The 55673-nt window shown below is 74.0% G+C and carries 56 protein-coding genes and 1 pseudogene (2 of these 57 cut by a window edge); 18 read left to right on the top strand and 39 right to left on the bottom strand.

Features of this window, described 5'->3' with window-relative positions; all coding sequences use genetic code 11:
* Positions 1–1124: the start of an FtsK/SpoIIIE domain-containing protein gene (locus tag ACGFI2_RS12240; RefSeq protein ID WP_393514774.1), read on the bottom strand. The gene continues 1444 nt to the left of window position 1, outside the view; the window shows 1124 of its 2568 coding nt (coding positions 1–1124); it begins with the start codon at positions 1122–1124; its stop codon lies off the left edge, out of view.
* Between the two features lie 185 nt (positions 1125–1309).
* On the opposite strand from ACGFI2_RS12240, the gene ACGFI2_RS12235 reads away from it, so the two are divergent.
* Both ACGFI2_RS12235 and ACGFI2_RS12230 read left to right on the top strand, forming a co-directional pair.
* On the top strand, positions 1310–2719 hold the full coding sequence (locus tag ACGFI2_RS12235) for an alkaline phosphatase PhoX (protein ID WP_393514771.1): 1410 nt from the start codon (positions 1310–1312) through the stop codon (positions 2717–2719).
* A 625-nt stretch (positions 2720–3344) separates the two neighbouring features.
* Entirely contained in the window at positions 3345–3845 is a 501-nt protein-coding gene (locus ACGFI2_RS12230; RefSeq protein WP_393514768.1) for an endonuclease domain-containing protein, read from the top strand.
* A 674-nt stretch (positions 3846–4519) separates the two neighbouring features.
* On the opposite strand, the gene ACGFI2_RS12225 is transcribed toward ACGFI2_RS12230, so the two are convergent.
* A complete protein-coding gene (locus ACGFI2_RS12225) occupies positions 4520–5236 on the bottom strand; it encodes an SDR family oxidoreductase (protein ID WP_393514766.1) in 717 nt (238 codons plus the stop codon).
* Between the two features lie 100 nt (positions 5237–5336).
* Between ACGFI2_RS12225 and ACGFI2_RS12220 the strand changes: the two genes are divergently transcribed.
* Positions 5337–6194, top strand: a complete 858-nt coding sequence (locus tag ACGFI2_RS12220) for a LysR family transcriptional regulator (RefSeq protein ID WP_393514999.1) — start codon at positions 5337–5339, stop codon at positions 6192–6194.
* An 8-nt stretch (positions 6195–6202) separates the two neighbouring features.
* Here the strand turns inward: ACGFI2_RS12220 and ACGFI2_RS12215 are convergent, their stop codons facing one another.
* The 3 genes from ACGFI2_RS12215 to ACGFI2_RS12205 all read right to left on the bottom strand — a co-directional run bounded on the left by ACGFI2_RS12215 (position 6203) and on the right by ACGFI2_RS12205 (position 7429).
* Positions 6203–6673 carry a hypothetical protein gene (locus ACGFI2_RS12215; protein ID WP_393514763.1) on the bottom strand — a complete coding sequence of 157 codons (471 nt, stop codon included), beginning with the start codon at positions 6671–6673 and terminating at the stop codon, positions 6203–6205.
* 15 nt (positions 6674–6688) lie between these two features.
* On the bottom strand, positions 6689–7111 hold the full coding sequence (locus ACGFI2_RS12210; RefSeq protein WP_393514760.1) for a hypothetical protein: 423 nt from the start codon (positions 7109–7111) through the stop codon (positions 6689–6691).
* Between the two features lie 87 nt (positions 7112–7198).
* On the bottom strand, positions 7199–7429 hold the full coding sequence (locus ACGFI2_RS12205; protein ID WP_393514757.1) for a winged helix-turn-helix domain-containing protein: 231 nt from the start codon (positions 7427–7429) through the stop codon (positions 7199–7201).
* Positions 7430–7664: 235 nt separating this feature from the next.
* On the opposite strand from ACGFI2_RS12205, the gene ACGFI2_RS12200 reads away from it, so the two are divergent.
* Genes ACGFI2_RS12200 through ACGFI2_RS12190 form a run of 3 tightly spaced genes read left to right on the top strand, consistent with a single transcriptional unit; the run spans position 7665 to position 8415 of the window.
* Positions 7665–7871: a hypothetical protein gene (locus ACGFI2_RS12200; RefSeq protein WP_393514754.1), complete on the top strand. Its 207-nt coding sequence runs from the start codon at positions 7665–7667 to the stop codon at positions 7869–7871.
* Entirely contained in the window at positions 7868–8146 is a 279-nt protein-coding gene (locus ACGFI2_RS12195) for a hypothetical protein (RefSeq protein ID WP_393514751.1), read from the top strand. Before ACGFI2_RS12200 ends, ACGFI2_RS12195 begins: the two co-directional genes overlap by 4 nt.
* 26 nt (positions 8147–8172) lie before the next feature.
* Positions 8173–8415: a hypothetical protein gene (locus tag ACGFI2_RS12190; protein ID WP_393514996.1), complete on the top strand. Its 243-nt coding sequence runs from the start codon at positions 8173–8175 to the stop codon at positions 8413–8415.
* An 8-nt stretch (positions 8416–8423) separates the two neighbouring features.
* Here ACGFI2_RS12190 and ACGFI2_RS12185 read toward each other — a convergent pair whose 3' ends face one another.
* Together ACGFI2_RS12185 and ACGFI2_RS12180 are read right to left on the bottom strand one after the other, a co-directional pair.
* Positions 8424–8738, bottom strand: coding sequence for a hypothetical protein (locus ACGFI2_RS12185; RefSeq protein ID WP_393514748.1), 315 nt, complete (start codon positions 8736–8738; stop codon positions 8424–8426).
* Between the two features lie 94 nt (positions 8739–8832).
* Complete coding sequence (locus ACGFI2_RS12180) at positions 8833–9441, bottom strand: Crp/Fnr family transcriptional regulator (RefSeq protein WP_393514745.1); 609 nt, start codon at positions 9439–9441, stop codon at positions 8833–8835.
* Positions 9442–9538: 97 nt separating this feature from the next.
* Between ACGFI2_RS12180 and ACGFI2_RS12175 the strand changes: the two genes are divergently transcribed.
* Positions 9539–9799, top strand: coding sequence for a YciI family protein (locus tag ACGFI2_RS12175; protein WP_393514742.1), 261 nt, complete (start codon positions 9539–9541; stop codon positions 9797–9799).
* 12 nt (positions 9800–9811) lie between these two features.
* Here ACGFI2_RS12175 and ACGFI2_RS12170 read toward each other — a convergent pair whose 3' ends face one another.
* The 3 genes from ACGFI2_RS12170 to ACGFI2_RS12160 all read right to left on the bottom strand — a co-directional run bounded on the left by ACGFI2_RS12170 (position 9812) and on the right by ACGFI2_RS12160 (position 14424).
* Complete coding sequence (locus ACGFI2_RS12170) at positions 9812–12562, bottom strand: hypothetical protein (protein ID WP_393514739.1); 2751 nt, start codon at positions 12560–12562, stop codon at positions 9812–9814.
* A 166-nt stretch (positions 12563–12728) separates the two neighbouring features.
* Positions 12729–13421 (bottom strand): Type 1 glutamine amidotransferase-like domain-containing protein, encoded by a 693-nt coding sequence (locus tag ACGFI2_RS12165; protein ID WP_393514736.1) that lies wholly within the window; start codon positions 13419–13421, stop codon positions 12729–12731.
* 217 nt (positions 13422–13638) lie between these two features.
* Positions 13639–14424 carry an SGNH/GDSL hydrolase family protein gene (locus tag ACGFI2_RS12160; RefSeq protein WP_393514733.1) on the bottom strand — a complete coding sequence of 262 codons (786 nt, stop codon included), beginning with the start codon at positions 14422–14424 and terminating at the stop codon, positions 13639–13641.
* Positions 14425–14571: 147 nt separating this feature from the next.
* Here ACGFI2_RS12160 and ACGFI2_RS12155 point away from each other — a divergent pair, with 147 nt between their 5' ends.
* Complete coding sequence (locus ACGFI2_RS12155) at positions 14572–16158, top strand: M1 family metallopeptidase (protein WP_393514730.1); 1587 nt, start codon at positions 14572–14574, stop codon at positions 16156–16158.
* Between the two features lie 44 nt (positions 16159–16202).
* Here ACGFI2_RS12155 and ACGFI2_RS12150 read toward each other — a convergent pair whose 3' ends face one another.
* The 3 genes from ACGFI2_RS12150 to gltB form a co-directional block, all read right to left on the bottom strand.
* Entirely contained in the window at positions 16203–16691 is a 489-nt protein-coding gene (locus tag ACGFI2_RS12150) for a hypothetical protein (RefSeq protein WP_393514727.1), read from the bottom strand.
* A gap of 118 nt (positions 16692–16809) precedes the next feature.
* A complete protein-coding gene (locus tag ACGFI2_RS12145; RefSeq protein WP_393514724.1) occupies positions 16810–18315 on the bottom strand; it encodes a glutamate synthase subunit beta in 1506 nt (501 codons plus the stop codon).
* On the bottom strand, positions 18308–22978 hold the full coding sequence (gene gltB, locus ACGFI2_RS12140; protein ID WP_393514721.1) for a glutamate synthase large subunit: 4671 nt from the start codon (positions 22976–22978) through the stop codon (positions 18308–18310). Before gltB ends, ACGFI2_RS12145 begins: the two co-directional genes overlap by 8 nt.
* Positions 22979–23123: 145 nt before the next feature.
* Here gltB and ACGFI2_RS12135 point away from each other — a divergent pair, with 145 nt between their 5' ends.
* On the top strand, positions 23124–23966 hold the full coding sequence (locus ACGFI2_RS12135) for a GNAT family N-acetyltransferase (protein WP_393514718.1): 843 nt from the start codon (positions 23124–23126) through the stop codon (positions 23964–23966).
* A gap of 20 nt (positions 23967–23986) precedes the next feature.
* On the opposite strand, the gene ACGFI2_RS12130 is transcribed toward ACGFI2_RS12135, so the two are convergent.
* The 5 genes from ACGFI2_RS12130 to trpC all read right to left on the bottom strand — a co-directional run bounded on the left by ACGFI2_RS12130 (position 23987) and on the right by trpC (position 29599).
* Positions 23987–25174: an FAD-dependent oxidoreductase gene (locus ACGFI2_RS12130; protein ID WP_393514715.1), complete on the bottom strand. Its 1188-nt coding sequence runs from the start codon at positions 25172–25174 to the stop codon at positions 23987–23989.
* Positions 25175–25185: 11 nt separating this feature from the next.
* Complete coding sequence (lgt, locus tag ACGFI2_RS12125; RefSeq protein WP_393514712.1) at positions 25186–26451, bottom strand: prolipoprotein diacylglyceryl transferase; 1266 nt, start codon at positions 26449–26451, stop codon at positions 25186–25188.
* 272 nt (positions 26452–26723) lie between these two features.
* On the bottom strand, positions 26724–27527 hold the full coding sequence (gene trpA, locus ACGFI2_RS12120; protein WP_393514709.1) for a tryptophan synthase subunit alpha: 804 nt from the start codon (positions 27525–27527) through the stop codon (positions 26724–26726).
* A 4-nt stretch (positions 27528–27531) separates the two neighbouring features.
* Complete coding sequence (gene trpB / locus ACGFI2_RS12115; RefSeq protein WP_393514706.1) at positions 27532–28758, bottom strand: tryptophan synthase subunit beta; 1227 nt, start codon at positions 28756–28758, stop codon at positions 27532–27534.
* 37 nt (positions 28759–28795) lie between these two features.
* Positions 28796–29599 carry an indole-3-glycerol phosphate synthase TrpC gene (gene trpC, locus ACGFI2_RS12110; protein WP_393514993.1) on the bottom strand — a complete coding sequence of 268 codons (804 nt, stop codon included), beginning with the start codon at positions 29597–29599 and terminating at the stop codon, positions 28796–28798.
* Positions 29600–30040: 441 nt separating this feature from the next.
* Here trpC and ACGFI2_RS12105 point away from each other — a divergent pair, with 441 nt between their 5' ends.
* Positions 30041–30316, top strand: a complete 276-nt coding sequence (locus ACGFI2_RS12105) for a hypothetical protein (RefSeq protein WP_091059754.1) — start codon at positions 30041–30043, stop codon at positions 30314–30316.
* Here ACGFI2_RS12105 and ACGFI2_RS12100 read toward each other — a convergent pair.
* The 5 genes and pseudogenes from ACGFI2_RS12100 to ACGFI2_RS12080 form a co-directional block, all read right to left on the bottom strand.
* Positions 30309–30878, bottom strand: coding sequence for a Trp biosynthesis-associated membrane protein (locus ACGFI2_RS12100; RefSeq protein WP_393514703.1), 570 nt, complete (start codon positions 30876–30878; stop codon positions 30309–30311). The two genes, ACGFI2_RS12105 and ACGFI2_RS12100, sit on opposite strands and share 8 nt — an antisense overlap.
* Positions 30875–32428 (bottom strand): anthranilate synthase component I, encoded by a 1554-nt coding sequence (locus tag ACGFI2_RS12095; RefSeq protein WP_393514700.1) that lies wholly within the window; start codon positions 32426–32428, stop codon positions 30875–30877. The genes ACGFI2_RS12100 and ACGFI2_RS12095 overlap by 4 nt, the downstream gene beginning before the upstream one ends.
* Complete coding sequence (gene hisI, locus ACGFI2_RS12090) at positions 32425–32868, bottom strand: phosphoribosyl-AMP cyclohydrolase (protein WP_393514990.1); 444 nt, start codon at positions 32866–32868, stop codon at positions 32425–32427. The genes ACGFI2_RS12095 and hisI overlap by 4 nt, the downstream gene beginning before the upstream one ends.
* 180 nt (positions 32869–33048) lie before the next feature.
* A pseudogene (locus ACGFI2_RS12085) lies at positions 33049–33687 on the bottom strand (phosphoribosyl-AMP cyclohydrolase); the annotation flags it as partial.
* Between the two features lie 163 nt (positions 33688–33850).
* Complete coding sequence (locus ACGFI2_RS12080) at positions 33851–34240, bottom strand: MerR family transcriptional regulator (protein WP_091059742.1); 390 nt, start codon at positions 34238–34240, stop codon at positions 33851–33853.
* A gap of 107 nt (positions 34241–34347) precedes the next feature.
* Between ACGFI2_RS12080 and ACGFI2_RS12075 the strand changes: the two genes are divergently transcribed.
* The 3 genes from ACGFI2_RS12075 to ACGFI2_RS12065 are packed head-to-tail and all read left to right on the top strand — an operon-like array spanning position 34348 to position 36478.
* Positions 34348–35073, top strand: a complete 726-nt coding sequence (locus ACGFI2_RS12075) for an ABC transporter ATP-binding protein (protein WP_393514696.1) — start codon at positions 34348–34350, stop codon at positions 35071–35073.
* Positions 35070–35825 carry an ABC transporter permease gene (locus ACGFI2_RS12070; RefSeq protein ID WP_393514693.1) on the top strand — a complete coding sequence of 252 codons (756 nt, stop codon included), beginning with the start codon at positions 35070–35072 and terminating at the stop codon, positions 35823–35825. Before ACGFI2_RS12075 ends, ACGFI2_RS12070 begins: the two co-directional genes overlap by 4 nt.
* A complete protein-coding gene (locus ACGFI2_RS12065) occupies positions 35822–36478 on the top strand; it encodes a TetR family transcriptional regulator (RefSeq protein ID WP_393514690.1) in 657 nt (218 codons plus the stop codon). Before ACGFI2_RS12070 ends, ACGFI2_RS12065 begins: the two co-directional genes overlap by 4 nt.
* Before the next feature lie 105 nt (positions 36479–36583).
* Here the strand turns inward: ACGFI2_RS12065 and ACGFI2_RS12060 are convergent, their stop codons facing one another.
* Together ACGFI2_RS12060 and ACGFI2_RS12055 are read right to left on the bottom strand one after the other, a co-directional pair.
* Positions 36584–38359 (bottom strand): ABC transporter ATP-binding protein, encoded by a 1776-nt coding sequence (locus tag ACGFI2_RS12060; protein WP_393514687.1) that lies wholly within the window; start codon positions 38357–38359, stop codon positions 36584–36586.
* A gap of 55 nt (positions 38360–38414) precedes the next feature.
* Positions 38415–40283, bottom strand: coding sequence for an ABC transporter ATP-binding protein (locus tag ACGFI2_RS12055; protein ID WP_393514684.1), 1869 nt, complete (start codon positions 40281–40283; stop codon positions 38415–38417).
* A 193-nt stretch (positions 40284–40476) separates the two neighbouring features.
* On the opposite strand from ACGFI2_RS12055, the gene ACGFI2_RS12050 reads away from it, so the two are divergent.
* The 3 genes from ACGFI2_RS12050 to ACGFI2_RS12040 all read left to right on the top strand — a co-directional run bounded on the left by ACGFI2_RS12050 (position 40477) and on the right by ACGFI2_RS12040 (position 44127).
* Positions 40477–41106, top strand: coding sequence for a TIGR03085 family metal-binding protein (locus ACGFI2_RS12050; protein ID WP_393514681.1), 630 nt, complete (start codon positions 40477–40479; stop codon positions 41104–41106).
* Between the two features lie 126 nt (positions 41107–41232).
* A complete protein-coding gene (locus ACGFI2_RS12045) occupies positions 41233–42183 on the top strand; it encodes a terpene synthase (RefSeq protein WP_393514678.1) in 951 nt (316 codons plus the stop codon).
* A gap of 117 nt (positions 42184–42300) precedes the next feature.
* Entirely contained in the window at positions 42301–44127 is a 1827-nt protein-coding gene (locus ACGFI2_RS12040) for an AMP-dependent synthetase/ligase (RefSeq protein WP_393514675.1), read from the top strand.
* An 81-nt stretch (positions 44128–44208) separates the two neighbouring features.
* Here the strand turns inward: ACGFI2_RS12040 and ACGFI2_RS12035 are convergent, their stop codons facing one another.
* Positions 44209–45516 carry a low temperature requirement protein A gene (locus ACGFI2_RS12035; RefSeq protein WP_393514672.1) on the bottom strand — a complete coding sequence of 436 codons (1308 nt, stop codon included), beginning with the start codon at positions 45514–45516 and terminating at the stop codon, positions 44209–44211.
* Between the two features lie 75 nt (positions 45517–45591).
* Entirely contained in the window at positions 45592–47043 is a 1452-nt protein-coding gene (locus ACGFI2_RS12030; RefSeq protein ID WP_393514669.1) for a PLP-dependent aminotransferase family protein, read from the bottom strand.
* Between the two features lie 59 nt (positions 47044–47102).
* Here ACGFI2_RS12030 and ACGFI2_RS12025 point away from each other — a divergent pair, with 59 nt between their 5' ends.
* Positions 47103–47735, top strand: a complete 633-nt coding sequence (locus tag ACGFI2_RS12025; protein WP_393514666.1) for a YitT family protein — start codon at positions 47103–47105, stop codon at positions 47733–47735.
* A 116-nt stretch (positions 47736–47851) separates the two neighbouring features.
* A complete protein-coding gene (locus tag ACGFI2_RS12020) occupies positions 47852–48313 on the top strand; it encodes a hypothetical protein (protein WP_393514663.1) in 462 nt (153 codons plus the stop codon).
* Between the two features lie 18 nt (positions 48314–48331).
* On the opposite strand, the gene hisF is transcribed toward ACGFI2_RS12020, so the two are convergent.
* The 12 genes from hisF to hisD form a co-directional block, all read right to left on the bottom strand.
* Complete coding sequence (hisF, locus tag ACGFI2_RS12015; protein ID WP_393514660.1) at positions 48332–49099, bottom strand: imidazole glycerol phosphate synthase subunit HisF; 768 nt, start codon at positions 49097–49099, stop codon at positions 48332–48334.
* Between the two features lie 77 nt (positions 49100–49176).
* Positions 49177–50181: an NADP-dependent oxidoreductase gene (locus tag ACGFI2_RS12010; protein ID WP_393514657.1), complete on the bottom strand. Its 1005-nt coding sequence runs from the start codon at positions 50179–50181 to the stop codon at positions 49177–49179.
* Positions 50182–50236: 55 nt separating this feature from the next.
* Positions 50237–50662 (bottom strand): organic hydroperoxide resistance protein, encoded by a 426-nt coding sequence (locus tag ACGFI2_RS12005; protein ID WP_393514987.1) that lies wholly within the window; start codon positions 50660–50662, stop codon positions 50237–50239.
* A 2-nt stretch (positions 50663–50664) separates the two neighbouring features.
* Entirely contained in the window at positions 50665–51111 is a 447-nt protein-coding gene (locus ACGFI2_RS12000; protein WP_393514654.1) for a MarR family winged helix-turn-helix transcriptional regulator, read from the bottom strand.
* A 264-nt stretch (positions 51112–51375) separates the two neighbouring features.
* Entirely contained in the window at positions 51376–51834 is a 459-nt protein-coding gene (locus ACGFI2_RS11995) for a RidA family protein (protein ID WP_393514651.1), read from the bottom strand.
* Positions 51831–52559 carry a bifunctional 1-(5-phosphoribosyl)-5-((5-phosphoribosylamino)methylideneamino)imidazole-4-carboxamide isomerase/phosphoribosylanthranilate isomerase PriA gene (priA, locus tag ACGFI2_RS11990; RefSeq protein ID WP_393514648.1) on the bottom strand — a complete coding sequence of 243 codons (729 nt, stop codon included), beginning with the start codon at positions 52557–52559 and terminating at the stop codon, positions 51831–51833. The genes ACGFI2_RS11995 and priA overlap by 4 nt, the downstream gene beginning before the upstream one ends.
* 19 nt (positions 52560–52578) lie before the next feature.
* Positions 52579–52899, bottom strand: a complete 321-nt coding sequence (locus ACGFI2_RS11985) for a hypothetical protein (protein ID WP_393514645.1) — start codon at positions 52897–52899, stop codon at positions 52579–52581.
* On the bottom strand, positions 52896–53522 hold the full coding sequence (gene hisH / locus ACGFI2_RS11980) for an imidazole glycerol phosphate synthase subunit HisH (RefSeq protein ID WP_393514642.1): 627 nt from the start codon (positions 53520–53522) through the stop codon (positions 52896–52898). Before hisH ends, ACGFI2_RS11985 begins: the two co-directional genes overlap by 4 nt.
* Positions 53522–53689 (bottom strand): hypothetical protein, encoded by a 168-nt coding sequence (locus tag ACGFI2_RS11975; RefSeq protein WP_393514639.1) that lies wholly within the window; start codon positions 53687–53689, stop codon positions 53522–53524. The genes hisH and ACGFI2_RS11975 overlap by 1 nt, the downstream gene beginning before the upstream one ends.
* Positions 53689–54300, bottom strand: coding sequence for an imidazoleglycerol-phosphate dehydratase HisB (gene hisB / locus ACGFI2_RS11970; protein WP_281587474.1), 612 nt, complete (start codon positions 54298–54300; stop codon positions 53689–53691). The genes ACGFI2_RS11975 and hisB overlap by 1 nt, the downstream gene beginning before the upstream one ends.
* The gene (locus ACGFI2_RS11965) at positions 54297–55370 is read right to left on the bottom strand and encodes a histidinol-phosphate transaminase (RefSeq protein WP_393514636.1); all 1074 of its coding nucleotides are present in this window, start codon (positions 55368–55370) and stop codon (positions 54297–54299) included. The genes hisB and ACGFI2_RS11965 overlap by 4 nt, the downstream gene beginning before the upstream one ends.
* Positions 55367–55673 carry the final stretch of a histidinol dehydrogenase gene (hisD, locus tag ACGFI2_RS11960; RefSeq protein ID WP_393514633.1) on the bottom strand. 1016 nt of this gene lie beyond the right edge of the window, so only the last 307 of its 1323 coding nucleotides appear in the window; its start codon lies beyond the right edge, outside the window; the stop codon is at positions 55367–55369. Before hisD ends, ACGFI2_RS11965 begins: the two co-directional genes overlap by 4 nt.

The raw sequence follows: 55673 nt of genomic DNA, 5'->3' as shown, positions 1-55673 counted from the left end.
GCCAGCCCGTAGAGCACGTCGAGCAGCAGGACCGTCTTGCCGGCGCCGGTGCGCCCGCCGACCAGCCAGTGCGGCGTGGCGTCGTCGAACGCGACCGTCACCGGCCTGCGGCCCGCCCGGCCGAGCACGGTCCGCAGGCCGGCGCCGGCCGACTCGGTCCAGCGGGACGCCGGCAGCAGGTCGGCGAACGTGACGCCGGAGCTGTCGTCGGCGGCCTCGGCGAGCCGGCGGGCCAGCGCCGTCACCACGGCGTGCGACGGGTCGCCGTCGAGCACCACCGGCGCGGCCAGGCCACTGCCGTCGACGCTGAACGGGCGCCCCGGCGGGTCGCCGACCAGGGTGTAGCGCTCGGTGACCCGGAGCTGGGTGGTCGCGCCCAGCGGCGGCGCCGCGCCGACTCCGGCCGGCGGGTGGCCGGACTGACCGGACTGGCCGGGCACAGCGCCTGCCCCGGCCGGCCGGTGGCCGGCCAGCAACACGCAGACCGCCGCGGCCGGGCCGGCGTGGGTCAGCGCGGCCAGCCGGGCCAGCTCCCGCGCCGGCGGCGCCGACGCGACGACCACCACAAGCAACTCGCGGTCCTCCGGGTCGGCCCGCTGGGCGGTACGCGCGTGCCGCTCCGCGGCGTTCAGCAACGCGGTCGTCTCCGCCTCGGTGGTCGCCGCCGCGCCGAGCACCCCGGCGTCGTGCAGCGGGCGCAGCGGCAGGAACGCCGCGCCGAACGCGGCCTGGTCGATGCCGACCACCCGGACCGCGCCGGCCGGGGCGGCGGTGAGCAGCCGCACCACCACCGCGCGCAGCAGCTCGCCGACACGCGGGTCGCGGGCGTCCGCGTCGATCGCCAGGTGGGCGCCGGCCCCCACCGGCACGAGCACCGGGAACGCGCCGTCGACGGTCGTCGCCTCGCCGAGGCGTACCGGAACGGGATGCGTCGCGACGCGGGCGGTGCCGGGCACCGCGGCGGCCAGCTCGCCGCCCAGGCGGGCCAGCCGGGCGACCAGCTCGGGGCTGCCGACCGGGGCCGGGCCGGCCGCCCCCAGCATCCGCCGGGCCGCCTCCCAGTGGCGCAGCGCCTGCCGGTGCCGGTCGACCGCCTGCCGGTACGCCGCCGCGAGCCTGTTCACCGTCCGCCCTCCGACGCCGTCTGCGATCGAGGGAACCCTAACGGACGCGGGCGAGCGGAGCACGGCACGCTCGGCACCCGAGGTTCGTCCACTGTTCACCCGGCGGCGGCCGGTCCCGCCGCCCGCCGTTCCCCCGACCCGACTTGCCTACCGGTGCAACCTCGTGTGCACAGGAAGGCAACGACGTGACCTCCTCTCCCCTTTCCCGGCGGTCCCTGCTGGGCGGCGCGGCCGGTGGCCTCGGCATCGTGGTGGCCGGCAACCTGGACGCCATCGCCGGACCGGCGGCGGCCCGGGCCGCGTGCCGCCCCGCGGTCGGCTACGGCGACCTGATGCCGGACCCGGCCGGCCTGCTGGCCCTGCCGCCGGGCTTCTCGTACACCGTCGTCGCCCAGGCGGGCGCGACGCTGCTGGAGTCGGGTCAGCCGACCCCCAGCGACGCCGACGGCACCGGCTGCTTCCGTGGCCCGCGCGGGTCGGTGCTGGTGAACAACCACGAGATCGGCGGCGACGAGCCCTACCCGGTGCCGGCGCTGCCCGGCCTCACCTACGACCCGGGCGCGCGCGGCGGCACCACCACCATCGAGGTGGACCGGCACGGCCGGCGGCTGCGCGAGTACGTCAGCGTGGCCGGCACGCACAACAACTGCGCCGGCGGCATCACCCCGTGGGGAACGTGGCTGACCTGCGAGGAGACCGAACAGCGCGCCGGTGGGCAATACCAGAAGGACCACGGGTACGTCTTCGAGGTCGACCCGCACGACCGGGCCGCCAACACCGACCCGGTGCCGCTGGCGTTCCTCGGCCGCTACTCCCACGAGGCGGTGGCGGTCGACCCGTACACCCACTCGATCTACCTCACCGAGGACGCGAGCGGCCCGAACGGCCTGTACTTCCGGTGGACGCCGCCGCCCGGTTTCCGGGCCGGCAAGGGCGCGCTGCGCGCGCTCGCCGAGCGGCCGGACGGCGGCACCGCCGGCACCCTGGAGGCGATGCGCTGCCGGCGTGGCGACACCCACGTGGCCGACCTGTCCGAGGCCACCACGCCCGGCACCCGCTACCGGGTGGAGTGGGTGGAGGTGCCGGACCGGGACGCCCGGAGCGTGTCGGTGCGCAAGCAGTTCGCCGACGGCGAGGTGACCCGCAGCCGCAAGCTGGAGGGCGCCTGGTGGTGCGACGGCGGCGCCTACTTCGTGGCCAGCTTCGCCCGGCACACCGACGGCAGCGTCAACGAGCACGACGGCCAGGTCTGGTTCTACGACCCGCGTCGGCAGACCGTGACGCTGAAGACCATCTTCGGGGTGAACACCGACCCGGAGGCCGACCACGGCAACTACGACGGGCCGGACAACATCACCGTCTCCCCGTACGGCGGGGTGATCCTGGCCGAGGACGGCGAGGGCGTGTCGCACCTGGTCGGCGTCACCGAGCAGGGCAAGCCGTACGCGCTGGCCCGCAACGAGCTGAACGACAGCGAGTTCACCGGGCCGACGTTCAGCCCGGACGGGAAGATCCTGTTCGCCAACATCCAGACGCCTGGGTACGTGTTCGCGATCACCGGGCCGTGGGGGCGGCCGACCAACGCGCACCGCTGACCTCGCTCCGTGGGCCGGCGGCTCCCTGGCGGGAGCCGCCGGCTTCGCCTTACCGGTTCAGTTGCAGACCTTGGAAGGAAATGGCCGCCGGAGGGGCCCTCCGCTTCCAAGATCTGAGCGCGTTGTCCACAGGGGCCACGCGGCCGGCACCGGGGCGGGCAGTGTCGGGCGGGTGGGAGAGTCATGGGCGGGGATGCGGCGGGCGCTGCCATCGGACGACGCGGACGAGTTGACCTGGTTGTTGTTCCGTCAGGACGATGTGCTCAGCCTCGGTCAGGCACGGGCACATCTCACGCGAGGAGCGATCCGACATCGGGTGGCTACCGGTCGATGGCGTCAAGCCCACCGTGCTGTTCTCGTCGCGCACAACGGCCCTGTCGGTCCCGCTCAGCTCCGTTGGATCGCGGTGCTGGCCGCCGGCCCGTCCGCGCTGCTCGGTGGCATCACCGCCGCTCAGGCGGGTGGCCTTCGTGGGTTTCCGGACCGCGTCATCCATCTGCTCCTGCCCGCCACCTGTCGTCGTGCTCCACTGCCGGCCGGGGTGCGAGCACACCGGACCACCCATCTGCCTGAGCGGGACGTGGTGCGGGTCGGCCAGCCTCCCCGGACGACGGCTGCGAGGTCGGTGATCGACGCGGCCCAGTGGGCGCCTTCCGACGCGCAGGCCCGGGCGATCGTCGCGGCGGCGTTCCAGCAACGGTTAGTGGGCGGTGACGACCTGCACGAGGTGCTGAGCCGGATGCTACGAGTGCGCCGTCGGCGGCTCCTCCTGTCCACCGCCACGGACGCGGCCGGGGGTGCACATTCGCTGGGCGAGTTGAACCTGCTCGACCTCGTACGTCGCGCCGGCCTGCCCGAACCGACCCGCCAGGTGGTCCGGCGCGACGCCGCGGGCCGGCGACGCTACCTCGACGCCTACTTCGACGAGTGGCGGGTGCACGTCGAGGTGGACGGGGCGCAGCATCTCGACCCGGCGCACGCCTGGGCGGACATGCACCGACAGAACGCGCTCTGGGTCGAGGGCGATCGCGTCCTCCGGTTCCCCTCCTGGGCCCTGCGCGACGACCCGGAAACAGTGATCGACCAGTTACGAGCCGCCCTCCGGGCCGCCGGCTGGCCCGGATAAACGACTGGCAGCGTCGGCGATCTTGGCGATCTTGGAAGAAAATGGCCCCCAGAGGGGCCTTCCGCTTCCAAGATCTAGCGTTCTTCCGGGTTACTGCGGCTGCGGGCGCTCGGCGACGCGCGCTCGCCTCACTCGTGGAGAACGTCGGTCTGCGGTTCGAGCACGGTTGGTGGGCTCAGCAGTTCTCGCAACCCCGGCACATCCCCAGCCGGACGATCGAGTGTGTCGTCGAAGACGCGCCATGCGTCCTGCGCCGCCCGGCGCGACCGCTCGCGCAGGGCCTTCCGACGGCTGGGCGGCCACTCCTGCTCCACCTGTGCGCGCTGTTCGCGCGAGCCCGCCCTTGATCGGAAACGGTCAGCCCACGCCTGGCCGGTTCGGCATCGAGATCCTCGGCTCGCATCCGCGCTCGCACGATGCCGACGACGTACTCGGTCGCGTTCGGTTCACGCTCGAGGCGCTCCCCGACGTCCAGCGGCAGCACGAACGACTCCTTGCGAACCGACCTGCTCACGCCTGCGATGCCAGCCAGGTTCTCCACTCGGGAACCTGTGCCATACGCCGACGATCGGCTCTGAGAGCCAGACCTGTCCAGGCGAGCTTGCGGTCAATGGCCAGGCACGGCGATCTCCTCGCCGGGTTGACGACCTTGCCAGGCGGCCGCCGGTCGACGCCTACCACGGAACGACGCCGTTGTCGTCGAAGAAGCCGCCGCGCGGCCCGTCGTCCGGCAGGGTGGCCAGCCGCACGGCGATCGCGGCGCCCTGCTCGGGAGTACGCGGCGCGGCGAAGTTGGTGAAGTCGGTGGCCACCCAGCCGGGGCAGGCCGCGTTGACGATGACGTTCGTGTCGGCGAGCCGGCGGGCGTACTGGGCGGTGATGCTGTTCAGCATCGTCTTCGACGGGGCGTAGGCGGCCAGCACCGGGCCGGTCCGCAACGTCAGCGAGCCCATGTTGCTCGACATGTTGACGATGCGCGGCGACGGTGCGCGGCGCAGCAGCGGCAGCATCGCGTTGGTCACCCGGATCACCCCGAACACGTTGGTGTCGAGGACGGTGCGCAGCACGTCGAGGTCGAGCGTGGTCGGGTCCTGCGCGCCGTCGTCGGCCGGCCCGGAGATGCCCGCGTTGTTGACCAGCACGTCGAGCCGCCCGGCGGTCCGCTCGACGGTCGTCGCCGCCGCGGCGACGCTGTCGTCGGAGGTGACGTCGAGCGCGACCCCGAACGCGTCGACCCCTTCGGTACGCAGGCGCGCCACCGCCTCCGCCCGCCGCGTGTCGTCGCGGGCGCCCACCGCCACCGTGAAGCCGATCGCGCCGAGGCCCTGTGCGACGGCGAAGCCGATGCCCTTGTTCGCGCCGGTGACCAGCGCGGTCCTGTTCTCGTTCACCCGACCCATGCTGGCGAGCGGCCCGCGCGCCGGCCAAGACCGATCCGGTGGGCAGTGATACCGGCCGGGTATCAGCGCTAGGCTTCGGCCGATGGACGACCTGGAGACGCGCGAGCTGCGCTACTTCGTCGCCGTCGCCGAGGAGCTGCACTTCGGCCGCGCCGCCGTGCGGCTCGGGATCGCCCAGCCGCCGCTCTCCCGGGCGATCGGTCGACTGGAGCGGCGGCTCGGCGTACGACTCCTGGACCGGGACCGGCGCGGCGTGGCGCTCACCGACGCCGGCCGGGTGCTGCTGCGCGAGGCCGGGACGGCCCTCGACGCGGTGACGGCCGCCGCGAGGCGTACCCGACGGGCCGGTGCCTCGCCGCGACCGCTGGTGCTCGCGACGAAGGCCGGCGCCTCCCACGAGCTGCTGCGACGCCTCCTCGACGCGGTCGCGGACGAGCCCGGCGCCCCACCGGTCGAGGTGCTGCTGTGCGAGGTCGGCGAGCAGGCCGGGCTGCTCCGCACCGGCCGCGCCGACGTGGCGATCATGCACCGGCCCGTCGACGACCTCGCCGGGTTCGACACCGAGGACCTGCTCACCGAGGGCCAGGTCGCGATGCTTCCGGCCGGGCATCCGCTCGCCGCCCGCGACCGGCTCACCCTGGCCGAGGTACGCGACGTGCCGGGCCTGCCGATGGCCCGCTGGCCCCGGCTCGACGGCACCTACCCGGAAGGGCCCGGGCCGGAGGTACGCACCCAGTCGCAGCTCGCCCAGCTCGTGGCGCTCGGCCGGACGCTGCTGGTCATCCCGGCCTCCAGCCGCGCCTGGCAGTGGCCACAACACATCGCCGTGCCCGTGGTCGACGCGCCACACATCACCACGGTGCTGGCCTGGCTCGCCGACAGCCGATCACGAGCGGTCGCCGCACTCGTCCGCACCGCCGCCGCCCTCCGCGACGCCCCACTGGCTTGAGCGCTCCGTCAGCCGGCGCCCTCGGCCTCCAGCAGGTCCGCTGCCGCCTCGGTGACGGCGGCGAACCGGTCCGGATCCAGGCGGGCGCAGAAGACCCGACCCCGGTCCCGCGGGTGGGGGTGCTCGATCCGCCAGAACGCGAAGACGACGACGAGGTCGCCGTCGTCCAGGTAGGCGTACTTCGACGCGTTGTCGACGGTCTCGCCCCACTGGAGGAACCAGTATCGTTCCCGGAACTCGGTCCGGTCGGCGTGCAGGAGCCGGAAGGTCTCCTCCGGCGTCCGGCCCGGCCAGGGTCGGGCTTCGACCTCACGCTGCCGCACCCGCGCCGCCGTCGAGCGCAGGGCGCGGCAGAAGTACGGCAGGAAGGCCCAGTTGTCGTGGACGGTCAGCAGGATCGCCGGCGGCCCAGAGGTCGACCACGCGCAGCGCCGGTGACACCGGGTCGCCCACCTCGACGGCGAAGGTGGCGCGGTCACCGAAGCGTCGTGGCATCAGCGCTCGTGCGACCGGACGATGCCGTGGACGAGCGTGCGGAGTTCGATCGCGTCCGCCGCCTCCGGGTCGACCAGTACGTCGACCGCGACACCGGGCTCGACGAGCCAGAACGCTTCGGTGTCACCGACCAGGCCCGGCCCGTCGGGGTGGGCGAAGTCGGTCAGCCCCCAGGTGGCGGGGTCGCGCTCGTGGTAGTCGGTGAGGAACTCGCGGACCGCGCTCAGGTCGGTGAGGCGCTCGCCCCGCAGCACGTGCACGCGCAGGTCCACGCGGTAGCCGTCGCCGACCTGGCGCTCCCAGACGCGGGTGGCGAAGCGGACGTCCTCCCACTCGCTGGCGAAGTCCGACACCGCATCACCGACGTCGGCCGGCACATATCCGATGTGGAAGCCGCTCAGCTCCCCGCCGTCCCGCGTCATCCCGCCTCCCCGCGCCTCAGATGTAGACCTTGGAAGGAAACGGCCCCCAGAAGGGCCCTCAGCTTCCAAGATCTCGCGCTCCGCGACTTATCGCGACTCCGAACGGTCCGCGACGAACACGCCGAGGCCGTGGACACCTTCGACGAGACCCTGCGTTTGGAGCACCAGCACCGCCTGACGCACCACGCCCGCCGACACGCCGTGCTCGGCGCGGAGCTGCGCGGTCGAGGGGATCTTGTCCCCCGGCGCGAGTTGACCGGACGCGATCTGCTCTCGGATATGGTCCGCGAGCTGCGCCCACTTGGGCTTGGCGGGCATGTCTTCTCCCTGGTCTGCATCGCCATTCGATCACAGCCAGGTGGTCAGGACAACTACGGACTAGTTCGTCATTGACTTGTACAGACTAGTATGACAAAGTTCGAAGCGGCCTTCTCCCTGGTCTGCAAACCCGGAGTTGGCCTGTTCCCACCGCGCAGAGCGCTCGGCCGACCAACCCCCGGACGGCCGGGCGTGCGTACCTGTCACCCGCACGTCGCACCCCGACGGAGGCCCGATGGGCGAGCGCACCGACGACCCCCGTCCCGGCGAAGTCTTCGCCTCGGCGCAGGACATCGAGGACGCCGACGACATCCTCTTCGCGCACCCGCCGCGCCGGGTCGTCCGCTGGCTGTGCGGCTGCGGCGAGGACTACCCCTGCCTGGAGGTGGTCTTCGCGCGCCTGGTCAAGGCCGCCGCGACAAGTCCCGACGAGCCCCGGTGAGCGCTCGTCCGATCAGGGCAGGTGACCTGGTACGCCTCGACCGCACGGCGAGCGTGCAGTTCTGTCGCCCGATCACCGTGCGGGTCATTCGGGAGATCGTCGGCCGCTCCACGTTCGACGGCTGGGCGTGGATCGAGGCGTACGAGTTGAACGGCAGGGGCGAAGCGGTCGCCAAACGGGAGCTGTTCGTGAAGCCGGCCGGGCTGCGCCGGATGGACGCCGAGGCCGGAGTAGGGCCAGCCCGCACCACAACCCGGATGCGGGTGCCGGCGTGAGCACCGGCACTCGCCCCCATCTGCCCATGCGCCCGCTCTGGATCTGCAAGCGCTGCGCCCACCCGTGGCCGTGTGCGGAGGCGCGGCTCGCCCTGCTGGCCGAGTACGGGGGTGACCGCCTCGCCCTGTCGGTATACCTGTGCGGGCAGCTCTACGACGCGGCCGTGGAGCTGCACCGCCTCAACCCGGACGAGGCGCCGAGCCCGCGCGCGCTGTACGCCCGGTTCGTCGGCTGGGCGCCGCTACGCTCGCCACCGCCTCCAAGCTGATGCGGTCGTCACAGACCAAGCTCCCGCTTGGCCTGTTCCCAGGGAATCCCGCTCCCGTAGCCAGCGCGGTAGGCAGCCAGCCGATCGACCGCGCCCGGCAGTTCCCACAGATCGTCGAGCATGTCCCGCAATTCCGCGCCCAAGGACCGAGCCGGCTCGTCGTCTCCGGCCGCCTCCACATCGGTGATCCAGGTCTTCAGCAGCCTCTCGCCGTTCTCCGGGTCACTTTCGACGATTGTCTCCGCCGCCACGAGGAGCCTTTCGACGACCGCCACGGTGAGAGCAGGCGAAGGCTCGGAGTCAGAGGCATCAGCAGCCGGCATGCCGTTGACGGTAGGCCCTGCCGACACGTGATCGAGCCGAGACGCCGAATGTGCCTCGCGCACCTTCCAAGATCTTGCGTCCCCGAGGTCACCGCTACTTGGGATGCTCGGCGAGGAGTGCGAGACGTTTGTGATCGACGATGAGAACTCCGCGTGCGGTCACCGTGATGGCGCCGGCCCGACTGAGGTGCGCCAGTGCCCTGTTCACGGTCACGCGACTGAGGCCAAGCACCCGAGCCAACTGTTCCTGGGATCCACGCCACGCGAAACGCGGATCCCGGTCCTGTTCGCTCAGCCATGCGGCGACCTGGGCCACGGCCGGCAGCGTGACGGCGCGGGCGAGTCTGGACCGCACCGCCACCGCCTCCCGCGCCACCTGGGCGAGCGCGTGCCGGCGCACCGTCGGTTGATCGTCGAGCAGGCGCAGGAAGCCGGTACGTGGCAGCAACCGGACGGCGACGGCGGTCAGCGCCGCCAGACCGGTGGGGGACGGTCCTCCGGCCAGCGTCGCGGGCTTGTCCGCGATCGCCGGGCCGACCCACCGGTCGGGCCACGCCTCGACCCCACCGAGGCTGGTGTGCGTGGCCACCAGCGTGCCCGAGAGCAGGAACACCGCGTCACGGGCCACGCCACCGGCCGGTCGCAACACCGTGCCGGCAGCGAGGCGTGCCGCGCGGGTCCGACCTGCCAACTCGTCGAGCACGGCGGGCGTCAGGGCTCGCAGTGCCGGGATGGAGCCCAAGGAATTCATGTGTCACCTGATACAGCCTCGACCGGTCGACCGGACCTAGCCTGCCCCAATGTGGATCATCGAATTAAGCTTCACTCCCGCCCCTGAGCGGCTGGCCGCCCGTCCGGCGCACCGCGGTCACCTCACCGCGCTGCACAGCCGAGGCGTCGTCTGGATGGCCGGCCCGCTCGCCGACGACACCGGCGCGGTGATCGTCGTAGATGCTCCGGACCGTGCGGCCGTCGAGGCGATCCTCGCGGCCGACCCGTACTTCGCCACCCCGGGAGTCAGCATCGAACAGATCCGAGACTGGCGTCCGTTCCTCGAATGACACACGCACTCCTCACCTGCCGCCCACACGCGCGCAACCGGGGTTCGGGACCGGGGTGTCGGCCACTCCGCAGTGGAAGACCTCGGTCGGGGCGGCGGCCACGTCGGGCACCTTCGCCACGGTGAGCAGCGCCAGGCGCTTGGCGACCGGCTCGCCGGCGTCCGGGGCGTACCGGATCAGGCCGCTCACCCCCGGGTAGCCGCCGGCGGCGTTCTGCCGCAGCACCTCGGCGTGCACGCCGACCGGGTTGACCGCGCGCGGCTCCCAGCGGCGACCGGTGTCGGCGTGCCGCAGCCGGGCGGCCAGGCTCTCCAACGCGCGCACCATCATCATCGCGGCGTCGTAGGCGAGGCTGACCCGCTCGCCGACCGGCGGGCCAGCCCCCTCCCGGCAGCGCGGCGGGTCGAGCAGGTCGGCCGCGCCGATCCAGGTGAGGAAGCTGCCCCGGGCATCGTCGCGGGCGGCCTGCGCGGCCCGCAGCGCGGCGCAGGTGGCCAGCGACGCCTTCGACACGTACGTGACCGGCAGGTTGCCCGGCGCGCTGGCCCGCAGCCCCGCATTCGCCATGTAGCGGTTGACCGAGTCGTCGGCGACCAGGTGCCGGGGCGGGTCGGCGCCGCACTCCTTCAGCGCCCGCAGGAACCCGTCGAACTCCGACCAGCGGCCGGCGAAGAAGAGCATCCCGGAGTATCCGCACTCCTGGGTGAGCCGCCGGCCGCTGCGCCACTCGTCGAGCCGGGTGAGCCGGTCGCCGAACCGTTCCCGCAGGCCGTCGACGAGCGTGCCGACGTAGAGGTCGTCGGTGAGCGAGCTGCCCTCGCCGGTGGTCCAGTAGACGTGCGCCTCCCCCACCCGCAGCACCTGCCGGGCGTACGTCTCGACCATCCGGGCCTGCTCCCGGTTGGGCGCCGACATGGCCAGGTAGAGGCTGGAGTTCTCGTCCATCCGGTCGGCGGACAGGGTGGGCGCGAGCACCGGCAGGCCGACCCGGTTGAGTTCGCGCAGCGCCGCCGCCGTGCTGGTGCGGCTGTCCACCAAGCCGACCACGCCGAGCACGGTCGGGTCGTCACGGGCCAGTCCTTCCAGCATCCGTACCGCGTCGCCGGCGTGCCGCATCTGCCGGCCGGCGTTGGCCACCACGATGTGCAGCAGCGCCGCGTCGTCCGCCGCCGCCGACTCCTTCAGCAGCGCGTACTGGGCGGTGGCCATGCCCTCCAGCTCCTCCCGCTCGGAGACGTAGGACTCCTCGTCCGCGCGGGTCCGGTTGCCGGTGAGGCTGCCCAGGTAGACAAGCGTCAGGTAGGGGCGGCGGTGGTCGCTGCGCCGCCACACCTCCTCGGTGGCCCGGTTCTGGGCGAAGATACGCCGCTGCACGGCACGCAGCCGGTCCTGCCCGGGCTCGTTGTTGAAGACCTGCCCGGCGGTGTCGCTGTAGCCGACGCACTCGCCGCCCACCAGCCGCACGCTCACCCGGTCGGTCGGCCAGGGCCGGCAGTCCGACGCCCACCGCCCGTGCGCCCACACCCCCACCCCGGCGAGCAGCACCAGGGCCACCGCCGCGGGCAGGAACCGCCGCGCCCACCAGGGCGGATCCGGCGCCACCAGCGCCGGCGGGGCAACCCCCGGGGGTACGCCGGCAGCGTCCTCCTCCGCCGCCAGCACCATCAGCCAGGCGCCGGGGCGGCGCAGCCGCCGACGTTCCGGCAGCGCCTCGGACCACTCCTCGTACGCCTCCTCCGCCTGGGTCAGCGGGCGGGGCGCGGCCGGTTCCGGCGGCGGGTCCGCGGCGACCGCGACCAGCAGCAGCGGGTCGTTGCGGCCGGTCTCGTTGCGAACCTCGTCGAAGATCCGGACCAGGGTGTGCCCGACGTTGTCCGGGCGTACGCCGTCGAGCAGCACCACCGGGTAGGCGGTGCGACGCCAGTCCCCCGGTCGCCAGAACCGTCGGCGGTAGGCCAGCCGCAGGTCCTCCAGGAACGCGTGCAGCAGCAGTTTCTCCACCTGGGCCGGGTGCTCGCCGTCCCGCCAGCCGGCGGTGAGCCGCTCGGCGAAGCCGAGGAACGTCACCGACTGCCGGGGAGCCAGGTACTGCTGGCGCATGAACCAGCGGTACTGCCGGCCGACCACCGGCACCCGGCCGGAGACGGCGATCCGGAACACCACGCTCGGCACCGCCCGGCGCAGCAGCCAGAGCAGCACCTGCAACGCGGTGCCGAGCCCAGAGCCGCCGCCCACCTGGGGGTCGTCGCCGACCCGCCGGCCCCGCCAGTCCCGCAGCCGGCGCACCAGCGAGGCCCGGCCGCTGTCCGCGGCGTCCACGTCGACGGCGAGCGTCTGGTGCATCAGCCAGTCGGCGAGGGGATAGTGCCGGAACCGCAGCCGGGGCGCGCCGAACGCCTCCAGGGAGAGCTGCCGGTGCAGCTCGCGCAACGCCGTCGCCACGTCGTCGGTGGGCGGCCGGTCGGTCAGGTCCAGCACGGCGTGCGGCACCCGACGCCCGGTGCCCCGGGCGGTGTAGCGGCGCAGCAGGGCGGCCACCGCACCGTCGCCGGCCGGCCGGAGCAGCCACAGCAGCGGGAGCTTGCGGTCACCGCGGCGTGGCCGCCGCAGCAGCCGGGCCAGCAGGGTGAGCAGCTCCAGCCCGCCGGCCGGAAGCTGCTCCCGGGCGGGCCGCGGCCGGGTCGCCGGTTCGCCGGTTCGCGCATGGTCACCTCCGGGTGTCGCCCCATTGTCGACACCCGGCGCAACCGGGACCAGAGGCAAGGAGGGGCTGCCCCGGAGGCCGGCTTCACCGCCGGCTTCCTCCTGCTCACCGGTATCTCGCTGGCCGCGCTCGCCGTACCCCTCCGTCCGCCACGCGCGACCTCGGCGGCGTGTCGAACCGGTGCCGGTGTCGGTGAGTCTCGGACCACGAGCGTGAAGACTCCGGTCAGGGATTGATCAGTTTCCAGTCGCCTTCGGAGATGACGTCAACGACCCCATCGACCACCTTGATGGCGGTGTTGTCGTCGATGGCGTAGGTCGGGACCGGGATTCCGGACGCCCACTTCTGGATGTTGGACAGCTCGGCGTCCTCCATGTCCGGATGATTGAGGTGGGGGTACAGCGTGAAATCCACCAGCCCCAGCCCCAGCGCCCGGTCGGCGTCCTGCGCCCGGTCGCTGCCGGCAGGGACGAATCCAAGGTCGAATTCGGCGTCGCAGTTGTACAAGGTGACCGCGATGCTCCCGGCGCTGACCCCGACATAGACCGTGTCACTCAGCGACGGCAGCAGGTCGGCCAGGCCCGACCGGCGCAGCCAGTAGGTCAGGTACAGCACATCACCGCCCCAGACGAGGAGGGCATCGGCCTCCCGGACCGCCGGGACCCAGTTCTCTTCCCGAATGGTCGGCAGCGCGGTGAGCTCCAAATTCCCCAGGGATTTCCAACCCAGCTGGGACAGCGGGATCGAAGCCTGGCCGTGGATCGCCTTCCACGCCCTCATGCTTCCGCCGGGGAAGGGGTAGACCCCGGTGGGGATGAACAGGGCGGTGGACTCGGCGATCGGCTTGCCCAGCAGGTCGACGAGCGCGTCGGAGATGCTCGGATTACAGATACCCGACGACGTGAGAAGGAACTTCATCACAATCCGCTCTCCTGAAGCCACCGCATGACGACGATCATGTTCGCCGTGAGGACCAGCATCCCGGGGCGGATCATCCACTGAGGCTCTCCGGCCGTCAACTGCCTTCGCCGTACGGCACAGGGGTCCGATCGCCCGGCCTGGACGCGCCCGGCGAGGTGTTGGAAGGGGGCCCCTTCTCCGCAGGATGCGTTAACCGGGGCCCCCTCCTCACACCTCAGCCGATGGCGGCCGTGAGGGCGGCCAGGTAGCCGTAGCGGTAGCCGTTCGCGTTCGGGTGGTACGCCTCGATCACCCCGCTGACGTCACGGATCCACGGCTCGGCCGCGCACACGCCGTGCCCGGTGAAGTACGGCCGCGCGTCGACGAACGTCGCCCCGGCGGCGCCGGCCCGGCCGGCGGTGACCCCGTTCAACACGTCGGCGGCCTGGTTGAGGATGGTCCGCTTGTAGCTGCTCATGGCGAGCAGGCCGCACGAGCCGGTCTCGAACAGGCGCGGGTAGCCGAGCACCACGAGCCGGGCGTTCGGGGCCCGCTCACGGATCGCGGCGTAGGTGGCGTCCAGCCGGCCGGGCAGCGTCGCGGTCGCGAACGCCTTGGCCCCGGCCACCGCGTTCTCGCAGCTCGACGTGCTGCCGAAGCGACAGCTGGTCATCACGTCGGCGAAACCGGCGTCGTTGCCGCCGATGGTGATGGTGACGAGCGTGGTGTTGGCGCTGAGCTGCCCCACCTGACTGTTGAGCACGTCGGCGGTGACCGCGCCGCCGCAGGCCGGGAAGCGGAAGCCGGCGACCGCGTGCGCCGCGGCCCAGAGCGGGGCGTACGACTTCTGACTGCGCAGGCAGGTGGAGAGGTCGTACGGTCCGGCGCCGACCCCAAAGGAGTAGGAGTCGCCGAGGGCGACGTAGTTGACGGTGGCCGCCCGGGCGGCACCGGGCAGGAGCACGGCGCCGAGGACGGCCGCCAACACCGCGGCGAGGGCGGTACGGACGCGACGGGACATGACAGGACCTCCACGGGACAGGGGTGGTGGAGCCCGTTGACCGCGCGCGTGGCCGAGGGGTCGTGCTTGTTACTAGTCGGTAATGCTATCGAAACATTCACCAGAACTGAACAGCGCCGACCCCTGGGGCGGGGCAGATCTGTTTACATGTGTCGATTAGGTTGGCGGTGCGTACACCCGACGGAGGGAGTCCCACCCGTGCCACGCGCACTCTCGGCGGCGATCGCCGCCCTGACCCTCACCACCGCCGTCACCACCGTGACCGGCGCACCCGGCCAGGCCGCCCCGACCGGATGGGGCCGCCCGCACGTCTCGGCGGCCACCCCCACGCCGGGCAGCCCCGGGCTGGGCGACAGCTACTTCCCCGACTACGGCAACGGTGGCTACGACGTCGACCACTACGACATCCGGTTGCGCTACGAGCCGGCCACCGACCGGCTCAGCGGCACCACCACCGTCCTCGCCACCGCCACCCAGGACCTGTCCCGGTTCAACCTCGACTTCGCGCTCGACGTCGAGTCGGTCCGGGTCAACGGCTGGGTCGCCGGCTTCGCCCGGGCCGGCGACCACGAGCTGGTGGTCACCCCGCCCCGGTCGCTGGTCAAGGGCCAGCAGCTCACCGTCGTGGTGAAGTACGCCGGCATCCCCTCGCAGACCAAGGTCTACGGCTACACCGGCTGGACCCGTACCGCCGACGGCGCGCTCGCCGTGAACGAGCCCGAGTCGACCTGGTGGTGGTACCCGAGCAACGACCACCCGAAGGACAAGGCCACCTGGGACATCTCCGTCTCCGTGCCGACCGGCGTCGAGGTGGTCAGCAACGGCGTGCAGCCGCGCGACCCGCTGCCCGAGGCCGGCAACCGCACCCGGTGGAGCTGGCGCAGCGTCAAGCCCGGCGCCACCTACCAGTCGTTCCTGGCCATCGGGCAGTACGACATCGTCACCGACACCGCGCCGAACGGGCAGCCGGTGGTGAACGCGTACAGCACCACGCTCGGCGAGCGCGGGCCGGCCGCCCGGGCCAGCATCGAACGCACCGCCGAGATCGTCGACTGGGAGAGCGGGGTGTTCGGCCCGTACCCGTTCGAGGCGCAGGGCGGCGTGGCCGGCCCGATCGACGGCATCGGCTTCGCCCTGGAGACGCAGACCCGCCCGGTCTACGGCCCCGGGTTCTGGCGCCGTGGCGCCAACCCGTACGTGGTGGTGCACGAGAACGCCCACCAGTGGTTCGGCGACTCCGTCTCGGTGGCGGACTGGCGCGACATCTGGCTCAACGAAGGCTTCGCCTCGTACGCCGAGTGGCTCTGGTCGGAGGAGCAGGACGAGGGCACCACGCAGGAGCTGTTCGACTTCACCTACGACAGCTACCCGGCCGACTCGGAGTTCTGGCAGGTGCTCCCCGGTGACCCGGGCGCCGACCGGGTCTTCGACGACGCCGTCTACGACCGGGGCGCGATGGCGCTGCACCAGATCCGGCTGGCCGTCGGCGATCCGGCGTTCTTCCGGATCCTGCGCACCTGGACGGCCCAGCACCAGTACGGCAACGGCACCATCGAGCAGTTCCAGGCACTCGCCGAGCAGGTCTCCGGTCGGGACCTCGACGCGGTGTTCACCACCTGGCTGTTCACCGCCGGCCGGCCCGAGGTGGGCGCCACCGCGCGCACGTCGGCTGCCCCGGCACGGCCGGCCTCCTGGCCGAAGATCCGGGCGGCGCACGACCTGCTCCACCGCTGACCGTCAGGTTGGGCGGGGCCCCCTGCGCGAGCGGGGGCCCCGCTTCATGCCTGAGCCGCCTCGACCGCGCGGATGTGCCGGTAGGCGAACCAGAGCGGCGGGAACGCGCCGACCGCGAACGACAGGTCGACAAGCGTCCAGAACCAGGGGATGTCCCGGATCGGGCCGCAGATCAGCGCCAGCGGCACGATGCCGGCGCAGGCGATCATGCCCACCTGGACCACCCAGACGTTGCGCACCGGATCGCGCAGCGGCCCCCAGAACGCCACCGCGAGCACCAGATGGGCGAAGGCCAGCCAGTCGGTGCCGTAGAGCAGGAACGGATAGTCGCGGTCGGCGGCCACCAGTCCGGTGTGGACCCGCTCGATCCAGCCCAGCAACGCGGGGAACCGGCCGGCGAGCGGATCGAGCGCCGCCAGCAACCAGCGCACCTCGATCTCCAGCGGGAACGCGGTCACCCCGCTGAGGAAGAGCCCCACCACCACGACCCAGAGCCAGCGGCGCACCCGCCGCAGGCGTACCTCGACGTCCATGCCCGCAGCGTAACGATGATCTTCATGCTCTCGGGGTCCCGCGGGACGAGACGTCGCCCACGTCCGGCGGCTGTCAAGCGGGGCCCCCGCCCGTTAAGAAGGGGCCCCGCCTTACCTCTCAGCGGGCGGCGAGGGGTTGCCGGGCCGGGTCGACCGGGGCGGGCAGCTCGCCCGCCCCGCCCAGGTACGCGTGGACGGCCGCCGCGGCGGCCCGCCCCTCGGCGATCGCCCAGACGATCAGCGAGGCGCCCCGGTGCATGTCCCCGGCGACGAAGACGCCGTCGGCCGCCTGCCAGTCGGGGCGGGCGTCGATCGCGCCGCGGCCGTTGCGGGCCACCCCGAGCTGCGCCAGCAACGGCTGCTCCTCGGTGCCCTCGAAGCCGATCGCGAGCAGCACCAGGTCGGCCGGGATCTCCCGCTCCGAGCCGGGCAGCGCGGTGACGATCCGCCGCCCGTCGACCTTCGTCACGGTCACCTCGACGATCCGGACGGCCCGGACCTGCCCGGTGCCGTCGTCGACGAACTCCTGCACCGCCACCGCGAAGACCCGCTCGCCGCCCTCCTCGTGCGCCGGATAGGAGCGCAGCACCCACGGCCAGGTCGGCCACGGGTCCCGGGCGCCGTCCCGGTCCGCCGGGGGCTCCGGGTAGAGGTCGAGCTGGTGTACGCCGGCAGCGCCCTGCCGGTGGGCCACGCCGAGGCAGTCCGCGGCGGTGTCCCCACCACCGATGATCACCACGTGCTTGCCGGCCGCGTCGATCGGGGTGCCGTCCGGCAGCGTGGCGAGGGCCGGCCGCCCGTCGCCCGCCGCCGCCACCACCCGGTTCGCGGCCACCAGGTGCGCCATCGCCTGGTGCACGCCGCGCAGCGCCCGACCCGGCGTCTCCGGGGTGTCCCGGCCCTGCAGCGCACCGCAGGCGAGCAGCACCGCGTCGTGCTCGGCGCGCAGCTGCTCGGCGGTCACGTCGACGCCGACGTCGACTCCGGTGCGGAACCGCACCCCCTCGGCGACGAGCTGGGCGACCCGGCGGTCGACGTGGTGCTTCTCCAACTTGAAGTCGGGGATGCCGTAGCGGAGCAGGCCACCGGGGGTGTCGTCGCGCTCGTACACGGTGACGCTGTGGCCGGCGCGGGCGAGTTGCTGCGCGGCGGCCAGGCCGGCCGGGCCGGAGCCGACCACCGCGACCGAACGGCCGGTCGGCGTCGACGCGGGCCGGGGCCGCAGGCCGTCACGGGCCACCGCCGCGTCGGCGATCTCCACCTCGACCTGCTTGATGGTGACCGGCTGCTGGCCGCCCAGGCCGAGCACGCAGGCCGCCTCGCAGGGCGCCGGGCAGAGCCGCCCGGTGAACTCGGGGAAGTTGTTGGTGGCGTGCAGCGACTCCACCGCGGCGTCCCAGTTGCCGGTGCGGACCAGGTCGTTCCAGTCCGGGATCCGGTTGCCCAGCGGGCAGCCGTCGTGGCAGAACGGGATGCCGCAGTCCATGCACCGGGTGGCCTGCTCGCGGATCAGCTCCTCGCCGGCCGGCGGGTAGACCTCCCGCCAGTCCGTGATCCGCACCGGGACCGGACGGCGGGCCGGCAGCCGCCGGTCGTAGCGCAGGAAACCGTTCGGGTCAGGCACGAGCCACCTCCTGGGCGACCACCCGCGGCGCGGGCGGCACGGACGCGGCGGAAGGCGCCGGGGCGAGCGCGCTCATCACCGCGTCGTCGACGTCGTGGCCGGCGGCTTCGGCGGCCCGCATGATCTCCATGACCCGGCGGTAGTCCCGGGGCACCACGGCGGTGAACTCCTCCACCGCCTCCGGCCAGCGCTTCAGCAGCGCCTCGGCGACCGCCGACGCGGTCTCCGCGAAATGCCGCTGGACCAGTACGTGCAGCCGGTCCCGTTCCTCGTCGCGCAGCGGCGACAGGTCCACCAGCTCGGCGTTGACCAGCCTCCGGTCGAGCCGGTGCACGAACGCGGTGCCACCGGACATGCCGGCGGCGAAATTGCGCCCGGTCGGCCCGAGCACCACCACCGTGCCGCCGGTCATGTACTCGCAGCCGTGGTCGCCGAGTCCCTCGACCACGGCCACCGCGCCGGAGTTGCGCACCGCGAACCGCTCACCGACCCGGCCGCGCAGGAACACCTCGCCGCCGGTGGCGCCGTAGAGGATCGTGTTGCCGGCGATGATCTGGTCCTCGGCGCGCCGGCCCGGCTCGGCGTCGTCGCCGACGAAGGGCGCGGCGGCGTCCGGCCGGACCACGATCCGGCCGCCGGAGAGCCCCTTGCCGACGTAGTCGTTGGCGTCGCCGTGCAGGCGCAGCGTGACCCCGCGCGGCAGGAACGCGCCGAACGACTGGCCGGCGGTGCCGTGCAGCAGGAACTCGACGGTGTCGTCGGGCAGCCCGGCGCCGCCGAACCGGCGGGTCACCTCGCCGCCGAGCATCGCGCCGACGCTGCGGTGCTCGTTGCGGACGTCGACCTCGAACCGCACCGGGGCGCCGTCCCGAAGCGCCGGGCCGGCCAGGTCGATGAGCCGGTTGTCCAGGGCGACGTCGAGGCCGTGGTCCTGGGCGCGCACGCCCCGCCGGGCCGCGCCCTCGGGCAGCTCGGGCAGGTGCAGGACCCGACCGAGGTCGAGGCCGTGCCCCTTCCAGTGGTCGATCGCGCCGGCGACGTCGAGCAGCTCGGCGTGCCCGATCGCCTCGTCGATGCTGCGGAAACCCAGCTCGGCCAGGTAGCCGCGGACCTCCTCGGCGAGGAAGAGGAAGAAGCTCTCCACGAACTCCGGCCGGCCGGTGAACCGCTCCCGCAGCACCGGGTTCTGGGTGGCGATGCCGACCGGACAGGTGTCCAGGTGGCAGACCCGCATCATCACGCAGCCCTCGACGATCAGCGGGGCGGTGGCGAAGCCGAACTCCTCCGCGCCGAGCAGCGCCGCGACCAGCACGTCCCGGCCGGTCTTGAGCTGGCCGTCGACCTGCACGGTGACCCGGTCCCGCAGCTTGTTGAGCAGCAGCGTCTGCTGCGCCTCGGCCAGGCCCATCTCCCACGGGGTGCCGGCGTGCTTGAGCGAGTTGAGCGGGGACGCGCCGGTGCCGCCGTCGTGCCCCGAGATCAGGATGACGTCGGCCTTGAGCTTGGCCACGCCGGCCGCCACGGTGCCCACGCCCACCTCGCTGACCAGCTTGACGTGCACCCGGGCGGCCGGATTGACGCACTTCAGGTCGTGGACCAGCTGGGCCAGGTCCTCGATGGAGTAGATGTCGTGGTGCGGCGGCGGGGAGATCAGGCCGACGCCCGGGGTGGCGTGCCGGGTCCGGGCGATCCACGGCCAGACCTTGTTGCCGGGCAACTGCCCGCCCTCGCCGGGCTTCGCGCCCTGCGCCATCTTGATCTGGAGGTCGTCCGCGTTGACCAGGTATTCGCTGGTCACCCCGAACCGGCCGCTGGCGATCTGCTTGACCGCCGAGCGCCGTGCCGGGTCGTGCAGCCGGTCGACGTCCTCGCCGCCCTCGCCGGTGTTGGACTTGCCGCCGAGCCGGTTCATCGCGATGGCGAGCGTCTCGTGCGCCTCGGCCGAGATCGACCCGTACGACATGGCGCCGGTGGCGAACCGCTTGACGATCTCGGTGGCCGGCTCGACCTCGTCCAGCGGCACCGCCGGGCGGACGCCGGTGCGCAGCGTGAACAGCCCGCGCAGCGAGCCCGCCTTCGCGGCCAACTCGTCGACCTTGGCGGTGTACTGCCGGAAGACGTCGTACTGGCGGCTGCGGGTGGCGTGCTGGAGCAGGAAGACGGTCTCCGGGTTGAACAGGTGCAGCTCGCCCTCGCGGCGCCACTGGTATTCGCCGCCGACCTCCAGCCGGTCGCTGGCCTGGCTGCCGGGCGCCGGCCAGGCCAGCGCGTGCCGGGCGGCCACCTCGGCGTGGATCTCGGCCAGCCCGATGCCGCCGATCGTGCTCGGGGTGCCGCGGAAGTAGCGGTCGACCAGGCGGGTGTCCAGGCCGACCGCCTCGAACACCTGGGCGCCGCAGTACGACGACACGGTCGAGATGCCCATCTTGGACATGATCTTCAGGACGCCCTTGCCGAGCGCCTTGACGTAGTTGCGCACCGCCTTGACCCGGTCCACGCCGGCCAGGATGCCGGTGGAGATCATGTCCTCGACCGACTCGAAGGCGAGGTAGGGGTTGACCGCCGCCGCGCCGTACCCGATCAGCACGGCCGCGTGGTGCACCTCCCGGCAGTCGCCGGACTCCACGATCAGCGCCACCTGGGTGCGGGTCTGCTCGCGTACCAGATGCTGGTGCACGGCGGCGGTGAGCAGCAGCGACGGGATCGGGGCCAGGTCCGCGTTGGAGTCCCGGTCGGAGAGCACCAGGATCCGGACGCCGTCCTCGATCGCCTCGGAGACGTGCCGGCAGATCTCGGTCAGCCGGGCCTTGATGCCGCCGCCCCCGTCGCGGATCCGGTAGAGGCCGGAGACCCGGACCGCCTTGAAGCCGGGCAGGTCGCCGTCGTCGTCGATCGAGAGGATCTTGGCCAGCTCGTCGTTGTCGATCACCGGGTAGGGCAGCACGATCTGGCGGCAGCTCGCCGGGCCCGGGTCGAGCAGGTTGCCCTCCGGCCCGATGGTGGAGGCCAGGCTGGTCACCAGCTCCTCCCGGATGGCGTCCAGCGGCGGGTTGGTGACCTGGGCGAAGAGCTGGTGGAAGTAGTCGTAGAGCAGGCGCGGCCGGGTGGACAGCGGGGCGATCGGGGTGTCGGTGCCCATCGAGCCGATCGGCTCCGCGCCGCTGCGGGCCATCGGGCCGAGCAGGATCTTCAGCTCCTCCTCGGTGTAGCCGAACGTCTGCTGCCGGCGGCGCACCGAGTCGTGCGTGTAGACGGTGTGCTCGCGCGCGGGCAGGTCGTCCATCTCGATCAGGCCGGCGTGCAACCACTCCTGGTAGGGCTGGGCGGCGGCCAGCTCGGTCTTGATCTCGTCGTCGGAGACGATCCGGCCGTTGACGGTGTCGACCAGGAACATCCGGCCCGGCTGCAGCCGGCCCTTGGCCACCACGGTGGCCGGGTCGAGGTCGAGCACGCCCGCCTCGCTGCCCAGCACCACCAGCCCGTCGCTGGTGTGCCACCAGCGGCCCGGCCGCAGGCCGTTGCGGTCCAGCACGGCGCCGACGATCTCGCCGTCGGTGAAGGCGACCGAGGCGGGACCGTCCCACGGCTCCATCAGGCTGGCGTGGAAGCGGTAGAACGCGCGCTTGTCGGCGCGCATGTCCGGGTCGTTCTCCCACGCCTCGGGGATCATCATGAGCACCGCGTGCGGCAGGCTCCGCCCGGCCAGGTGCAGCAGCTCCAGGACCTCGTCGAAGTTGGCCGAGTCGGACGCGGCCGGGGTGCAGACCGGGAAGACCCGCCGGATGTTGCCCGGGATGCCGGGGCTGCGGAGAAGGGCCTCCCGGGCCTGCATCCAGTTGCGGTTGCCCCGGATCGTGTTGATCTCGCCGTTGTGGGCGATGAACCGGTACGGGTGCGCCAGCGGCCAGGACGGGAACGTGTTGGTGGAGAAGCGCGAGTGCACCAACGCGATGGCGCTGACCAGCCGCTCGTCGGCCAGCTCCGGGTAGAACGCCGGGAGCTGGTCGGGGGTGAGCATGCCCTTCCACACCATGGTCCGGCCGGACAGCGACGGGAAGTAGGCGGGCACGCCCCGCTCGGCGGTCTCCCGCTCGACCTGTTTGCGCAGGCAGAACGCCACCCGGTCCAGGTCGAGCCCGGTCAGCGGGGAGCCGGCCGCGCCGGCGGGCGAGTCGGTCAGCCGGTGCGCGGCCAGGAAGAGCTGCCGGACCCGGGGCATCGCCGCGAGCGCGGTCTCGCCCAGGCCGGACGCGTCGGTCGGCACCGTCCGCCAGCCGAGCACGTCGGCGCCCTCGACCAGCGCGTACTTGTCCACCACCTGACGGGCGCGGGCCTCGGCCGCGTCGTCGTCGGGCAGGAACACCAGGCCGGTGGCGTACTGACCGGCCGGGGGCAACGGGAAGTCGACCGTCGCGCGCAGGAACGCGTCCGGCACCTGGATCATGATGCCGGCGCCGTCACCGGTGTTGTGCTCCGCGCCCCGGGCGCCCCGGTGGTCCAGCCGGCGCAGCGCCCCGAGGCCGTTCGCGACGACCTGGTGCGAACGCCGCCCGTGCAGGTCGGCCACGAAGGCCACGCCGCAGGCGTCGTGCTCGTACGCGGGGTCGTAGAGCCCGGTCGCCGGTGGGGCCGACTGCGGGCTGTGAGGGTACGGAAAGGCCACCGGGCCTCCTGTCGTCACTCAGGTTGGTACATGGTGGGGACGACGTCGGCCCGCTGGGGGTTATTGAGTCTACGTTAGGGCGTACGGCGCAAGGCCAGTTCAGATTGATCACACTTCCAGATGCTGGGACATGTAGTCTCGCGCGGTGGATGTCGTACGAGCTGACGTACTCGACCGGTTGGAGCGGTTCTACGACGCGGTGCCCCGCGACGGGGCCCGGACGGAGGAGTTCGACTCCCTGGTGCTGTTCGTCCGCGACGGCGCCGGCTGGCCGTTCTACGCCCGCCCCCGTCTCGACGCCACCGACCCGCCCACGCTGGCCGAGGTGACCGCCGTCCGCGCCCGGCAGCGGGAGCTGGGCCTGCCGGAGGCGTTCGAGTGGGTGCACGAGCACCAGCCGGACCTGCTGGCGGTGGCCCGCTCGGCGGGGCTGAACGTGCTGGAGGCGCCGCTCATGCTGCTGGAGGCGGAGCGGCTGCCCGACCCGGCGACGCTCAGCGACGTACCGGTGCGGGTGCTGGACCCGGGCGACCCGGGCTTCGCGGCGGACATCGCGCTGCGCCGGGCCGTCGCCGCGGTCGGCTTCGCCCACGGCGGCACCGCGCGGGGCGAGGCCGGGCCGGCCGAACGGGACGCCGCGCTCGCCCGGCTGGACGTCGACGCACTGGAGGAGGAGGCGGCCCGGGTGGCCGACGGACGGCGCGTCTCGGTGCTCGCCGCCACCGGACCGGACGGGGCGCTGGCCAGCGGCATGGCGATGCGGGTCGGCGACGTGGCGGAGATCGCCGGGGTGGCCACCCTGCCGTCCGCCCGGCGGCGCGGGCTGGGCGCCGCGGTGACCGCCACGCTGGCCCGGGAACTGCGCGCCGCCGGCACCGAACTGATCTTCCTGAGCGCGGGCAGCGAGGAGATCGCCCGGGTCTACCTGCGGGTCGGCTTCCGCCGGGTCGGCACGGCCTGCGTCGCCGAGCCGGCCGCGGTCATCTAGAAGCGCCGGGCCGCGCCCGGTCAGGACGGCGGTTGCCAGGCGGCGGCCGCCGCGGCGGCCGTGTTGCGCAGCCGGGGGCTGATCGTGCCCAGCGCGGCGTCCCGGGCACGCAGCGCCAACCGGCCCCGGGCCTGCAGCACCGCCGACATCCGGCGGGTCTGCCGGACCATGGTCGCCGCGCGGGGACGGCGCAGCCGGTCGTAGGCGGTCACCGCGTCCGGCAACCGCGACTCGCGCAGCAGGGCGGCGAGCGTGGCCGCGTCCTCGAACGCGAGGCAGGCGCCCTGCCCGAGGTGCGGCGGCATGGCGTGCGCGGCGTCGCCGAGCAGCACCACCCCGCCCGGGCCCACTCCGAAGCCGTACGACCGGGGCAGCGGCCGCAGCTCGCGGACCTCCTGTTGCACCACGTCGGCCGGGTCGGTCGCCTCCAGCAGCGTGCCGATCGGCGCCGGCCAGCCCGCGAACCAGCGCTTGAGCAGGGCGAGCCGGATCTCCGGCGGCTCCGGGCGGGGCGCCCCCGCGGCGGTGGCCACCCAGTAGATGCCGCCCCGCCGGGAGGCGCCCGCGGTGCCCCGCTCGCCGAGCGACGCGGCCACGAACCGGTAGCCGGCGCCGAGCGTCTCGCCGTGCGCGGGCTGGTCGGCGGGGAGCTGCGGAGCCCGGTACCAGGGGATGACCGCCCGCCAGGCGGCGCAGCCGGAACTCACCACGGCGGTCTCCGGGGCGAGCTGCCGCCGGATCTCGCTGTCGGTGCCGTCGGCCGCCACCACCAGGTCCGCCTCGAACAGGTGCCGGCCGTCGCCGACCGCGGGTCGCTCCCCCGCCGCCGTGCGCACGCTCCGCACGCTCACCCCGGTACGGAGCTCCACCTGCTCGCCCAGCCCGGCGACGAGCGCGTCGTGCAGGTCCTCCCGGTGCACCACCACCGGCATCCGGTCGGCCGGGGTGGGGCGGGGCTGCACCAGCCACTGCCCGTCCGGGCGACGGATCCCGCCGTCGGGCAGCGGGGTGGCGATCGCGTCCAGCCCGGCGCCGAGGCCGAGGGCGCGCAGCGCGAGTACCCCGTTCGGCCAGAGCACCACGGCGGTCGCCTCCGGCCGGATCCGGTCGGCCCGTTCCAGCAGCGTGACCTGCCATCCGGAGCGGGCCAGCGCGCCGGCCACCGCCATCCCGCCGAGGCCTGCGCCGACCACCACCGCGCTGCGCATGGCTCCTCCGCTCAGCTGTCCCGGTCCGCCGGGCGCCCGCCGGTGTCCGCCCGGCCGGCGTGCTCGGCCTCGCCGGTGCCGTCGGTCGCGGCACGGTCGGTCGGGTCGTCGCCGCCCGTCGCGGCACGGTCGGTCGGGTCGTCGCCGCCCGTCGCGGCACGGTCGGTCGGGTCGTCGCCGTCGGTGGCGGCACGGTCGGAGTCGGGCCGGTCGGTGGCGGCGCCGTCGGAGTCGGGCCCGTCGGTCGCCGCCGGCTCCACCGGGGGCAGGGCGCCGGTCTCCCGGTACGCGCGGAACTGTTCCTCCGTCACCACCCGGTAGCCCTCGGGCGCCACCGTCGCCGCCCCGGCCTCCCGGGCGGAGAGGTCGACCTGGGACACGTCGCCGGCCGCCGTCACCGGCACGCCCGGCTCGCCCACCGGGACGAGATATTCCCTCGGGCCGCGCACCCGGACGAAGTAGGCGAGCGCGCCGAGGAAGACCAGCGCCGCGGTCCAGACGTTGAGCCGGACCCCGAGGATGTGGTTGGCCTCGTCGGTGCGCATCAGCTCGATCCAGAACCGGCCCGCCGTGTAGCCCATCACGTAGAGCGCGAAGGCCCGGCCCCGGCCCAGCCGCAGCTTGCGGTCGAGGATCAGCACCAGCGCGGCGACACCGACGTTCCAGATCAACTCGTAGAGGAACGTCGGATGGTAGAGCCCCGGTTGCAGGACCGGGCTGCCGGCGTCGTCGCGCAGCGCGTGACCAGGATTGTCCGGATCCATCACGTGCACCTCGAGCCCCCACGGCAGGCTGGTGCGCCCGCCGTACAGCTCGTTGTTGAACCAGTTGCCCAACCGGCCCACGGCCTGCGCCAGGGGCAGGCCCGGGGCCAGCGCGTCGGCGACCACGGTGAGCGGGATGCCGAGCTGCCGAGCGGCGATCCAGGCGCCGACCGCGCCGCCGGCCACCGCGCCCCAGATGCCGAGACCACCCTCCCAGATGGCGAACGCCTTGAGCGGCTGGCCGCCGTCACCGAAGTATTTCTCCGGGGAGGTGATCACGTGGTAGATCCGGGCGCCGATGATGCCCGCGGGCACCGCCCAGACGGCGATGTCGAGCACCGCGCCCGGAGCGACGCCACGGCGGCGCAACCGGTACTCGGTGACCACGCAGGCCACCACGATGCCGGCGATGATGCAGAGCGCGTACGCCCGGATCGGAACCGGACCGAGCTGCCAGACGGCGGTGCTGGGGCTGGGCATGGCCGCCAGGGGGGTCATCGGGGCGAGGGTCACGGGTGCACACGGTACCGGTGCGGACCGGGTGCGCGGCACCCCGGGCCGCTCCGCCGCGCGCGTCGAACGGGCCGACGTCCGCCGGCGCGGCCGGTCCGCCCGATCGGATCGACCGTTGGTCATCCTCTACCGAGCACGCGCCTGCGGCCCTGCCGTCCGAGTGCCTGCGAAGTTGATGGCGTGCACGACTCAGCGCGCCGGGCCACGGCGGGGCGAGCCCAGCGGCCCGGTGACGGGGCGGAGCGACGGGCGACAGCGAGGTCGGGGCGGCGTCAGCGGACCGGGTTGCGGACGCCCTCGGCGAGTTCGGCGCTGAGCTTGCGCAGGGCGGTCAGGCCGGCGGCCTGGTCCGGCGCGTCGAGCACGCACCGCACCAGCGCGCTGCCCACGATCACCGCGTCGGCGTAGCCGGCGACGGTGGCCGCCTGGGCGCCGGTGCCCACGCCCAGCCCGACCCCGACCGGCAGGTCGGTGACCCCGCGCACCCGGGAGACCAGGATCGGCGCCGCCTCGGAGGTCTGCGCCCGCGCGCCGGTGACCCCCATGATCGCGGTGGCGTAGACGAAGCCGCGGCAGTGCTCGACGGTCATCCGCAGCCGGGCGTCGGTGGAGGACGGCGACACCAGGAACGTCCGGTCCAGGCCGTGCGCGTCGGAGGCGGCCAGCCACTCGGCGGCCTCGTCCGGGATCAGGTCCGGCGTGACGAGCCCGGTGCCGCCGGCCGCGGCCATGTCACGGGCGAACGCGTCGACGCCGTACTGCTCGACCGGGTTCCAGTAGGTCATCGTGACCACCGACGCGCCGGTCGCGGCGACCGCCTCGACGACGCGCAGCGCGTCGGCGGTGCGCACGCCACCGGCCAGCGCGATGTCGCTGGCCTTCTGGATGACCGGGCCGTCCATCACCGGGTCGGAGTAGGGGATCTCCACCTCGACGACGTCGACACCCGCCTCGACCATGGCGGTCATGGCGGCGATGCTGCCCTCGACGGTCGGGAAGCCGGCCGGCATGCAGCCGACCAGCACGGCCCGCCCGTCGGCCCGGGCCTTGTCGAAGGTGACCCCGATGCGGCTCACGCTGTCACTCCTTGTCGAGGATGCCGAAGTATGCCCCGGCCGTGTGCACGTCCTTGTCGCCCCGGCCGGAGAGGTTGACCACGATCACCGGCTCCCGGCCCAGCTCGGCGGCGAGGTCCGGGGCGATCCGCCGGGCGCCGGCCAGCGCGTGCGCGCTCTCGATCGCCGGGATGATCCCCTCGGTGCGGCAGAGCAGCTCGAACGCGGCCATCGCCTCGGCGTCGTCGACCGGCAGGTAGGTGGCCCGGCCGGCGTCGTGCAGCCAGGCGTGCTCCGGCCCGACGCCCGGATAGTCCAGGCCGGCCGAGATCGAGTGCGACTCGATGGTCTGGCCGTCGGCGTCCTGCAGGACGTAGGTGCGGGTGCCGTGCAGCACCCCCGCCGAGCCGCCGGTGATGCTGGCGGCGTGCCGGCCGGTCGTCACGCCCTCGCCGCCCGCCTCGAAGCCGTAGAGCCGCACGTCGGCGTCGGGCACGAAGGCGTGGAAGATGCCGAGCGCGTTGGAGCCGCCGCCGACGCAGGCCGCGACCGCGTCCGGCAGCGCGCCGGTCAGGTCCAGGCACTGCCGGCGGGCCTCCACGCCGATGCCGCGCACGAAGTCCCGCACCATCTCCGGGAACGGGTGCGGTCCGGCCGCGGTGCCGATCAGGTAGTGGGTGTCCTCGACGTTGGCGACCCAGTCGCGCATCGCCTCGTTCATCGCGTCCTTGAGCGTGCGCGAGCCGGCCGTCACCGGGACCACGGTGGCGCCGAGCATCCGCATCCGGGCCACGTTGAGCGCCTGCCGCTCGGTGTCCACCTCGCCCATGTAGACGACGCACTCGAGGTCGAACAGGGCGGCGGCGGTCGCGGTGGCCACGCCGTGCTGGCCGGCGCCGGTCTCCGCGATCACCCGCCGCTTGCCCATCCGCCGGGTGAGCAGCGCCTGGCCGAGCACATTGCGGATCTTGTGGGCGCCGGTGTGGTTCAGGTCCTCGCGCTTGAGCAGGACGCGCGCCCCCAGCTGGGCGGAGAGCCGGCGGGCCTCGTACAGCTCGGACGGCGTGCCGGCGTAGTCACGCAGCAGGGCGTCGAACTCGGCGAGGAACTCGTCGTCGCCCATCGCCTTCCGGTACGCCGCGTCCAGCTCGTCCAGCGCGGCGACCAGCGCCTCGGGGACGAACCGGCCGCCGAACCGGCCGAAGTGGCCGGCGGCGTCGGGAACCTGGCCGGCTGCGGGTGCGGCGCTCATCGCGGGCGTCCTCTCGGTTCGGGTGGCCCGGCGCGGCTCAGCGCACCGGGCGGGGCGTGGCCGGGTGGTTACCGGCGTTGACCAGCTCGGCGACCGCCTCGCGGGGGCTCTTCTGGGTGACCAGGCCCTCGCCCACCAGGACGGCGTCGGCGCCGGCCGAGGCGTACCGGATGAGGTCGTGCGGACCGCGCACGCCCGACTCGGCGATCTTGACGACGCTGCTCGGCAGGCCGGGTGCGATCCGCTCGAACACCGAGCGGTCGACCTCCAGGGTACGCAGGTCGCGGGCGTTGACGCCGATCACCTGCGCGCCCGCCTCCAGGGCCCGGTCCGCCTCTTCCTCGGTGTGCACCTCGACCAGCGCGGTCATGCCCAGCGACTCGATCCGCTCCAGCAGGCCGACCAGGGCGTTCTGCTCCAGCGCGGCGACGATCAGCAGCACCAGGTCGGCGCCGTGCGCCCGGGCCTCGTGCACCTGATAGCTGGAGACCACGAAGTCCTTGCGCAGCACCGGCACGTTCACCGCGGCGCGCACGGCGGCCAGGTCGTCCAGCGACCCACCGAACCAGCGCCCCTCGGTCAGCACGCTGATCGCCCGCGCGCCACCGGCCGCGTAGTCACCGGCCAGGTCGGCCGGATCGGCGATCTCGGCCAGCCGCCCCTTGGACGGCGACGAGCGCTTCACCTCCGCGATCACGGCCACGCCGGGTCGGCGCAGCGCCGCGTACGCGTCGAGCGGCGGCGGCGCGGCGGCGGCCAGGTCACGGATCCGCTCCAGCGGAACCTGCTCCTGCCGCCGCGCGACGTCCTCGCGCACGCCGGCCAGGATCTCGTCGAGCACGCCTGCGGACGGCGCCGCTCCGGCGTCGTCCCCCTCCGCGTGCGCATGCTCAGCAGTCACCAACGGACTCCCCTCTCCGGGCGTCATGGGCCGATGCTAGGGGGCGCCACCTGGCGACACATGCCGGGGGTATGGCGCACCTCACCACATGGGCTGTGGCATGATGACCGACTTCCGGTGAACGCCGTGTCACGCAGCGCCACCGGAGGCATCGACCGCTGCCCATGCCCTATCTCACCACGGCCGGGCGCGCGCCGCAGGCCGGCATCGGACCCGTTGTGACCAACGTCAAGGACCTCCGGCCCTGCCCAGGTCGCGCCCGCTGCCGGACCGTTGACCTGTACTTCACGACGGCGAAACGTTCCACCGGCAGCATCGTCCTCGGGCAGACTCGTCGAGGCTGCCGCAGACCGTAGCCAACGATCTCGTGTGGGGTGAACCATGAGCGCCAACGGGCCGAACCAGAACCTCGGGCTGACGACCATCTCCCGGACCGTCGCCTCGCTCGCCGTCGGGGTGGTGCACACGCTCGAACGCGCCGCGGCGGGTGACGGGCGTACGCGTACCGCCCGGGGCAACGCCTGGGAGGCGGTCTGCGCCGACCGCGCCCGGGCCGCCCAGCGCCGCGAACTGGAGCGGCTGGTGGCCGAGCTGACCGCCGCCCGGGCCGCGGCCCGGGAACGCCGCGACGCGCGCGAGGCGCAGCCGGTCAGCTGACCGTCGGGTCCTCGCCCCGGTCCAGCGCGTCCCACGCGTCCCGGGTGCCCCGCTCGACCGCCGGCCGGTCGGCGCCGGCAGCCGCCGGCCCCGACCGCCGCTCGTAGCGGGCCCCCATCGCCGGCCAGCCGTCGCCGCGCGACGCGGTGAACGCCCCACCGGCCGCCAGGCCCAGGCCGCCCACCAGCACCAGTGCCGGCCAGTGCCGGCTCACCCCGGCCTCGGCCAGACCGACGCCGCCGCCGACCGCCACGGCCAGCCCGACGCCGGTCAGCACCGCGCCCAGCAGCCGGCGCAGCCGCCCCCGGGTCGCCAGCACCGCACCGCCGCCGGCCAACCCGACGTAGGCCAGCGCCGACACCCAGGGCAGCAGGTCCGCGCCGGTGCGGGCCCGCTGCCCGGGCGGCAGGGCGCCGCGCGCGGTCAGCTCCACCGACCAGGCCCGGGTCACCGCCCACGCGGCCAGGCCCGCCCCGGCCAGGCAGAGCAGCACCGCGTACGCCAGCTCGCGCCGGCCGCGGGCGGCGGTCCGGCCGGCCGCGGCGGTGACCGGCGCGCTCATCGGGCCGGCCGCAGCGTCTCGGCGGCGGCGATCGCGGCGAGCACGGCGGCGGCCTTGTTCCGCGTCTCCTGGTCCTCGGCGGCGGGATCGGAATCGGCCACCACACCGGCACCGGCCTGCACGTAGGCCCGGCCGTCTCGGATCAGCGCGGTGCGGATGGCGATGGCCATGTCCAGGTCGCCGCCGAAGGCGAAGTAGCCGACGGTGCCGCCGTAGACGCCGCGGCGGACCGGCTCCAGCTCCTCGATGATCTCCATGGCCCGCACCTTGGGCGCGCCGCTGAGCGTGCCGGCGGGGAACGTCGCGGCCAGCGCGTCGAACGCGGTGCGGTCGTCGCGCAGCTCGCCGACCACCGTCGAGACGATGTGCATGACGTGGCTGTAGCGCTCGATGGTGGCGAACTCCGGCACCTGGACGGTGCCCGGACGGCAGACCCGGCCCAGGTCGTTGCGGCCCAGGTCGACCAGCATGACGTGCTCGGCGCGTTCCTTCGGGTCGGCGAGCAGCTCGGCGGCGAGCCGGGCGTCGGCGTCGGGCGAGCCGCCGCGCGGCCGGGTGCCGGCGATCGGGTGCAGCAGCGCGCGGCGCCGCCCGTCCGGGCCGGCGCTCACCTTGAGGTGCGCCTCCGGCGACGAGCCGACGATGTCGAAGCCGTCGAAACGCAGCAGGTACATGTACGGGCTGGGGTTGGTGGTGCGCAGCACCCGGTAGACGTCGAGCGGGTCGGCTTCGGTGGCGCGTTCGAAACGCTGGCTGAGCACGATCTGGAAGCACTCACCGGCCCGGATCGCCTCCTTGGCCGCCTCCACCGCCTTCGGGTAGCCGCCGTCGGGCGTCCGGCTGGCCACCTCGCCCACGCCGGGGCGGTCGACCGTGGCGACCATGGGCGGAATCGGTCGGGACAGGGCGGTGGTCATCGCGTCCAGGCGGCCCACCGCGTGGTGGTACGCGGCGGCCACCCGCTCCGGCCGGTCGGGCGCGTCCGGCGGGGGCAGGACCGCGTTGGCGACCAGGATCGCCGAGCCCTCGTAGTGGTCGAGCACCACCAGGTCGGTGGCGAGCATCATGCCCAGCTCGGGCACGTCCAGCTCGTCCTCGGTCAGCTCCGGCAGCCGCTCGAACCGGCGGACCAGGTCGTAGCCGAGGTAGCCGACCAGGCCGCCGGTGAGGGGCGGCATGTCGCCGTCCGGGTCCCAGGCCGGGCCGGCGAGCGCGGCGACGGTCTGCCGGAGCACGGTGACCGGGTCGCCGGAGGTGGGCACGCCGGCCGGCGGGGCGCCGGTCCAGCTCGCCTCGCCGCCGCGCTCGGTGAGCGTGGCGCCGCTGCGTACGCCGATGAACGAGTAGCGCGACCAGGCCGTGCCGGCCGAGCCGACGCCCTGCTCGGCGGACTCCAGCAGGAACGTGCCGGGACCGCCGGCGAGCTTGCGGTAGACCCCGACCGGGGTCTCGGCGTCGGCCAGCAGCCGCCGGGTGACCGGCACGACCCGCCAGCGGTCGGCCAGCTCGGCGAAGGCGGACCGGTTGGGGCGGACCGCGCCGTCGGTCACGGGGTCACCTCCGGCGAGCTGACCGGGAGGTCGGTGAAGAAGCAGGTCCGGTGCCCGGTGTGGCAGGCCGCGCCGACCTGCTCCACGCTGACCAGCAGCGCGTCGCCGTCGCAGTCCAGCGCGACCGAGCGGACGTACTGGTGGTGGCCGGAGGTGGCGCCCTTGACCCAGTACTCCCCCCGGCTGCGGGACCAGTAGGTGGCCCGGCCGGTGGTGAGCGTGCGGTGCAGCGCCTCGTCGTCCATCCAGGCGACCATCAGCACCTCCCCCGAGTCGTGCGCGCGGACCACGGCGGCGACCAGGCCGTCCGGGCCGCGGCGCAGCTTGGCCGCGATGGCCGGGTCGAGCCGGGAGGGGCGGTCCGGGCCGGGGGCCACGGGGCGGGCTGGGGCGCCGGGGCGGGTGGGTGCGCCGGTCACCGGCGCGTCAGAGGCGGGCACGGTTGACCATTCTCCCGCACGCGGCGCCGGCACCGAAGACGTGTCCCGGGTGACGGGCGGCACCGCGTGCAGGGCCTGCCTGAGCTGACCGAGGTAGCGGTCCACCCGACCGTCGGCCAGCGCCTCGGCCAGGTCCGCGCCGGCCACCGCGGCGACCTCCCCGGCGTACGGGCGGACCAGCGGGACGATCCCGGTGACCAGCCGGCCGGCGGCGGCGCCGACCTCGGTCGGGTCGCCGTCGCGCAGCCCGAGGCAGAGCAGCATGTCGGCGCGGTAGCCGGGCGGGGCGACCGGCAGGTCCAGCGCGGCGGTCAGGGCCGCCCGCCGGGACACCACCCGGACCGACGGGTTGGCCAGCCGGAGCACCGAGGGGCAGAGCCGGGCCAGGTCGGCCGCGGCGAGCCGGACGCCGATCGGGTCGCCGGCCCAGCGGGCGCCGGCGACCTTGCCCAGCGTGGCGATCAACTCCTCCAGGCGCGGCTCGTCCGCGGGCTGGCACAGCACGGGCAGGTCGATCCGGCGGCGCCACTCCGGCACCGCCCAGAGCAGTCGGGCCGGTGCGGTGACCGGGAGCCCGAACGCCCAGTCGGCGGGCTGGCCGAGCCGGTGCACCCAGGAGCGGACGTCCCGGGACGCCACCGAGACGTGCACCAGGCGGCCGTCGAACTCGGCCAGGTAGGCGCGCCGCACGGCGTAGCGGTCGGCGGGGCGGGGGCGGGTCGACGAGGCGGGACGGTCGTCGTCGGCCGCGACGAGCACGTCCACGTCGACGTCGCTGTGCTCGGTGGCGGCCCGCCGGGCGTGACTGCCACGCAGCATGATCCCGACGACCGGTCGGTCCGCGGCCTGCCGGAGGCGGGCGGCCCAGTCGTCGAGGAATCCGGACTCGGGCAACGAAGCGGGACCCACCGCGACATGGTGCCGGAAGTCCGATCTTCGGCGCAATGACCGATGGCGGACCGGGTGTCCGCTGCGGGCGGCTTCAGCCTAGTTCCTCCTCCGCGCGCCGGTACGCGTCGATCTTGTGGTCGAGCACCTTCAGGTCCTCGGTCAGATCGGCCATCCGGGCCAGCACCCGCACCCGGTGCGCCTCGAACAGCGCCCGTCGCGCGCCGAGCGTCCGGTCGCCCTGCCGGGCCAGCTCGGCGTAGCGGCGCATGTCGCGCACCGGCATCCCGGTACGCCGTAGCCGGGTCAGCAGGAACAGCCAGCTGACGTCGGCCTCGGTGTAGCGCCGACGGCCGGCGGAGTCCCGCCCGACCGGGGCGACGAGGCCCTCCTGTTCGTACCAGCGCAGCGTGTAGGTGGTCAGGCCGACCCGCTCCGCCGCCTCGCCGACGCTGAGGCTCTTCTCCCGGATACCGATGTCCACCCGCCCAGGCTTCCAGTTCGAGCCCACTCGAAGTCAACCGCTATTGCCCGGCGCGAAGAATTCATCTAGCGTTGATTTCAACAGTTGACGAATTGTCGGAGGCGGTCATGGACGACGCGGTGTCGGTCCGTGACCTGGTGGTCGACCGGGGTGGGCGGCGGGTGCTGCACGGCATCAGCTGCGACGTCCCCCGGGGCACGGTCACCGGGTTGCTGGGCCCCAGCGGCAGTGGCAAGACCACGCTGATGCGCGCGATGGTCGGTGTGCAGACGATCGGCGGCGGCACCGTCGACGTGCTCGGCCGGCCCGCCGGCTCGACCGAGCTGCGCCAGCGGGTCGGCTACCTCACCCAGGCGCCGAGCGTCTACGCCGACCTCACGGTGCGGGAGAACGCCCGCTACTTCGCCGTGCTCCAGGGCCGGGGCCGCGCCGAGGCCGACCGCGCGGTGACCGACGTCGGCCTGGCCGGGGCGGCCGACCAACTGGTCGGCACGCTCTCCGGCGGCCAGCGCAGCCGGGCCTCGCTCGCCTGCGCCCTGGTCGGCGACCCGGAGCTGGTCGTCCTCGACGAGCCCACGGTCGGGCAGGACCCGGTCCTGCGGGCCGACCTGTGGGCCCGGTTCCACGCCATGGCCGCCGCCGGCACCACGCTGCTGGTCTCCAGCCACGTGATGGACGAGGCGGCGCGCTGCGACCGGCTGCTGCTGATCCGGGAGGGCCGGCTGATCGCCGACGACACCCCGGCCGCGGTCCGCGCCGCCACCGGCGTAGACGACCTGGAGGAGGCGTTCCTCCGCCTGATCCGCGACGCCGAGCCGGAGGCCACCTCATGAACGGGCGCATCCTGGCCGCCACGACCGGGCGGATCCTGCGGCAGCTCCGGCACGACCGACGGACCGTCGCGCTGCTGGTCGTGGTGCCGGCCGTGCTGCTCACGCTTGTCTACTTCATGTACGTCGACCAGCCCACCCGGCCCGGCGCGCCGCGCACCTTCGACCGGGTCGCGCTGATCATGCTGGGCTTCTTCCCGTTCATCATCATGTTCCTGGTGACCAGCATCGCCATGCTCCGCGAGCGCACCACCGGCACGCTGGAGCGGCTGCTCACCACGCCGCTGGGCAAGCTCGACCTGCTCTTCGGCTACGGCATCGCGTTCGGCCTGGCCGGGGTGCTCCAGTCCACCGTCGCCTCGCTGGTGGCCTACCAGGTGTTCGGGCTGGACACCGCCGGCAGCCCGTGGCTGGTCGTGCTGATCGCCGGCGTGAACGCGGTGCTGGCCGTGGCGCTCGGCCTGTTCTGCTCGGCGTTCGCCCGTACCGAGTTCCAGGCGGTGCAGTTCATGCCGGTGGTGGTGGCCCCGCAACTGCTGCTGTGCGGGCTGTTCGTGCCACGCGGCCAGATGGCCGGCTGGCTCCAGGCGGTCAGCGACGTGCTCCCGCTGTCGTACGCGGTCGAGGCGCTCCAGGAGGTCGGCGCGCACGCCGACGCGACCGGCACCATGTGGCGCGACGTGGCGATCGTGGCCGGGGCGGCGGTGGTCGCGCTGGTGCTGGCCGCCGCGACGCTGCGCCGGCGCAGCGGATGAGCCCGCGTGGCGACGCCGAGCCGGCGCGGCGGACGAGCCGGCGCCGCACCGGGCGGCGGCCCGGCAACCCGGACACCCGGGAGGCGATCCTCGCGGCGGCCCGGGCCGCGTTCGCCGAGCGCGGCTACGACGCCACCGGGATCCGGGCGGTCGCGGCCGCCGCCGGCGTGGACCCGGCGCTGGTGCACCACTACTTCGGCGCCAAGGAGGAGCTGTTCCGCGCTGCCATGGCGATCCCGGTCGACCCGGCCGAGCTGGTGCCGCGGGTCATGGCCGGCGGCGCGGACGAGGTCGGCGAGCGGCTGGTCCGCACGTTCCTGAGCGTGTGGGACTCGCCGGCCGGAGTCGCCGCGGTGGCCCTGCTGCGCTCCGCGGTGAGCAACCAGTGGACCGCCCGCCTGCTACGCGAGTTCCTGACCACCCAGATCCTGCGACGGGTCCTCACCCAGCTCGACCTGGACCCGGCCGAGGCGCCGCTGCGCGGCGCGCTGGTCGCCACCCAGGTCGCCGGCCTGGCCATGATGCGCTACGTGATCCGCCTGGAACCGGTCGCGTCCGCGTCTCCCGACACGCTGGCCCTCACCATCGGCCCGACCCTCCAGCGCTACCTCACCGGCCCGCTGCCCGCCCCGGACGGGCGACGGCCCGACTGAGCGACTTCGCCGCCGTGGTGGCGGACTGGCAGGCGCCCCGGCCGTGCGGCGCGGGCACGGGCACGACAACCGCCGGCTGCGAGCGGGCGGAAGCGCGCAGGGCGGTCAGCGGGTCTGCTCCAGCCAGGACGCGTAGAGCAGGGCGTAGACCGAGTCGGTGTCGCGCACCAGCTCCTCGTGCGGGCCGCGCTGGACGATCCGGCCCCGGTCCACCACGATCACCTCGTCGGCCGCCTGCGCGGTGGAGAGCCGGTGCGCGATGGCGAGCGTGGTGCGCCCCCGGGTGACCGCGTCCAGCGTGCGTTGCAGGCGGACCTCGGTGGCCGGGTCGACCGCGCTTGTCGCCTCGTCGAGCACCAGCAGGTCCGGGTCGGCCACGTAGGCGCGGGCCAGCGCCACGAGCTGCCGCTCGCCGACGCTGAGCGCCTCGCCGCGCTCCCCGACCGGGGTGTCCAACCCGGCCGGCAGCCCGTCCAGCCAGTCGGCCAGGCCCAGCTCGGTGAAGGCGGCGGTGAGGCGGGCGTCGGTCAGCTCCGGGCGGGCGAAACGGACGTTCTCCCCGACCGTGGTGTCGAACAGGAAGCCGTCCTGCGGCACCATCACCACCCGGGTACGCAGCGAGTCGAAGCGCACCCGGCGCAGGTCGACGCCGGAGAGCAGCACCTCGCCCTCGGTCGGGTCCATCAACCGGGTGAGGAGCTTGGCGAACGTGGTCTTACCGCTGCCGGTCTCCCCCACTACCGCCACACGGCTCTTGGCCGGGATGTCCAGCGTCACGCCGTGCAGCACCGGCGGCCCGCCCGGGTAGGCGAACGTCACGCCGGCGAAGCGGACGTCGAGCGGACCGGACGGCAGTTCCCGGCCCTGCCGGCCCGGGTCGGCCACGTCCGGGGCGACGTCCAGCACGTCGAGCACCCGGCGCCAGCCGGCGATCGCGTTCTGCGCCTCGTTGAGCACCTCGGTGGCGATCTGCACCGGCTGGATGAAGAGCGTGACCAGGAACAGGAACGCGGTGAGCTGGCCGACCGACAGGGTGCGGTCGACGCCCAGGCTCACCCCGACCACCACCACGCCGGCCAGCGCCAGGCCGGCGGCCAGTTCGCCGACCGAGCTGCCCACGATGCTGATCCGGATCGCCCGCTGCTGGGCCACCCGCTGCCCGTCGATCGCCGCGTCCAGCCGGCGGGCGGTGCGCCCGGAGATCCCGTACGCCCGGATCACCGGCGCGCCCACCACGCTCTCGCCGATCGCGCCGAGCAGCGTGCCGGTCCGCTGCCGGACCAGCCCGTACGCGCCGGCCAGCCGGCGCTGGAGCCGCCGGATGACCAGCACCGCCGGCGCGAACGCCACGAGCACCACGAGCGTCAACTGCCAGGAGTACGCCAGCATCACCGCGGTGGTGACCACCAGTTGGCCCAGGTTGACGAGAAGGATCACCCCGCCCCACTGGAGGAACTGGGTGATCTGGTCGACGTCGCTGGTGACCCGGGAGACCAGCGACCCGCGTCGCTCGGACTGCTGGTGCAGCATGGACAGGTCGTGCACGTGCCGGAACGCCCGGGTGCGCACGCCGGCCAGGGCGGTCTCGCTGACCGTGAACAGCCGGCGCATCATCAGGTAGCCGCAGGTGGTGGTGACCACCAGCACGGCGGCGGTGACCGCCACGGTCAGCGAGATGACATTCAGGTCGAGCCCGCCGACGATGCCGTGGTCGATGCCGCGCTGCACCGCCACCGGCACGGCCACCCGGCCGACCATGTAGACCAGCGCCAGCGCCAGCGTGCCGGCGAGCCCGGTCCTCAGCTCCGGGGAGAGCGCCAGCCCTCGCCGCAGCGTCCCCCAGGTCGACTCGGTCCGCTCCTCGGCGGCGACACTGCTCACCGGGCCCGCCTTTCGTTCGCGACTGCGGGGCTCCGCTGCGCTGCGCTCCTCGCGCTCACCGGTCCACCTCCAGGCCAGAGGTCATCGGGGTGACCTCGTCGTACGTGCGGTTCTGCTCGCGCTCCTGCTCGGCCTGCTCGTACGCGGTGACCAGGTCGGCGTAGCCGGAAACGGTGGCCAGCAGCTCGGGGTGGGTGCCGCGGGCGACCACCCGGCCCTGCTCCACGTAGATCACCTCGTCAGCGAGCGCGATGGTGGCCCGCCGGTAGGCCACCACCAGGATCGACGCGGGCGCGCCGCCGTCCGCGGGGGCGCGCAGGCCAGCCAGGATGGCCGCCTCGACCCGCGGGTCGACGGCGCTGGTGGCGTCGTCGAGCACCAGCAGCCGGGGCCGGCCGGCGAGCGCCCGGGCCAGGGTGAGCCGCTGCCGCTGCCCGCCGGAAAGCGAGGTGCCCCGCTCGCCGACCATGGTGTCCAGCCCGTCCGGCAGCGCGGCGACGAAGCCGTCCGCCTCGGCCAACCGCAGCGCCGCCCACACCTCGTCGTCGCCGATGCCGGCCCGGTCCAGCGAGATGTTGGCCCGGACCGTGTCGTCGAAGACGAACGGCACCTGGGCCACCAGCGCCACCGTGGCGGCGAGCGAGGCGGCGGTCAGGTCGCGCACGTCGACGCCGTCCAGGGTCACCCGGCCGGTACGCGGGTCGACCAGGCGCACGGCCAGCGAAGCGATGGTGGACTTGCCGGCGCCGGTCGGCCCGACCAGGGCGACCGTCTTCCCGGCCGGCACGGTGAACGTCACCTCGCCGAGCACCTCGGCGCCGGGCAGGTGCGCCTCGGCCGGCTCGTAGGAGAAGTGGACGTCGCGGAACGTGAGGGTGGCCGGGGCGGGGGTGGCCGGGTCGAGTGCCGTCGTGCCGTACGGCATGTCGCCGGTGGCGTCCAGGACACGACGCACCCGGTCCCAGCCGGCGACGCTGCGCGGAAGTTCGGCCAGCACCCAGCCGATGGCCCGCACCGGGAAGGCGAGCACGGTGAACAGGAACGCGACGCTGACCAGCTCGGTGACCGTGATCGCGCCCTGGTTGAGCCGGACCGCGCCGACCACCAGCACGGCGAGCGTGCCGAGGCTGGGCAGCGTCTCCAGCATCGGGTCGAAGACGCCGCGCAGCCGGCCGACGGAGATCAGCGCGTCGCGCAGCTCACCGGCGCGGGCGGCGAAGCGGGCCGTCTCCTGCGACTCGCGGCCCATGGTCTTGACCACCAGCGCGCCGTCGAAGCTCTCGTGCGCGATGCCGCTGACCTCGGCGCGCAGTCGCTGGGCTCGGGCCTGCCGGGGCGCCATCCGGCGGGAGTAGACCACGTTGAGCGCGAACAGCGCGGGGAAGACGGCGAGGCCGACCAGGGCGAGCGCCCAGTCGGTGAGGAACAGCGAGGCGACGGCGCCGACCAGCATCACCAGCGTGCCGACCGCGAACGGCAGCGGCGCGATCGGGTACCAGGCGGCCTCCACGTCGGAGTTGGCGTTGGAGAGCAACGTGCCGGTGGAGTTGCGGTGGTGCCAGGCCAGCGGCAGGTCCAGGTAGCGGCGGGTGACCCGGCGGCGGTAGGCGGCCTGGAGCCGGTACTGCATGTAGCCGGCGCCGAGCCGCCGGCCGAAGATGCCCACCACCCGCAGCACGCTGATGCCGAACAGGGTCGCCGCGGCCAGGGCGAGGGTCCCGGTGCCGACGGCGCCCCGCAGGACGGCGGGGATGGCCACCTCGCCGACGACCGCTCCCACCACCCGGGCGCTGGCGATGACCAGGAGGCCGAACAGCACGCTGCCGCTCACCGCCACGGCGAAGATCCTCGGCTCTTCCCGGATGGCCTGGCCGAGCACCCGTAGCCCCCTGCCGAGCACGTCCCGACTTGTCCCGCTCGCCACGCTCTCCCCCGCCGTAAGCCGCAATATTCTCCCCCATCCTTACCGCTCGCCGCCACGTCCGCCGACCCGGCCGGGATATGTCCGCGGTCACGTTCCACGGACCGCGCGTCCGACGACCGGCCGCGGGCGGTCGACCAGCGCCGCCGCGCCGCCGCGCTGCGCCGATCGGCCCGATCGGGCCTACCATCGGGTCATGCCGCGGTACGCCCGGACGGAGCGCGAGGCGCTCGCCGACCTGATGCTGGAACTCGGACCGGACGCGCCGACGGTCAACGAGGGGTGGACCACCCGTGACCTGGCGGCGCACCTGCTGGTGCGGGAGCGCCGGCCGGACGCGGCCGGTGGCATCCTGCTGCCGCCGTTGCGGGGCCACGGCGAGGCGGTCCGCCTCAGGGTCGCCGCCGGCCCGTACGCCGACCTGGTCGACCGGGTCCGCCACCCGCCGGTGTGGAGCCCGGTGAGCAATCCGCTCACCGACGAGCTGGCCAACGGCGTGGAGTTCTTCGTCCACCACGAGGACGTGCGCCGGGGCCGGCCCGGCTGGCGCCCGCGCGACCTGCCGGCCGGCCAGCAGGCGATGCTCTGGAAGCGGGTCACCCTGCTGGCGCGGATGGCGCTGCGGCGTTTCCCCGCCGAGGTGCTGGTGCAGGCGCCCGGGCACGGCGAGCTCCGGGTCGGGCGGGGCGGCGAGCGGCTGCGGCTGGTGGGCGCGCCGGGCGAGCTGGTCCTGTTCCTGAGCGGCCGGCAGCGGGTGGCCCGGGTGCAGGTGGACGGCCCGGTCGGGACCGCTGACCGGTTGCGGACCGCCGAGCTGGGCTTCTGACCGAGCGTGTGCGAACCGTGACCGGCTTATTGTGAAAAACGCACATCCCAGTGATGAAATCCGATCTCCCCTGCCGTACGCTCCTGGCCGCCGCCCGGCCTCCCCGGCGGCGGACAGGGGGCAGGGATGCGTGGATTCGCGCTCTCGGCGCTGCACGAGCCACCCTTCCCGGCGCGACGGCACCCCGCGGTCGATCGGGTCGCCGCGGAGAGCGCCGACTGGGTACGCGACCTCGGCCTGGTCGGTGATCCGGCCGCGCGGCGCCGGCTGGCCGGCGCGCACGCCGCGGAGCTGGCCGGACGGGCCTGCCCGGAGGCGCCCCTGGCCGGCCTGCGTCTGCTCACCGACCTGATCAACTGGTTGTTCGTGGTGGACGACGCCTGCGACGACGACGGCCTGGGCGTCGACCCCACCCGCCTGGCCCCCACCGTGGCGGCGCTGCTGACCGTGCTCGACGGGCACGGCGACCCGGCCGCGCCGGCCCCGACCGGCGCCGGCCCGCTCGCGACGGCCCTGCACGACCTGTGCCGGCGGGCCCGGGACGTGCGGCGGCCCGCGCTGCTGCTGCGCCTGGTCAGCCAGTTGCGCGAATACCTGTTGGCGCTGCTCTGGGAGGCGGCCAACCGGGAGCACCGGCGGGTGCCCGGGGTGGCCGAGTACGTGCAGATGCGCCGGCACACCGGCGGCGTACGGCCCAGCTTCACGGTGACCGACCTGGCGAACCCGGCGCGGCCCGGCTCCAGCCGGCGGGCCGATCCGGCGCTGACCGCGCTGGACGGCCTCGCCACCGATCTGGTCTGCTGGTGCAACGACCTGTTCTCCTACGACAAGGAGCGTGGCCTCGCCCCGGCGACGCACAATCTGGTCACCACGATCGCGGGCGAGACCGGGCAGGGCGAGGAGGCGGCGCTGCGCGCGGCGGCCGCCCGCTTCAACGCGACGCTCGCCGCGTACGCGGAGCGGGACGCGACGCTGCTCGCCGACGCCGACGACGGGGTACGGGCGTTCCTGGCCACCCGGCGGCACTGGATCCGGGCCACCTACGACTGGTCCCGCGCCGCCGCCCGGTACACCTGAGCCGGCACCCTGGCCATTCAGCACTAGCCGCTGCCCCGGTGCACCCAATACTCTTCGGTAACCGCAGACCGGCGTGACCCCCGTCACGCCCCTCCACCCCTGAAGGCGGCTACCGCGATGGCTCTCGATATACCGTACCGTTCCGTACCGGACATGTTCCTCAAGCGCGTGGCGGATTCCCCCGACCGGCACGCGTTCGCCCACCCCGCCCAGGACGACTCGGGCCCGGTCTGGCTGACGTGGGAGCAGGTCGGGCAGCGCGCCAGGGCGATCGCGGCCGGGCTGCACGGGCTCGGTGTGGGGCTCGAGGATCCGGTGGCGATCCTGGCGAACACGCGGCTGGAGTGGGTGCTCGCCGACTTCGGCGTCATGTGCGCCGGCGGGGCCACCACGACCGTCTACCCCACCACCGAGCCGGAGGACGCGGTCTACATCCTCGCCGACTCCGGCTCGCGGGTGCTGTTCGCCGAGAACCCGGCCCAGGCGGCGAAGATCGCCGGCGCGGACCTGCCGGCGCTGACCCACGTGGTGCTGCTCGACGGCACGCCCGACCCGGCGGCCGGCATCCCGCAGCTCACCCTGGCTCAGCTGGAGGAACGCGGCGCCGCCGCGCTGGCCGCCGAGCCGGACCTGGTCGACCGGCTGGTCGCCGGCATCGGCCCGGACCACCTGGCCACCCTGATCTACACCTCGGGCACCACCGGCCGGCCCAAGGGTGTGGAGCTGCTGCACGGCGGCTGGTGCTGGGAGGGCGTGGCGCAGGCCGAGCTGGGCCTGCTGCGCGTCGACGACCTGCAGTACCTGTGGCTGCCGCTGTCCCACTCGTTCGGCAAGACGCTGCTCTGCGGCGCCACCCACGTCGGGCTGCCCACCTACGTCGACGGCCGGGTGGACAAGCTGGTCGAGCTGCTCGGCGTGGTCCGGCCGACGCTGATGTGCGGCGCGCCCCGGGTCTTCGAGAAGGTCTACAACAAGGCGGTGACCACGGCGCAGTCCGCCGGCGGCGCGAAGGCGAAGATCTTCGCCTGGGCGGTCGCGGTCGGCAAGGAGAAGGTCGCGCTGGAGCAGGCCGGCAAGCCGGTCCCGGCCGGGCTGCGACTGAAGTACGCACTCGCCGAGAAGCTGGTCTTCAGCAAGCTCCAGGCGCGGCTCGGCGGCCGGATGCGGGTCCTGGTGTCCGGCGCGGCGCCGCTGAGCCAGGAGATCGCCACCTTCTTCGCCGCCGCCAACCTGCCCATCTCGGAGGGGTACGGCCTCACCGAGACCAGCGCCGGCGCGTTCGTCAACCCGCCCGACGGGCTCCGGATCGGCAGCGTGGGTCGCGCCATGGGCGACCTGGAGTGCCGGATCGACACCGACGGCGAGATCCTGGTCCGCGGCCGCCCGGTCATGCGCGGCTACCACAACCTGCCCGGGGAGACCGCGGAGGCGTTCACCGACGACGGGTTCTTCCGCACCGGCGACATCGGCACGCTCGACGACGACGGCTACCTGCGCATCACCGACCGCAAGAAGGACCTGGTCAAGACGTCCGGCGGCAAGTACGTCGCGCCGTCGCACATCGAGGGCGTGTTCAAGGCCGTCTGCCCGTACACCTCGCAGGCGGTGGTGATCGGGCAGGCCCGTAACTACTGCACCATGCTGGTGACGCTGGACCCGGACGCGATCCAGGCCTGGGCCGCCGGCACGCCGCTGGCGGGGCGCGACTACACCACGATCGTCACCTCGCCGGAGGCGCAGGCGATGGTCGAGGGCTACGTGGCCGAGCTGAACGCCAAGCTCAACCGCTGGGAAACGATCAAGAAGGTGACGATCCTCCCCCGCGACCTCACCATCGCCGACGGCGAGGTCACCCCGTCGCTGAAGATCAAGCGCCGCAGCGTGGAGACCAACTTCGCCGGCGAGATCGACAAGATGTACGAGGGCTCGCTCGCCGAGTTGTAGCCCGCCCCGGCGCCGCGCGGGCCGTGCCCCACCGTCCCGGGGCACGGCCCGCGCCGGACCGGCCCCGGCGGCTCGCGCCGGTCACAGATGCCGCTGCCGCCAGCGGCTCTGCTCGGCCTCGGTGGCGAGCTGTTCCTCCAGCGCGAGCTGGCGCACCCGACGCCGGTGGTCGTTCTCACTCCGCGTCTCCCACCCGACGCCGGCGACGGTGAGCACCGCCAGCACGCCCAGCGCGCCCACCTCGGGCAGCCGGAACGCGAGCGGGCCGGCCGCGGCGAGCACCACCACGGTGACCAGCAGCGCGCGGTGCACCTCGTGCACCGCCAACCACCAGCAGCCGGCGATGCTGAGCAGGTAGAGGCACACGCCGGCGAACAGGACACCGCCCCAGAAACCGCCGACCGGCCAGCCCCAGGGCGGGGTCGCCGGGTCGGCGACCTCGGCCAGCAGATCCTTGAGGCCGAGCGCGAAGAGGATGGTCCCGGCGACCATCGGCAGGTGCAGGTAGGTGTAGACCGCGCGCGCCAGCCGCAGCCGGGCGCCCTTGTCGCGGGCGTGGTGCAGCGCCTGCTCCAGCGCGAACGCCAAGGTGTCGAAGTACGCCCACCAGAGCGCCGCCACCACCAGGATGCCGAGCAGCGCGGCCACCGCCACCGGGCCGGTCAGCGGCAGCCCGGTCTTCGGGCCGAGCCCGAGCGCGATGATCGACTCGCCTAGCGCGACGAGCACCATCAGCGCGTGCCGTTCCGCCCAGTGCCCGGCCGACAGCACCACCCACCAGTGCCAGGCGACGGTGGTGCCGACCACGTACTCGACCAGCACCGCAAGCGTCCAGAGCGTCAGTTGCAGCCCGACCACGAACCGGCCCTCGGGCAGGGTGGCGCGGACGACCCCGGCGGCCACCAGCAGCGCGGTCGCCGTCGTCGGCACCAGCAGGCGCAGCAGGAACCGCCGTCGGCGCACCGGGTCGGTGCGGTCCACCCGGCCGAACACGCTCAGCTGGGCCATCCGGATCACGAAGTAGCAGCCGGCGAAGACCAGCGGGCCGGACAGGCCGCCCGCGCGGTCCTTGAACGCTTCGGGCGCGCTGAGCACCAGCAGGAACGTCGCCGCCACGGTGACGAAGCCGACCAGCGGCAGGATGCCCTGGTCGGCGCGGCAGGCGTTGCCCACCCGGGCGAACCCGGTCCACGACCACCAGAGCAGCGCCAGCACCAGCAGGAACCGGTAGAGATTGACCGGGGTCAGGTACGTGGCGGTCAGGGTGGTGACGCTGAGGAACGCGAAGACGAAGACCAGGTCGTAGAAGAGTTCCAGCCGGGTGGTGCGCGAGCCGGGGGCGGCCGCTCGTAGTGCCCACGACCAGCGGGCGTCGCTCCGGTTCCCCACCCGGGCAGTGTGCGGCGCGCGCCCGGCCCGGTGGCACGGTTCCAGCGATCGCCACCGGAACGGGCGCGGGCGCTGTCAGGCGATGACGCTGGGCTCCCGCCACTGCGGCCGGCCGGCCCGGTCCAGGTCGTAGCGGACCGCGGCGAGCCGCCCCACCGCCTCCACCAGCTCGGCGGCGGGCAGCGTGAAGGGCAGCCGGAGGAATCGCTCCAGCGTGCCGTCCAGGCCGAACCGCGGCCCGGGCGCCAGCCGTACGCCGACCTCCTCGGCCGCCCGGGCCAGCGCGCTGGAGATCGGGCCGTCCAGCTCGGCCCAGAGCGTGACGCCGCCGCGTGGCACCGTGACCCGCCAGTCGGGCAGCCGGTCGGCGAGCGCGGCGACCAGCGCGTCGCGCTGGGCGGCGAGTTGCGTGCGGCGGGCGGCGACGATGGTCGGCGCCTGGGCGAGCAGGTGCACCGCGACGAGCTGGTCGAGCACCGGGCTGGCCATGTCCACCCCGACCCGGGCCGCGGCCAGCCGCTGCACCTGGGGCGCGGAGGCGCGTACCCAACCGATCCGCAGCCCGCCCCAGTAGGGCTTGCTCATCCCGCCGATGCTGATCACCCGGGAGTGCCGGTCGAAGACCGCGACCGGTGGCGGCAGCGGGGTGCCGTCCAGCGGCAGGTCGACGAAGGACTCGTCCACCACCAGGTCGGTGCCGGCCGCGTGGGCCGCGCCGACCAGCCGCTCGCGCAGGTCGGCCGCCATCAGGTGACCGGTCGGGTTGTGGAACTCCGGGATGACGTACGCGAGCTTCGGCCGGGTCTGCCGGAGGCTGCCGAGCAGCAGGTCGGCGTCCCAGCCCTCGTCGGAGAGCCCGTGCGTGGCGATCCGGGCCCGCCGGGCCCCCAGCGCGGCGAGCGCGTTGGGGTAGGTGGGCGACTCCACCAGCACCGGCCCGCCGGGCGACAGCGCCAGCCGCAGCACCAGGTCCAGCGCGTGCTGGGTGCCGCTGGTGACCATGATCTGCTCGGGGCTGGTGGGCAGCCCACGTTCGGTGTAGCCCCGGGCCACCGCCTCGCGCAGCTCGATGATGCCGGTGGGGTGGTAACCGGCGCCGCCGAGATAGCGGGGCAGGTCCTCGGCGGCCGCCCGGGCGGCCGGGACGAGCTGCGGCGGGGCGGAGAGCGCGGCCACCCCGAGGTCGATCATGTCCCGGTCGTCGAGCGGGGTCCACAGGCCGGTGCTGGCCACCCGGTGGGTGCCCGGCAGCATGGTCCAGCTCCCGGCTCCACGCCGGCTGGCGAGGTGGCCGCTCTCCCGTAGTTCCCGGTAGGCGGCGGTGACGGTGGTCCGGCTGATCCGCAGCGCCTCGGCCAGTTCCCGCTCGGCCGGCAGGCGTACACCGAGGGGGAGCCGGCCGTCGGCGAGCAGGCCACGCACGGCGGCGGCGAGCGCGACGTAGTCGGGGCTGCGGCGACGGCCGGGCAGCGCGTGCCACTGACCGAGCAGTCGCGCCAATTGGACACCACGCACCTGGCTGGTCATGGCCACCTCTCCCCGATTGGCCTCTTCATGGCCGGCAATTGGACCCTAGGGTGGCATGCATGGTACAGCTTGGCAATCTCCGGCACCGTCCGGTGCGGCGACTCACCCAGCTCTACGCCGGCCTGGTCCTCTACGGGCTCAGCATGGCGCTGATGATCCGCTCCGGGCTCGGTCTGGACCCCTGGGACGTGTTCCACCAGGGGCTCGCCCGGCAGACCGGCCTCTCCTTCGGCACCGTCACCATCGCCGTCGGCGCCCTGGTGCTGCTGCTCTGGATCCCGCTGCGGCAGCGCCCCGGACTCGGCACGGTCAGCAACGTCGTGGTGATCGGGCTGGTCGTCGACGGCACCCTGGTCGTGCTGCCGCCGGGCGAGGGTCTGCCGGTGCGCGCCGCGCTGCTGGTCGTCGGGATCGTCGCCAACGGCGCCGCCACCGGTCTCTACCTCGGCGCCGGCCTCGGCCCCGGGCCGCGCGACGGCCTGATGACCGGGTTCACCGCCCGCCGCCCCCGCTTGTCGCTCCGGCTGGTCCGCACGGTCATCGAGGTCACCGTGCTGGGCCTCGGCTGGCTGCTCGGTGGGACCGTCGGCCTCGGCACCGTGGCCTACGCGCTGGCGATCGGGCCGCTCGCCCAGCTGTTCATTCCGATCTTCGCACTGCCGGCCCGACCGGCCAACGCCTACGCTGCGTGAACGTCGCCGGGCCCACCGCCATCGGGCCCGTCCGCCCGCACGGCCCTGAGCTGCGACGACGTACGACGGCAAAACCGGGTGTTTCCTCTGCCGTCGCGGGCGGGCATCATTCGTGCATGGGGGAGAACGGATGGCGTTGGAGCGACGCCTGGATCTTCGTCGCGTTGGTCATCGCGAGCGGTGCCGGCCGGCACCGCAGGGCCGCCTCGACACGCCGCCCCGAAGGGGTGCGCCTCGCCGACGTCCTCTCCACCGCCGACCACCTCAACCAGGCCATTCCCGAACGGCACGAGGTCGAGGGGGCGGTCCGCCGGCTCGCCGGGGCCGGCCTGGTCAGCGTCTCCGACGGCTGGTTCCGGGTCACCCCGGACGGTGAACGGCTCTGGCGCACCCGGCCCAGCGCCGGGCTGGGCACCACGGTGGACACCGTGCAGGGCGTGCTGGCCCGCCGGCACCCGCCGGGCGAAACCGAGTGGCAGCTCGCCGAGGACGACCACGCGGCGGCCGTCCAGGAGTACGTGGTCCGGTCCATCCCGATGCCACGCCGCTCCCCCGAGGGGCGTTCCGGCCGGCCCTGAACGCCGGCCCGACCGGCTTCAGCGCACCGGGTGCCCGGCGCCGCGCAGGGCGTCCTTGACCTCGCCGACGGTCAGCTCACCGAAGTGGAAGACGCTGGCCGCGAGCACCGCGTCGGCGCCCGCGGCGACGGCCGGCGGGAAGTGCGCCACCGCGCCCGCGCCGCCGCTGGCGATCACCGGCACCTCGACCACGTCACGGACCGCCCCGATCAGCTGCAGGTCGAACCCGGCCTTGGTGCCGTCGGCGTCCATCGAGTTGAGCAGGATCTCGCCCGCGCCCAGCTCGGCGCCGCGCGCCGCCCACTCGACCGCGTCCAGCCCGGTGCCGCGCCGGCCGCCGTGCGTGGTCACCTCGAAACCGCTCGGCGTCACCCCGGCCGGGGCGCGACGCACGTCCAGCGAGAGCACCAGCACCTGCCGGCCGAACCGGTCGGCGATCTCGGCGATCAACTCCGGCCGGGCGATGGCCGCGGTGTTCACCCCGACCTTGTCCGCGCCGGCCCGCAGCAGCGTGTCCACGTCCTCGACCCGCCGGATGCCGCCGCCCACGGTGAGCGGGATGAAGACCGACTCGGCGGTGCGCCGCACCACGTCGAGCATGGTGCCCCGGTCGCTGGACGAGGCGGTCACGTCGAGGAACGTCAGCTCGTCCGCGCCGGCCCGGTCGTACGCCGCCGCCAGCTCCACCGGGTCGCCGGCGTCGCGCAGGTCGAGGAAGTTGACACCCTTGACGACCCGCCCGGCGTCCACGTCCAGACACGGGATGACCCGTACCGCCACCGTCATGCCCGGAAGCCTAGCCAACGCGCGGGCGGCGGCGACCGGCCGGTGAGGCCGATCACCGCCGCCGGGGCGTGCACCGATCAGAGGCGGACGAGCATCTTGCCGAGGTTCTCGCCGCGCATCAGGCCGAGGAACGCCTCCGGGGCCCGCTCGATGCCGTCGACCACCGTCTCGTCGTACGACAGCCGGCCCTCGCGCAGCCAGCCGGCCATCTCCTGGACGAACTGCTCGCGCAGGTGGCCGTGGTCGCCGACGAGGAAGCCGCGCAGGGTCAGCCGCTTGCCGATCACCAGCGCCAGGTTGCGCGGGGCGGCCGGCGGCTCGGCCGAGTTGTACTGGGCGATCATGCCGCAGATGGCGGCCCGGCCGTGCAGGTTCATCGCCCCGATCGCGGCCTCCAGGTGCTCGGAGCCGACGTTGTCGAAGTAGACGTCGACGCCGTCCGGGGCGGCGGCCTTGAGCTGCTGGTACACCGGGCCCTCGTGGTAGTCGAAGGCCGCGTCGAAGCCGAGCGCGGTGAGCCGCTCGACCTTCGCCCGGGAGCCGGCGCTGCCGATCACCCGGCCGGCGCCGCGCAGCTTCGCGATCTGCCCGACCATGCTGCCCACCGCGCCGGCCGCGCCGGAGACGAAGACGGTCTCCCCCGGCTTCATGGCCGCCACGTCGAGCAACCCGGCGTACGCGGTCAGCCCGGTCATGCCGAGCGCGCCGAGGTAGGCGCTGACCGGGGCGACGCCGGGGTCGACCTTGCGCACGGCCTTGGCGTGGACAAGCGCGTACTCGCGCCAGCCGAGGCTGTGCAGGACGACGTCGCCGGGCTTGACGCCCTCGGCCTCGCCGGCCACCACCTCACCGACCGCGCCGCCGTCGAGCGGGGCGTCCAGCGCGAACGGCGGCAGGTAGGACCTGACGTCGTTCATCCGCCCGCGCATGTACGGGTCGACCGACATGAACTGGTTGCGGACCACGAGCTGGCCCGGCCCGGGCGTCGGCACCTCGGTGGTGACCAGCCGGAAGTTGTCGGCGGTCGGCCAGCCCTCGGGGCGGGACGCCAGATGGATCTCCCGGTTCACGCGGCTGCTCACCGGGCCTCCTTCGTTCGCGACTGCGGGGCTCGCAGACCCGGCTCGCTCTTCGCGCTCACCGGGCCTCCCGGACGGTCCGCGCGACCTCGATGTTGCCGCGGGTCGCGTTCGAGTAGGGGCAGACCTGGTGGGCGGCGTCGACAAGCTGCTCGGCGGCCGACCGCTCGACCGCGGGCAGGTCCACCACCAGGGTCACGGCCAGGCCGTAACCGCCGCTGCCGTTCGGCCCGATGCCCACCTCGGCCTCGACGACCGAGCCGGAGACGTCCGCCTTGGCCTGGCGGGCCACGATGCGCAGCGCGGAGTGGAAGCAGGCGGCGTAGCCGGCGGCGAAGAGCTGCTCGGGGTTGGCCGCGCCGCCGGCGCCGCCCATCTCCTTCGGCACGGCGAGGTCCAGCTCGACGGTGCCGTCGGAGGTGCGGACGTGGCCGTCGCGGCCGTCGCCGGTGGCCTTGGCGGACGCGGTGTAGAGGACCTGCATGGTCACTGCTCCTTCTGTCGGTGGATTGTCTCGGTGACCCGGGTGAGGGTGTCGCGCAGCCCGACCAGCTCGGCCTCGGTGAGGCCGGTGGCCCCGGCCACCCGCATCGGCACCTCGTCCATCCGCTCCCGCAGCGCCCGGCCCCGGTCGGTGAGGCCCACCTCGACCCGGCGCTCGTCGGCCGCCGAGCGGGTACGCACCACCAGACCGGCCGCCTCCAGCCGCTTGAGCAGCGGGGAGAGCGTGCCGGAGTCGAGCCGGAGCCGCGCGCCGAGCTCGGAGACCGTGGGGGCGTCGTCGCCGCGCTCCCAGAGCACCAGCAGCACCAGGTACTGCGGGTAGGTCAGACCGTGCTCGTCGAGGATGGGCCGGTAGACGTCGGTCAGGGCGCGCGACGCCGCGTAGAGGGCGAAGCACACCTGCCGGCGCAGCACCAGATCATCGGTCACGCGCCAAACCGTAGCGCACAATCAAATTGTGCACAACTTATTCACGCGGACCGGGTCGAGAGGCATGTCGCGCTCCCGACCGGGGCGCGGCGGAGGCGACCCATCATCAAGAACGCCTTTGCAGCTGATATCAGCAACGACTCGACACCGACCGCGTCGCGCCGCGCCGCGCCGGGGCGGGGCGGGGCGGGGCGGGTGAGTCGTTCGTGACATCAGCTCCAAAGGCACCGGAAAGACGACCGTGCCGCGTGCGGACCGGGCAGATCAGCCTGCGGGGAGGTACGCCTCCAGCTCGATCTCGACCAGGTGCTCCGGGTCGACCAGGCCGGCCACCACCACCATGGTGGCCACCGGACGTACCGGGCCGAACACCGCGTTGTGCGCCCGACCCACCTCGTCGACGAAGATGCGGTCGGTCACGTACATCCGGGTCCGCACCACGTGGCCCGGTTCCGCGCCCACCTCGGCGAGCGCGTCCAGGCCGATCCGGATCGCCTGCGCGGTCTGCGCCGCCGCGTCCCCCACGTGCGCCACTCGCCCGTCCACCGTGGACGTGCAGCCTGCCGTGATCGCCAGCGCGCCGGCCCGGACCACCCGCGAGTAGCCGTAGCGCGCCTCCCACGGCCCGCCCGAGCCGAGCCGGGTGACCACCGTGCCCGCCAGGCCGCCGACCGGCGGCTCACCCACGCCGTCGAACGGCAGCGCGTCCGGGGCGGCGGTCACGCGCCGGCCCGCAGCGTGGCGAGCGCCTCCGCGACGGTGAACGCGCCGGCGTAGAGCGCCTTGCCGGCGATCACGCCCTCCACCCCGACCGGCTCCAGCGTGGCCAGCGCCCGCAGGTCGTCCAGCGTGGACACACCGCCGGAGGCGATCACCGGGGCCTCGGTGCGGGAACACACCTCGCGCAGCAGGTCCAGGTTGGGCCCGCGCATCGTGCCGTCCTTGGTGATGTCCGTGACCACGTACCGCGCCGCGCCGGCGGAGTCCAGGCGGGCCAGCACGTCGTAGAGGTCACCGCCGTCGCGGGTCCAGCCACGCGCCGAGAGGGTACGACCGCGCACGTCCAGCCCGATCGCCACCCGGTCGCCGTACTCGCCGCAGATCCGGTCGCACCACTCGGGATCCTCCAGCGCGGCGGTGCCGATGTTGACCCGGGCCGCGCCGGTGCCCAGCGCCGCCCGCAGCGACTCGTCGTCGCGGATGCCACCGGAGAGCTCCACCCTGACGTCCAGCTTGCCCACCACCTCGGCGAGCAGCGCGGCGTTCGTGCCCCGCCCGAACGCGGCGTCCAGGTCGACCAGGTGGATCCACTCCGCGCCGTCGGACTGCCAGGCGAGGGCCGCGTCCAGCGGGTCGCCGTAGGCGGTCTCGCTGCCGGCGGCGCCCTGCACGAGCCGGACGGCCTGGCCGTCTGCGACGTCCACGGCGGGCAACAGGTCAAGGCTCAACGGTTGTCTCCTCGCATCCTCAACGACGGTCCAGCGCGATCACCACGATCGCCGGCAGGACCAGCAGCAACAACACGACCAACGCCAGCCGCAGCGCGAGGTCGTCGACGAAACTCCAGATGCCGACCACCGCGACGCCGGTGAGCAGCACGATCGCCGCCCGCTCGCCCCGGCTGTGCCGGCCCAGCCGGCCGGTGCGGCCACGGCGCAGCCGCGGCGTCAGCCGGCGTACCAGCGAACGGCGCCGCTCCCGGCGCGCCACCCGGCGGGCCCGGGCGGCGCGTTCCCGCTCCTGGTCGGCCTCGCGCGCCGCCCGGCGCCGGGCCCGTTCCTTACTCACCCAAGTGTTCCGAGCCAGTTGCGCAGCAACGCCGCGCCGGTGTCGGCCGACTTCTCCGGGTGGAACTGGGCGGCCGACAGCGCGCCTCGCTCGACCGCCGCGACGAAGTCCGCGCCGTGGTGCGCGGTGGTCACCGCGGCGCCGGTGGCGGCCAGCGCGACCGGGTCGGTGACCCCGTAGGAGTGGACGAAGTAGAACCGGGCGTCGGCCGGCAGGCCGGCGAGCAGCACCGAGCCGTCCGCGGCGCGCACCGTGTTCCAGCCCATGTGCGGCAGGCGCGGCGCGGGCAGCCGGGTCACCCCGCCGGGCAGCAGCCCGAGCCCCTTGGTGACCACGCCGTGCTCCTCGCCGTGCCCGAAGAGCACCTGCATGCCCACGCAGATGCCGAGCACCGGACGCCCGGCGGCGACCCGCTCGGCGATGACCGGGCCGGCGCCCGACTCCTCGATCCCGGCCATGCACGCGGCGAACGCGCCGACGCCCGGCACCACCAGGCCGTCGGCGTCCGCGGCGGCGGCCAGGTCGGCGGTGACGGTCACCTCGGCCCCGGCCCGCTCCAGCGCGCGCTCGGCCGAGCGCAGGTTGCCCGAGCCGTAGTCGAGCACCACCACCCGCCGGCCCATCAGCTCTCCCCGGGCAGCAGCCACAGCACGCCGCCGGCGGTGGCCAGCACGGCCAGCAGGCCGGTGATCACCACGGCGGCGCGGGCGGCGCCCTGCTTGTGCAACGACCACGTCCCGCCGACCAGTACCCCGGCCAGGATCAACAGCAGCGTCGGCCACACCCGCATCAGAGCGCACCCTTCGTGGACGGCACCACGCCGGCGCTGCGCGGGTCGATCGCGGTGGCCTCGCGCAGCGCGCGGGAGACCGCCTTGAACTGGGCCTCGACCACGTGGTGCGCGTCCGGGTGGCCACCGGGGCGGGCCGCCCGCAGCACGTCGACGTGCAGCGTGACCCGGGCCGCCTGGCCGAACGACTCCCAGATGTGCCGGGTCATGCTGGTCGGGTAGACCGGCCCGATGTACGGCGACAGCGCCGGCTCGTCGTGCACCACGTACGGCCGACCGGAGAGGTCGACCGCGGCGCGGACCAGCACCTCGTCCATCGGGACGGTGGCCGAGCCGTACCGCCGGATGCCGGCCTTGTCGCCCAGCGCCCGGTCGAACGCCGCGCCCAGCGCGAGCGCGGTGTCCTCCATCGTGTGGTGCGCGTCGATCTCCAGGTCGCCGACCGTGTGCACGGTCAGGTCGAAGCCGCCGTGCCGGGCGATCTGGTTCAGCATGTGGTCGTAGAAGCCGACGCCGGTCTCGATGTCGGCCTTGCCGGTGCCGTCGAGGTCGATCTCGACCAGGACCTTTGTCTCGTTGGTGACCCGCTCGATCCGGGCGGTGCGGTTCATGACAACTTCTCCATCGCGGACAGAAAGGCGTCGGTCTCGGCCGGGGTTCCGGCGGTGACCCGCAGCCAGCCGGGCAGGCCGACGTCGCGGACCAGCACGCCGGCGTCGAGCAGGGTACGCCAGGCGGCGCCCTGGTCGCCGCCGACGGCGAAGAGCACGAAGTTCGCGTCGCTGTCGGCCACCCGGTGCCCTCGCGCGCGCAGCTCGGCGACGATCCGGTCGCGCTGCTCCATGATCGCGGTGACGGTGCCGAGCAACGCGTCCCGGTGGGCCAGCGCCGCGCGGGCGGCGGCCTGGGTGAGCGCGGACAGGTGGTAGGGCAGCCGGACCAGCTGCACCGCCGCCACCACCGCCGGATCGGCGGCCAGGTAGCCCAGCCGGCCGCCGGCGAACCCGAACGCCTTGCTCATGGTGCGGGTGACCGCCAGCCGCGGGTGGTCGGGCAGCACGGCCAGCGCGCTGACCGTGCCGGGCCGGGCGAACTCGGCGTACGCCTCGTCCACCACCACCAGGCCCGGCGCCTCGTCCAGCACGGCGGCGACCACGGACGGGTCGAGCGCGGTGCCGGTCGGGTTGTTCGGCGAGCAGAGGAAGACCACGTCCGGCCGGTGCTCGCGCACCTGGGCGACCGCGTCGGCGGCGGTGAGCCCGAAGTCGGCGCCCCGGACACCCGGGATCCACCCGGTGCCGGTGCCGAGCGCCAGCAGCGGGTGCATCGAGTAGGCCGGGGTGAAGCCGAGCGCGGTGCGGCCCGGACCGCCGAACGCCTGCAGCAGCTGCTGCTGGATCTCGTTGGAGCCGTTGGCCGCCCACACGTGGTCGACGGTCAGCCCGTGGCCCAGATATCCGGCCAGGTCGGCGCGGAGCGCCACGGCGTCCCGGTCCGGGTAGCGGTTGAGGTCGCGCAGCTCGGCCGCGACCGCCTTGCCGATCGCCTCGACCACCGGCTCGGGCACCGGGTAGGAGTTCTCGTTGGTGTTCAGCCGCACCGCCACGTCGAGCTGCGGCGCGCCGTACGGGATGCGGCCCCGCAGGTCGTCCCGGATCGGCAGGTCGTCCAGGCCGGTCACGAGACGCCCCCGGGGAAGCGGACGCTTACCGCCTGGCCGTGCGCCGGCAGGTCCTCGACGCCGGCCAGGGTGACCACGTGCGGGGCCACCTCGCGCAGCGCCTGCTCGGTGTATTCGACCAGGTGGACGCCGCGTAGGAAGGACTGCACGGACAGGCCGGAGGAGTGCCGGGCGCAGCCGCCGGTGGGCAGCACGTGGTTGGAGCCCGCGCAGTAGTCGCCGAGCGACACCGGCGACCAGGCGCCGACGAAGATCGCGCCGGCGTTGCGCACCCGCAACGCCCACTCGCGGGCGTTCTCGGTC

This window comes from Micromonospora sp. NPDC049282 (genome assembly GCF_043197045.1).
Lineage (GTDB): Bacteria > Actinomycetota > Actinomycetes > Mycobacteriales > Micromonosporaceae > Micromonospora.
This window is presented reverse-complemented; position numbering and strand designations above follow the sequence as displayed.

Excerpts from the sequence above, each read along its gene's own strand:
- ACGFI2_RS12210 (WP_393514760.1), bottom strand. The coding sequence starts at position 7,111 with ATGACGCGGGACGGCGGGGAGCTGAGCGGCTTCCACATCGGATATGTG.
- ACGFI2_RS12205 (WP_393514757.1), bottom strand. The coding sequence starts at position 7,429 with ATGCCCGCCAAGCCCAAGTGGGCGCAGCTCGCGGACCATATCCGAGAG.
- ACGFI2_RS12200 (WP_393514754.1), top strand. The coding sequence starts at position 7,665 with ATGGGCGAGCGCACCGACGACCCCCGTCCCGGCGAAGTCTTCGCCTCG.
- ACGFI2_RS12190 (WP_393514996.1), top strand. The coding sequence starts at position 8,173 with ATGCGCCCGCTCTGGATCTGCAAGCGCTGCGCCCACCCGTGGCCGTGT.
- ACGFI2_RS12185 (WP_393514748.1), bottom strand. The coding sequence starts at position 8,738 with ATGCCGGCTGCTGATGCCTCTGACTCCGAGCCTTCGCCTGCTCTCACC.
- ACGFI2_RS12175 (WP_393514742.1), top strand. The coding sequence starts at position 9,539 with ATGTGGATCATCGAATTAAGCTTCACTCCCGCCCCTGAGCGGCTGGCC.
- ACGFI2_RS12165 (WP_393514736.1), bottom strand. The coding sequence starts at position 13,421 with ATGAAGTTCCTTCTCACGTCGTCGGGTATCTGTAATCCGAGCATCTCC.
- ACGFI2_RS12160 (WP_393514733.1), bottom strand. The coding sequence starts at position 14,424 with ATGTCCCGTCGCGTCCGTACCGCCCTCGCCGCGGTGTTGGCGGCCGTC.
- ACGFI2_RS12155 (WP_393514730.1), top strand. The coding sequence starts at position 14,572 with ATGTGTCGATTAGGTTGGCGGTGCGTACACCCGACGGAGGGAGTCCCA.
- ACGFI2_RS12150 (WP_393514727.1), bottom strand. The coding sequence starts at position 16,691 with ATGGACGTCGAGGTACGCCTGCGGCGGGTGCGCCGCTGGCTCTGGGTC.
- ACGFI2_RS12130 (WP_393514715.1), bottom strand. The coding sequence starts at position 25,174 with ATGCGCAGCGCGGTGGTGGTCGGCGCAGGCCTCGGCGGGATGGCGGTG.
- trpB (WP_393514706.1), bottom strand. The coding sequence starts at position 28,758 with ATGAGCGCCGCACCCGCAGCCGGCCAGGTTCCCGACGCCGCCGGCCAC.
- ACGFI2_RS12105 (WP_091059754.1), top strand. The coding sequence starts at position 30,041 with ATGAGCGCCAACGGGCCGAACCAGAACCTCGGGCTGACGACCATCTCC.
- ACGFI2_RS12100 (WP_393514703.1), bottom strand. The coding sequence starts at position 30,878 with ATGAGCGCGCCGGTCACCGCCGCGGCCGGCCGGACCGCCGCCCGCGGC.
- ACGFI2_RS12075 (WP_393514696.1), top strand. The coding sequence starts at position 34,348 with ATGGACGACGCGGTGTCGGTCCGTGACCTGGTGGTCGACCGGGGTGGG.
- ACGFI2_RS12070 (WP_393514693.1), top strand. The coding sequence starts at position 35,070 with ATGAACGGGCGCATCCTGGCCGCCACGACCGGGCGGATCCTGCGGCAG.
- ACGFI2_RS12065 (WP_393514690.1), top strand. The coding sequence starts at position 35,822 with ATGAGCCCGCGTGGCGACGCCGAGCCGGCGCGGCGGACGAGCCGGCGC.
- ACGFI2_RS12050 (WP_393514681.1), top strand. The coding sequence starts at position 40,477 with ATGCCGCGGTACGCCCGGACGGAGCGCGAGGCGCTCGCCGACCTGATG.
- ACGFI2_RS12045 (WP_393514678.1), top strand. The coding sequence starts at position 41,233 with ATGCGTGGATTCGCGCTCTCGGCGCTGCACGAGCCACCCTTCCCGGCG.
- ACGFI2_RS12040 (WP_393514675.1), top strand. The coding sequence starts at position 42,301 with ATGGCTCTCGATATACCGTACCGTTCCGTACCGGACATGTTCCTCAAG.
- ACGFI2_RS12030 (WP_393514669.1), bottom strand. The coding sequence starts at position 47,043 with ATGACCAGCCAGGTGCGTGGTGTCCAATTGGCGCGACTGCTCGGTCAG.
- ACGFI2_RS12025 (WP_393514666.1), top strand. The coding sequence starts at position 47,103 with ATGGTACAGCTTGGCAATCTCCGGCACCGTCCGGTGCGGCGACTCACC.
- ACGFI2_RS12020 (WP_393514663.1), top strand. The coding sequence starts at position 47,852 with ATGGGGGAGAACGGATGGCGTTGGAGCGACGCCTGGATCTTCGTCGCG.
- hisF (WP_393514660.1), bottom strand. The coding sequence starts at position 49,099 with ATGACGGTGGCGGTACGGGTCATCCCGTGTCTGGACGTGGACGCCGGG.
- ACGFI2_RS12005 (WP_393514987.1), bottom strand. The coding sequence starts at position 50,662 with ATGCAGGTCCTCTACACCGCGTCCGCCAAGGCCACCGGCGACGGCCGC.
- hisH (WP_393514642.1), bottom strand. The coding sequence starts at position 53,522 with ATGGGCCGGCGGGTGGTGGTGCTCGACTACGGCTCGGGCAACCTGCGC.
- ACGFI2_RS11975 (WP_393514639.1), bottom strand. The coding sequence starts at position 53,689 with ATGCGGGTGTGGCCGACGCTGCTGTTGATCCTGGCCGGGGTACTGGTC.
- hisB (WP_281587474.1), bottom strand. The coding sequence starts at position 54,300 with ATGAACCGCACCGCCCGGATCGAGCGGGTCACCAACGAGACAAAGGTC.